This window comes from Gallicola sp. Sow4_E12 (genome assembly GCF_052116305.1).
Classification (GTDB): domain Bacteria; phylum Bacillota; class Clostridia; order Tissierellales; family Peptoniphilaceae; genus JBQKLI01.
This window is the reverse complement of record NZ_JBQKLI010000012.1, coordinates 1-57,671: the sequence shown is the minus strand read 5'-3', so window position 1 is coordinate 57,671 and position 57,671 is coordinate 1. Positions and strand designations below refer to the sequence as shown.

Here is a 57,671-nt window from a genome sequence, read left to right as displayed (position 1 = left end):
AGAAGAATTCGAAATTGCACGAGAATGGGTGAAAAACAACTGTAAAGAAGGATTGGATATCAACGATGACGAATCTTTACAGGAAAATATAAGAAAATCAAAAGTTGTTCCTTATGAAGAAGAATGGGATTTCTGTGTAAAACATGCCATGATCTGCAAAGATATTTTATTTGGAAATAAAAAACTTGCAGACAAAGGCTGGCATGAAGAAGCTTTAGGAAGAAACGGTATCGCCGGAGGATTCCAAGGACAAAGACAATGGACAGACTGGCTTCCAAATGCAGACTTTACAGAAGCGATCCTTGCTTCTACTTTCGACTGGACAGGTGCAAGAGCTCCTATTGCCTTCGCTACAGAAAATGATACGTTAAACGGCACAGCGATGCTTTTAGGAACACTTCTTACAAACAAAGCTCCAATCTTCTCAGATGTTAGAACATATTGGTCTCCAGAATCTGTAGAAAGAGTAACAGGTCATAAGCTTTCAGGTGTTGCTGAAAACGGTGTAATCCACTTGATCAACTCTGGCGCTTCTTGTTTAGACGGTTCAGGGGCAGCTCAAGATGAAGAAGGAAACGGAACGATGAAAGAGTTCTGGAATATGACAGAAGAAGATATTAAAGCTTGTTTAGAAGCGACAGACTGGCGAGCAGCGAACCATCAGTATTTCAGAGGCGGCGGTTTCTCTTCTCACTTTATCACAGAAGCGGAGATGCCGATCACTATGATTCGTGTAAATATCGCAGAAGGGGTAGGACCGACTCTTCAAATAGCAGAAGGTTATACGGCTCACATTCCTGAAGATGTTTCTAAAGTTTTAGAAGACAGAACAGATACTACTTGGCCGACAACTTGGTTTGCACCACGCATCGGTATGAAAGGTTTTGAAACGGTTTATGATGTAATGGCAAACTGGGGAGCAAATCATGGTGCAAGTGTTCATGGTCATGTTGGAGCAGATATCATCACTTTAGCAAGTATGTTAAGAATTCCGGTCGTTATGCATAATGTGGAAGACGAAAATGTGTTTAGACCTCATGCATTCAAAGGCTTTGGAACAAAAGATTTAGAAGGATCCGACTTAAGAGCCTGCGCATACTACGGACCTCTTTATAAATAGGCGGTATATCATGCTAAAAAAAATACCTAAAATTCTATCTCCCGAGCTTGTAAAGATTTTAATGGAAATGGGTCATGGAGATGAAATAGTCTTAGCAGATGGGAATTTCCCATCTGCCAGGATTCGTCAAAGAGTGGTAAGGGCAGATGGCCATAAATGCGATGAATTGTTGAAAAGTATACTAGAGCTTTTTCCGCTGGACAGCAAATACAGTCCGACTCAAGTTTTTCTAATGGAAGTTACACCGGGGGATGATTATAAGCCAGAAATCTGGGAAACGTACAAAGAGACCTTGGAAACTTCTGAGGAAGACTTTAGTATCGGCTATATAGAACGTTTCGATTTTTATGAAAGAGCAAAAGATGCTTATGCAGTCGTCGCTACAGGGGAAGATGCACTCTATGCCAATATTATTTTGAAAAAGGGTGTGCTTTAAAGGAGAAGCTTATGAATGAAACAATACTAGAAATGGAACATATCAGCAAAACCTTCGGCCCTGTGAAGGCCTTAAAGGATGTTCATATGGACCTTAGAAGCGGCGAAGTACATGCACTTATGGGAGAAAATGGTGCAGGAAAATCAACGCTTATGAAAATACTCTCCGGAGTATACAGTTTGGAATCAGGGACGCTTACGTATTTCGGTAAAGAAACAGAATTTAAAAATCCGAAAGAAGCTCAAGAGGCAGGGGTTGCTATCGTCCATCAAGAGCTGAATATGATGGCGGATTTGACGGTGGCAGAAAACATTTACATCGGCAGAGAATCCATGAATGGAGTGCTTATAAACGACGGGGAAATGATCGAAAAATCCAAAGAATTATTTAGAGAGCTGGGTGTTCATGTGGATCCGGCAGCAACAGTAAAAGATATCCCTGTAGGACAGCAGCAGATGACAGAGATTGCAAAAGCGATTTCCATGGATGCAAAAATTATCATCTTCGATGAGCCGACAACTTCTCTAACCGATGAAGAAATAGTCCAATTATTTAGAATTATTCGGGAATTGAAAGCAAAAGGAATCGGAATTATATATATTTCCCATAGAATGGATGAAATCGGAGTTATTACGGACCGAATTACGGTTATGAGAGATGGAGAATATGTAGGAACGGTAGAGACAAAAGAAACTACAAAAGACCAGCTGATTAATATGATGGTTGGACGTGTAAGCTATGTGGAACCGAAAGCAGAATCAACAGTGCCGGAAGATGCGCCAGTAGTATTGGAAGCGAAAAATCTTAATCGAGACAAGCATATCAAAGATGTGAGTTTTACCTTGAAAAAGGGCGAGATTTTAGGTTTTGCAGGACTTATGGGAGCAGGAAGAACTGAAGTTGCCAGAGCGATTTTCGGAGCCGATCCTCTTGACTCGGGTGAGATCTATATCAATGGAGAAAAGGCGAAAATCCATTCCACTGCAGATGCGGTAGCACATGGTATCGGATATCTTTCAGAAGACCGAAGAAGCGACGGTATGATCACAGATTTTGATGTAGCCGATAACATTTCTATGTGTACGATTCCGGAATTTGTAGAAGGTGCTTTGATCAACGATAAAAAAATAGAAACAGTTGCTGGAAAATATGTGGATGACTTATCCATTAAATGTTCTTCTGTAAATCAGGTTGCGAAGACTTTATCCGGAGGAAATCAGCAAAAGGTTGTTATTGCAAAATGGCTTCATGCAAAAAGCGATATCTTGATTTTCGACGAACCGACCAAGGGGATCGATGTAGGGGCGAAAAACGAGATCTATAAGCTGATGAATGCTTTAGTTGCAGAAGGGAAATCGATTATCATGATTTCTTCTGAACTGGAAGAAATTTTACGATTAAGCGACCGTGTTATCGTAATGTCAGAAGGAAGAAAGACTGCAGATTTGATGATTCAAGAAGCGAATCAAGAAGTAATCATGAAATATGCATCTCAGGAAGGAGTGGCATAATGTCCGACTTAACAAAAACTCACAATTCAAAATTCAATTTTAGAAAGTTTATTAGTTCGCAGCAGGGAATAGCCCTAATTGTATTAATCATATTGTACGGATTCTTTTATTTAAGAAGCGGGGCCTTTCGTTCTGGAAATACGTTAGCAAGTATTTTTGATTCCAGCTACTATGCAGGTTTCTTGGCAATCGGTGTAACCTTTGCTATAGCGACAGGCGGGTTCGATATGTCTATCGGAGCGGTAATGAACACTTCCGCATTGATCGGGGGTTATTTTGCACAGAAGGCTGGTCTTCCAGTAGGTGTGGCTCTTATTATTACATTGATTATCGGAACAGTATTTGGAGCATTGAACGGAGCATTAATCACAAAAGCACGCATCAATCCTTTTGTTACAACACTTGCGACACAGATGCTTGCGGTAGGTCTAGGATCTATCATTACTCAAGTACAGACTGTAAACTATCCTCTTCGAACTATGGGAGAAGGATGGTATAAATCAATCTTTAAATTAGAAAGCGGATTTCCAACAGGGATCATAGTGTTGGCAGTGGTTGCGATTCTAATGGGAATTATCTTAAAGAAAACAAAGTTTGGACGTTATCTTCTTGCACTAGGCAGCAACGAAGAAGCTGCTAGATTATCTGGTATCAATACAGATAAATACAAATTTTTGGCTTATACCCTATGCGGTTTCTTTGCAGGACTAGCAGGGATAGCATATGCGGCAACGTACACCACTATTATGCCAGGCGAAGGTGTAGGATTTGAACTTGACGCCATCGCAGCAGCTGTAATCGGAGGATCTTCTTTAGCAGGAGGGATTGCAGGAATCGGCGGAACGATTATCGGTTTGTTCATTATGACGATATTGAAAGTAGGCTTGCCTTTTATCGGTCTTCAAGCTCATTATCAAACCTTTATAACTGGTATCGTATTATTAGTGGCAGTATACTTGGATGTTATTCGTAACAGAAAAAAATAATGAAAGGATGAAAAAAATGAAAAAAAGAATGAAAGGTTTATTAAGTGCAGCATTAGTATGCGGATTATTTCTAACGGCATGCGGCGGAGGAACGAACACAGAAGCTCCTGCAGATGATGCAGCAAAGCCGGCTGAGGGAGAACCTATCGTAGTAGAAGTATTGGCAAAAGGATTCCAGCATCAATTCTGGAAAGCAGTTAACCAAGGAGCGGATAATGCGGCAAAAGATCTAAACGCAACGATCACTTTCCAAGGCCCTCCAAATGAAACAGCGATTCAAGATCAAGTACAAATGCTTGCAAATGCGATCAACAAAAAACCAAATGCAATTGCCTTTGCAGCTCTTGACACAACAGCTTCATTGGATTTATTAGCTCAAGCAAAATCAGCGAATATTCCTGTAGTAGGATTCGACTCAGGAGTTCCTGGAGCACCGGAAGGTACAATAGCAGCAACTGCTTCTACAGACAACGAAGCAGCAGCAGCGATTGCAGCAGAAAAAATGTATCCTGAAATTAAAGCTAAGGTTGAAGCAGCTACAGCAGAAGCGCCAGTGCGTATCGGTGTTGTATCTCAAGAAGTAAACTCTGCTTCATTAGTAGGAAGAACAAAAGGGTTTATCGATAAAATGACTGAATTAGCAAAGGCTGCACCAAATGTTGGGGAAAAACTTGCTATCGTTGGAAACGACAAATTCGCAAACGGTGTTGCAGAAAACGGCGCTGTTGTCATTATCGATTTAGCAGTACCTGCAAAAGTAACAGATGCAGACGGTCAAACTCAAGCACAAACATTATTAAACAAAGCAGATCTAGTTGGAATCTTCGGCTCAAACGAGTTCGGTGCAAAATCTATTATCAATGCAGATAATGCAGTGGGCGGAAAAGTTGGAGAAGGAAAAGTTATAGCAGTAGGATTCGACTCCGGCGCATTACAAATTGACGCTGTTAAAAAAGGACAATTATTCGGATCTGTAACACAAGATCCAATTCAAATCGGTTACAAAGCAGTAGAATTAGCTGTAAAAGCTGCAAAAGGCGAACCAGTAGCCGATGTGGATACAGGTGCTGTATGGTATGATTCTTCAAATGTAGAATCTGAAGACGTGAAAGCACTGCTATACGAATAAAATAAAATCACAGTATAAAGGAGATAACTATGTTAATGGATAAAGCTCGGCAAGAACTCATCCAATATGGACGAGCGTTGGTAGACAGCCGTCTAACAAAAGGGACAGGAGGAAATCTAAGTGTGTACGATCCTGAAACCCAGCTGATGGCTATAACACCGACAGGAATTGATTTTTACGAAATCAAACCAGAAGATATTGTCATTATGAAACTAGACGGAACCATCGTAGAAGGGGACAAAAAACCGTCCAGCGAATGGGTGATGCATAAGATTCAATATGAAAAACGTGATGATATCACCGCCGTTATCCATGCACATACTACTTATGCAACAGTTATTGCTACATTAAGAGAAGATCTTCCTCCCGCTCACTACATGATAGCAGTAGCCGGACCAAATGTACGCTGTGCGGAGTATGCAACCTATGGAAGTCCAGAACTTGCAGAGAATGCTTTCGAAGCTATGATCGATCGAAATGCAGTACTTTTAGCAAATCATGGAATTTTGGCAGGGACACATTCCTTGGCAAATGCCTTTAATATAATAGAAGAAGTAGAGTATTGTGCTCAAATTTATTATATGGCAAGGGCAATCGGTAAACCTGTTGTATTAGATGATGCAGAAATGGCAAAGATGGCGATCAAATTTGAAAGCTACGGACAGAAAAAGTAATTAGAATATATGACCCCTCATATCGACAAAGAACCTCGCTGTTTAAAGCTCGAGGTTCTTTGTCGTTTTGGAAGGGGAGAAGGGCTAGGAAGAGAATAAAGGGGAAGTTGTTTTATCGCTATGTTTTAAACGGTTAAAACTGTATATTTTAATAATATTGACAAGAATTCGACAATTTGATGAAGCTGTGTTATACTAGTAGCAATGGGTTATCAGAGGGTTCTTGTTACAAAAATAACGTAGTCTTTTATTGAAAATAATTCCAGCCGCATTTATTATTCGAATTTTAGTAATAAAGAGCCCTCTAATTAATTTTAATTAGAGGTGTTGATAATCTGATTAAGTAAAATACCGGAGGTTTTTATGGTTGAGGAAAAGGTTACTGTGACAAATAGCATTGGTTTGCATGCAAGACCTGCATCCCAGTTCTTGCGAACAGCGACTCAATTTGAATCAGAAGTAACACTTATTAAAGAGGATAGAGAATATAACGGAAAAAGTATTATCAGTATTTTAGCTATGGCTGCCAAAAAGGATACTCTTCTTACAATCCGCTGTTCTGGGGAAGATGAAGAAGAGGCATTGTCAACACTTGTTCAACTGGTTAAAAACGAATTAGGGATTCAAGATATATGAAAACGCTGTCTTACAGCGTTTTTTTCTTGTGGCTATATGATACAATATGGATGAAAATAAAGATAAGGATGGGGAAAAATGGATGCCATAATCAACTTTATAAATAGCCAGCTATCCAGTATACGTGTACTCGATATTATCGATGTTGCAGTCGTTGCCTTTGTAGTGTACAAATTAATACTGCTTATCAAGGAAACACGAGCCGAGCAGCTGATCAAAGGAATTATAGCGCTTTTTGTTATCGCAAAGGTAAGCGGATGGCTCAGACTTTATACAATTAACTGGATTTTAGAAAATACAATGACTCTCGGTATGATAGCGATACTGATTGTATTTCAGCCAGAGCTTAGACGTGTGCTGGAATTTATAGGAAGAAATAATTTCTTTAATAAATCGATATTAGATATACAAGACGAGGATGCTAAAAAAGTTTCTAGCGAAATTGTTACAGCGATGTCTTCTTTATCAAGACAGAAAATCGGTGCGCTGCTGGTTTTGGAAAGAAAAACAGGATTAAATGAAATTGTGGAAACAGGAACGAAGCTGGATGCCCTTATTTCCAGCGAATTATTGATTAATATATTTATCCCTAATACGCCTCTTCATGATGGTGCTGTTATTATTAAAGGGGACAAAATCAAGGCTGCAGCCTGTTTTCTTCCTTTAACAGACAGTAAGCTTGTATCAAAAGAACTTGGAACAAGACATCGGGCAGCTCTTGGAATATCGGAAAAATCTGATTCTTTAACTATTATTGTATCGGAAGAAACCGGTGCAATTTCTATTACTGAAAATGGAGAGATCACAAGATATATCGATGAAGATACCTTAAGAGAAATTCTGCTTGAGTTTTACAAGAAAGTAAATGCCGGCTTCCTGGCTGAATGGAGGACCGATAATGAAAGAAAATAGAAAAGAAATAGCAACTGGATTAATCTCTATTGTGTTTGCGATTTTTCTTTGGAGTTATGTTATGGGAGCGACAAATCCTACGATTCGAAGAGAGTATCGCAATTTGCCGGTAGAATTGATCAATGAAGAAACTCTTCAAAATAATGACATGGTGATTGTGGAACCGAAAAAACCGACTATTAATGTTACATTATCCGGCCCAAGAAATGAAATCAACAAGGTTCAGCCGAGAGATATTATCGTACAGGTAGATCTAGCTCGGTTTAGCTCTCAAACACAATCTATGCCGATTACGGTGCAGGCGCCAAGAGATACCGTAGTGTATCAGCAGTCGCAGAATTCTATTGTATTTAAATTTGAAAAAATTATCGATAAAGAGATCCCTGTTACAGTTGAGACGATCAATGCACTGCCTTCAAATCATATAATGCTGATGGGAACAGAAGTAAAACCAAATAGAGTCAGTATTACGGGCCCAAGCTCCATCGTCAACCAGATACATCATGCAAAAACACAGGTCAATCTTCAAGAGATTCAAGATGATACGACTTTAAATGTTCCGATTACTCTTGTGAATGCTGACGGCAAACAAGTCGTAGGAGTAGAATTAAGCCAGAAGGAAGTCAGTGTAAGCCTTTCTATTAATTCTGTAAAAGAAGTACCGATTAAACTCAATACGGTAGGAGAACCGGCAGAAGGGATTCAGCTGGAAGGTCCGACGTTAAATCAATCGACAATCAGTATTACTGGCGACGGAGAAATATTAAACGGTATTATAGAGATTGAAACAAAACCTATTGACCTTTCTACGATTCAAGAGACGGCGAATATCAATGTAGGTTTGAGACTTCCTCAAGATGTTTTTTTATCCGATCCAAACAAACACATCATTGCCAATGTACAGGTTGTATCAGATAAATCTAAAACATTCAATATTCAGACGGAAGATATAGAACTTAGAAATGTTCCAGAAGGTAGTCAGGCAGCGGTGCTTCACGATGCTCCCGTAGCGGTTACTGTAAAGGGAAGTACTACATCAGTCGATGCAGTAACAGAAATTCAGTGCTATATCGATCTTCAAGGTCAATCGCCAGGCACCTTGACTCTTCCAGTGGGAGTAGAGCGGGTAGAGGGTGTTACTTTGGAAAAGATCGAACCTTCTGAAGTCAGTGTACGAGTTCAGTAGGAAGCAGGTTATAGGAACTAGGGAATAGGGAAGGAAAGTGATTATTCGAAAAGCGGATAATTACTGTTTATATAAAGGAAAAAAGACCGCACCATAGGGTGCGGTTTTTTTATCCTTCCCTAGTCCCTATAACCTACAACCTATCTCCTAATATGATATAATAAAAAAAGATTTAAAAATTATGGAGTTATATAAGGAGGTCCAAAATGGGGAAATATTTTGGAACAGATGGAGTACGCGGAGTTGCTAATGATGATTTATCGCCGGAGTTAGCTTTTAAAATAGGAAGAGCTGTAGCAGAAAAGCTTAATGATGACACAAAGCTTATGGTAATCGGAAAGGATACGAGACTTTCAGGAGATATGCTGGAATCGGCTCTTATAGCAGGGCTCAATTCTGCTGGTTTTTCAGTAATCCGTTTAGGGGTTATTCCTACACCGGCTGTTGCTTTTTTAACTCGTTATTATAAAGCGAGTGCAGGAGCGGTTATCTCTGCATCTCACAATCCAGGAGAATTTAATGGTATTAAGTTCTTCGGATCGACAGGTTTTAAACTTCCAGATGCCTTGGAAGATGAGATAGAAGAATTAATCGACAATCCAGATACGGAATTTTATCCAACACACGAAAAAATCGGAAAAGTATATGATCGTCCAGAAGCATCTCGTATTTATATTGATTTCTTAAAATCAACGATTGGCGAAAGCTTTGACGGAATAAAGATTGCATTAGACTGTGGTCACGGGGCAACCTATAAGATCGCTCCTGTTCTTTTCAAAGAACTCGGTGCTGATGTTCAAGTAATCAACACAGAACCGGACGGAATGAATATTAATTTGAACTGCGGATCTACGAATCCGGAGATTATTAAAACAGTTGTTTCAAAAACAAATGCAGATATGGGCTTTTCTTTCGATGGTGATGGGGATCGTTTGATCGCTGTAGATGAAACAGGAGAAACTATGGACGGAGATCATCTTATCGCTGCTTGTACTCTTCATTTAAAAGAACAGGGTAAACTCAAGAACAACGGTGTAGTCGGAACGGTTATGACAAATATCGGTTTTGACGAATGTATGAAGAAGCATGGTGTAGACGTTTTTAAAGCAAATGTAGGAGACCGCTATGTTCTCGAGATGATGGTTAAAGAAGGCTTTATTATCGGAGGAGAACAGTCTGGACATATTATTTTCCTTGAAGACAACACGACAGGGGATGGAATTCTCAGTGCATTAAAAGTAGCTGAAATGAAAATTCATCAAAACAAAAAAATGTCTGAACTCAATCAGTTGATGACTACATATCCTCAAGTTCTAGTCAATGCAAAAGTAAAAAAGAAAAATCAGATGAAGTATGTGGATGATGAAGAAATTCAAAATGAAATCAAGAAACTTGAAGAAAAAATGAGCGGTCAAGGCCGTGTTCTTATCCGTCCTTCGGGAACAGAGCCATTAGTTCGTGTTATGCTTGAAGGTCAGGATCAAGAACAGATGAATCGAGATGCTGTTGTTCTGGCTGAGCTTATTTCAAACAAATACAATCATTAAGATCTATCAAGGAGGGGCAGTATGAGCGACCGTAAAATTATAGCAGATTCCAGCTGCGATACCAGCAAAGAAATTCTGGAAAGAACCAAGGTAGAAAAGGTACCATTTAATATCGAAATCGACGGCGAACATTATATAGACCATGAAGATCTTGATATCGAAGAGTTTGTCCGTTTGATGGATGCAGGAGAAAAAACACCGAAATCTTCAGCCCCTTCGCCTCAGTTGTTTATAGATCGTTTCGAAGAAAGTGCAGAAAATTTCGTTATCACTATATCCTCTAAACTCAGTGCGACTTATAGCAATGCCTGCCTTGCAAAGGATATGTTTTTGGAAAACCATAAAACAAAGATTCATGTTATTGATTCAAAATCTGCTTCAGCGGGAGAAACCCTTGTTGCCATAAAATTAAGAGAGTTTATAGAAGAGAATAACTCTTTTGAAGAAATTACTGAAAGAATTGAAGAGTTTGTTTCGAATATGAAGACCTTCTTTATACTAGATGAATACGACAATCTTGTGAAAAATGGACGAATGAAGCAGTTGGCAGGAGCGTTTATAAAGGCTCTGTCCATAAAACCGATAATGGGTGCTGATGATGGAAGTATTAAACTATTTGGAAAAGGAAGAGGCTATCAGAAAGCCGTTCAAAATCTTGTAAAGCTTGTAGGGGAGCAGAAGAAAGACCTGCAGGAAAGTATTCTTGTTATTGCCCATTGCAATGCAAAGGACAGGGCTTTGAATTTCAAAGAGATGATTGAAGAAAAATATAATTTCAAAAAAATTGAAATTGTAGAAACAGGAATGTTATCTTCAGTATATGCCAACAACGGCGGTATTGTAATAGCTTTTTAAGGAGAAAATATGAAGGTAATTGGAATTATCGCTGCAATGGATGTGGAATTAGAGGCGATTAAGAATATTGTTCAAGATGAAAAGAAAGTGGTTATAGCAAAGCATACTTTCTATGAAGGAAGCATCGGAGATAAAAAAATCGTATTTGTAGATTCTGGTGTGGGAAAGGTGAATGCCGCCTTAATCACTCAGGCGATGATCGATCATTTCAAGGTAGATGCTGTGATTAATACCGGTATTGCCGGAGGCTTAGATCCTTCCTTAAAGCATATGTCAGTTGTTTTAGGAGAGAGCCTCTCTTATCACGATTTTGACCATGATTTGATGAAAAGATTTTATCCCTATAAAGATTCTTTTTCCGGGGATGAGAGACTTCTTTCTCTTATGGAGGATGTTTTTTCAGAAAGAGATCTTCGTCGGGGAAATATCATCACAGGAGACCAGTTTATTTCCAGCAAAGAAAAGCAGCTTCAGCTAAGAGAGGATTTTCAAGGAACTTGTGTCGAAATGGAAGGGGCGGCTATCGCCCATGTCTGCGATGCAAACGACATTCCTTTCTTAGGAGTCCGCAGTATATCTGACTTTGCGGATGATGACGGGGAAGAGGATTATGAGAAGTTCGAAAGAAGAGCGGCAGTACTTGCAGGAGAAATTGTTGTAGATCTTGTAGGGCGCATATAAGATATGCGACATAAATATATAATATAGTGAAAAGTTTTTCTTTATATGCTATTCTGTAAATGAGAGAGCTATTCAAAGATTCAATGCCTTATAGCTCTGAATATTTTGAATAGCTCTTTCTATTGGAATAAAAAATAAAATGAGGTGAAGAAAATGAAAGACAGATTATTTCAAACCCTGCAGCGTCTGGGAAAAACATTTATGCTTCCGATTGCACTTTTGCCGGTGGCGGGACTGTTCTTAGGTCTTGGAGCTTCCTTAACGGGAGATGCCTTTCTAGAATTGTATAATCTTCAAAGCGCTATGGGAGAAGGTACTCTTATTTACAAAATCCTAGCGGTGCTTAGAGATTCGGGATCCGTTATATTCGGAAATCTCCCTATGCTTTTTGCCATTGCGGTAGCTTTGGGGTTTGCACAGAAAGAAAAGGCTGTAGCTGCTTTGTCTGCTACAGTAGGTTATTTTGTGATGAATGCGGCGCTTCAGTCTTCTATCGCAAACTTTATGAACTTGGAAACCCTTCAGGCGACACCAGGATTGATTACGGCAAATTACTTAGGTTTTGAAAACACCATGAATACAGGTGTTTTAGGAGGTATTATTCTAGGACTGATCGTCAGCGTACTGCACAATCGTTTTTATAAAATCGAACTGCCAGAGGCATTGTCCTTCTTTGCAGGAACAAGATTTATACCGATCATCTCCACAGTGGCAGGGCTTCTTTTAGGGATTATATTTGCCTTTATCTGGCCGTTTATCGGTAGAGGGATTGCTCAGCTGGGGGAGCTTATCGGAAGTTTAGGAGTTGTAGGAACCTTTATCTACGGATATATTTACAGAGCCTTGATCCCGTTAGGACTTCATCATGTTTTCTACCTTCCTTTCTGGCAGACAGCCCTAGGAGGAGTGGAAACCATTAACGGAACAGTTGTAGAAGGGGCACAGAACATCGTCTTTGCTCAGCTTGCAGCAGGACAGCAGATCAATCCGGAATATGCGAGATTCTTCTCAGGAATGTTTCCGTTTATGATCTTTGGTTTCCCGGCGGCAGCTTTTGCAATGTATCGCCAAGCTAAGAAAGAACGTAAAAAAGACGTTAAGGGATTATTGTTATCTTCCTCTTTAACATCAATGCTTGTGGGAATTACAGAACCTTTAGAATTTTCATTTCTTTTTGCTTCTCCGATCCTTTACTTCGGAGTGCATTGTGTACTAGGAGCCCTGTCCTTTGCGATCTGCCATGCTTTAGGCGTGGGGGTAGGTTTGACCTTCTCTGGAGGGGGGATCGACTTCCTTCTCTACGGAATATTGCCTGGAAATGCCATGACAAACTGGTTGCCGGTAGTGATTATCGGTGTGGTCTATGCAGTAATTTATTATTTCGTCTTTACATTCTTTATTGTAAAATTCGATCTAAAGACTCCTGGAAGAGAAGAAGAAGGTGTTGCTTCTAAACTTCATACGAAAGATGAATATAGAGAAGCAAAAGGCATTGGAACAAACAGCGAATTTAAAAACGCTCCTGAGATCGTGGATGCTCTGGGAGGACAAGATAATCTGATCGAAGTAGACAACTGCGCTACAAGACTTCGATTAAAAGTGAAAGACTCTTCCTTAGTAGACGAAGCGGCCCTCCGCCAGACAGGAGCCGCAGGAATTATGAAATCAGGCGAATCGGTTCAAGTTATCTACGGAACAAAAGTACCTTCTATCAAAACAAATATTGACGAGTATTTGGAGAGTAGAAAGTAGGTAATAGGTAATAGGTAATAGGTAATAGGTAATAGGAACAACGGCAATCATTCGCTTTGCGAATGATTGCCGTTGTTGTAAAATGCAAAAAGACCGCATTTGGTGCGGTCTTTTTTCTATCCCTACTGCCTAGCCCCTAAAACCTACTCACTACTCCCTCTCTTTTCAATACCGATACAAATACCAGCTTTGGGTATCGGGGAAATATTTTAGATCGTATTGTATTTTTTTAGAAGAGAGTTCGCTGATGCATTCATAAACAATGGTCTTTTTCTTTCCTTTTTCAATAACACGGCTGGAGAAAATTTGACTGACTTTAAGGATTACCGGTCTTTCTATGGTTTCAGGAACATTAGGATTGGGAAGGATTTTAAATCGAAGAGGGCGGGGATATTCTCTTCGATTATAGTAGCAGAGAGTTTCTAATTCGATCATAAGTATTTTCATAATATCACCTCGATTTTCTTTATCAGCAATGGCAGCCAGTTCTGTGAATATCCCTTGCATCAGCATCGAAGATGCGTTACATCAAACAAAGGAAACAGGCTCCTCGTTTCTACTTCAACTCCTCTCTTCCCTCTCTCACATTCCACACTTTTTTATAGTGTACTGCTCATCATCAGGTACTCTTCTTCTTCCATTACGCCGCCGATCATGGGGGATATTCCGGAATGGAGGAAGGTGGAACGGTAGACGGATCTTTTTCCGTACTCTTCTCGTAAATGATCTAAAGTTGTTTCTAAGTTCCTGTATTTTTCTTCTTCTTTTTCAAAAAGAGAAAGTTGTTTTGCCTGATCGCTGGTTAATTTGCTGACTCGGATAGAGAACTTTCGAAGGGGTTCTCCTTTCCAGATCTCTGAAAACAATTTTTCAGCTTGTTTATAGAGAATTTGAGTATTTTGAGTGGGGAAATTCAGTTTTTCTTCTTTTCTATAATGAAGGAAGTCTGTATTACAGAAGGATACGGATAAAACTTGTCCGTTAAAATGAAGTCCTCTTAAGCGGTTGCCGATATTTTCGCTGATGGCTAGAAGAACTCTTTTGCAGTCTTTTTTCGTTTCTACATCAAAGGGCATGGTAGTGGAATTGCTGATGCTTTTATAGGGAGGAGAGTTTAGAAGAATCGAGCTGTTTTCAATGCCGTTGGCAAAATTCCAGATGGTAAGTCCTGGTTTTTTCATCCAGCGGTACATATATTTCGGATCCATAGCGGCGAGTTCGCCTATGGTTGTAATTCCTCGTTCTCTTAATTTTTTCTCTGTACGTCTTCCTACCATAAAAAGATCGCCTACAGGAAGAGGCCACATTTTCACTGGGATATCTTCTTTAAAAAGAGGATGGACACGGTCGGGCTTTGTAAAATCCGATGCGACTTTTGCCAGAAGCTTGTTGAAGCTCACTCCGATATTAACCGTGAAGCCCAATTCTCTAGAGATCCGTTCTCGGATTTCTTCTGCCTGTTTTAAATGTTCTCCTGGAGGTCCTATGTATTGCGCAAAAAGTTCATCTATGGAAAAGCGCTGGATCAAAGGAGTGTATTCTGAGATCAAATCCACCATGGACTGGCTTGCTTTCATATATAGGCTGTACTGAGGAGGGATGATTTCAAGCTTAGGGTATTTTTGCAGAGCAGAGCGGATGGGCTCCCCTGTCTGGATTTTGTATTTTTTTGCGGGAATGGATTTCGCCAATACGATACCTTTTCTCTTTTTTTCGTCCCCTCCTATGATAGCTGGTATCTCCCGCAAGTCGATGGCAGAGGGATCTAAAGAAAGCCGGTGAGCTGCTTCCCAAGAAAGATAGGCCGAGTTGACATCGATATGATAAAAGATGTTCATAAAAGACCTCCTTAACTGTTTAGAACAAGTATAACAGAACATATATTCTAAGTAAAGATCTTTTTAGCGGTTTTATTTCATAAAAGATTTCAATAAATTTCCATCAATGTTACAATACTGTATGGAGAATTTTAAATTAGGAGAAGTATACTATGAATGAGAAAGAAAAAACAAAACGTTTTAACAGCCGCTGGGGCTTTATATTATCTTCAGTAGGTTCTGCAGTAGGCATGGCGAATGTATGGGGATTTCCTAACAAGATGGGGACAAATGGAGGGGGAGCTTTCTTTTTAATCTATCTGTTTTTTATTTTTATCTTTAGTTATGTAGGGCTGCCCTCAGAGTTTGCCATTGGGCGCCGTGCGAGGACGGGGACACTAGGTTCCTATGAAAATGCGTGGAAAAGCCGAAGTAAAAATTTAGGAAAAGCAGGAGCAGTACTGGGCTGGCTTCCCTTAATCGGTTCAATGTGTATTGCTATAGGTTATGCGGTGATTGTAGCTTATGTTGGAAAGGCGTTATTGGACTCCTTAACAGGAAGTTTAATGACGGTAAATACAGAACAATGGTTTGCATCATTTTCCATGGAGGGGTATTCTGTAATGCCTTTTCATATTATTGTAGTTTTGGCAACGCTTTTAACCTTGTACTTAGGAGCTAAAAGTATTGAGAAGAGCAATAAAATTATGATGCCGTTATTTTTTGTGATTTTTGTGATTTTAGCGATAAGAGTGTCAATGCTTCCGAATGCAGCAGAAGGGTACCGCTTTATGTTTATTCCAAGGTGGGAAGTTTTAAGAGATCCTATGGTGTGGATCTGGGCGATGGGACAAGCTTTCTTTTCCCTTTCTATTACTGGAAGCGGTATGATCGTTTATGGTGCTTATTTAGAAGAGAAAGAGGATGTTGTTTCAGTTGCAAGGCATACAGCTATTTTTGATACTATAGCAGCTCTTGTAGCGGCTTTGGTTATTATTCCCGCATGTTTTGCTTATGGATTGGATGTGGGAGCCGGACCTGGACTTTTATTTGTAACATTGCCGAAGATTCTTCAAGATATTCCTATGGGACAGCTTTTTGCAATTATTCTATATACAGCAATGATCTTTGCTGGAGTCAGTTCTCTTCAGAATATGTTTGAAGCTGTGGCAGAATCGCTGCTTCATAAATTTCCGAAATTCAACCGTGGCATGATACTGATATTTTTATCCGTTGTTTGTTTAGGATTTGGATTAAATATGGAAACTATTGTTTCTTGGGGACCATGGATGGATCTCGTTTCGATCTACATTATTCCCTTAGGAGCAACCTTAGGGGCTATATCCTGGTTTTGGATTATGAAAAAAGAAGATCTTCTTTTTGAAATCAATAAGGGAAGAGTAAACAAGGAAGGACAAAGGTGGTATTTTATGGGACGTTTCCTTTATGTTCCTTTTGCCATTGTTCTTTGTATTGTAGCTTTATCGATGAAAGTGGCCTTCTAGAAAAAGAGACTGCGCCGAATGGTGCGGTCTTTTTTTCTTTCTCTAAACCCTTTTTAGCTTTTCCTTGAGCGGGAGTGATAAAATTGGTACACTGATTATAGAAAGTGCTTTATCTAGAAAAAGCGTAAAGGCGGAGGTTTATGGAAAGAAGACAGAGTATACTTGTAATAGAAGACAGTAAAAAAATTTCTGAGCTTATTGAAATCTATATCGGAACCCAGTATCAGGTTTTTACAGCTGAAACAGGAGAAGAGGGGCTTGAAAAGCTTGAGAGAGAAGAGATCGATTTAGTTCTTTTGGATATTGTGCTTCCGGGAATGAATGGACTGGAAGTTCTTACAGAAATCCGAAAAGAAAGAGAGGTTCCAGTTATTATTCTTTCCTCAAAGGATTTAGATATGGATATTATATTAGGGCTTAAAATGGGAGCCGACGATTATTTAACAAAGCCTTTCAACCCGCTGGAATTAGATGCTCGAATTGAGGCACATTTAAGAAGAAAGTCTATGATGGAAAAGGGAAGAAAGGGAGAGATGTTAAAAGCGGGGGATTTAAAATTAGATCTTCGAAATCCGGTACTGTATTTTAAAGGCAAAGAAACAGAACTTCTTCCTACAGAATACAAGATGCTCAGAGTATTTATGGAATCTCCGGGTCAGGTGTTCACCAAAAAACAGATTTACGAAATCGTCTGGGAAGAGGACTATGCCTATGATGATAATACGATTATGGTACATATCAGCAAATTAAGGGAAAAACTCGAAAAGATGACAGAGAAACGTTATATTAAAACTATACGGGGGCTGGGGTATCGATTTGAAAAATAAGATTTCATTAAAAAAGATTCTTCGAAATCATTTTATCTTATTTACATTTGCGGTTATTTTTTTAGTTCTTTTTGTCCTCTTTGTAATGAATCAAGCAGGGGAAAGATTAGTTGACAAGATGGATCTTTTAGGAGGAGACAGCAGCTATCAGGAGTATCTTGGAAATAGAGAGAATGAAATAAAGAAGGCTGAAGCCTACGAAGGAAAGATACAGATTATCGACGGAGAGTACAATATACTCTCTCCGGAAGAAGAAAAAAGCAGATACAGTTCGAAAGAGATCTACGAGCTTAGCCAAGGAGAATATCAAGAAGAGGGCAGGTATTATTCCGGTATTCTTACGAAACTTTCTAGAGCAGAGGAAGATCTATATAAACTGCTTATTCTGCCGAAAGACCGGATCCACTTAAATTATAGGATTGATATGGATCTAGATCAAGATACCTCCGGGATTTTTCTGCTTTTCATTACAGCAGCGGCTGTTATGGCCTTCGGATACTGGTTTATATTGAAACTATCTACAAGAAGAATCGACCGTCTTGTCAATGTTCCTTTAGAAGATTTAAGAGAAGATATGAAAAAAGTAAAGGAGGAAAATTACAGCATTCATCATACTAGTTACGAGATCGAAGAATTTGATGAGATGCGGGACTCCTTTGAGAGTATGACGAAGAGGCTTGATTATCTTATGGATAAAACAAAAAATGACGAGTTTTTAAGATATCAGCTCATTTCCGAGCTGGGTCATGATATTAAAAACTCCATTACGCCGATCAAGGGATATGCCAGTATTTTATTAATGGAAGAAGAGCTTTCAAATAAGTATAAAATACCGATAGAGAAGATTACAGAAAATTGTGATGATATGGAAAAAATGCTTCAGATCCTTATGTCTTTCGGAAAACTGTCTAGAGTAGACTATAGTTTAAATTTAAAAGAGATTGATATTGCGGATTTATTTCGAAATATTATCGCTGAAAAATACAGCAGTTTTGAGATGAAAGAGATGGAGCAGATTATTGATATTGAGGAGAAGGAGATTCTTCTTTTTGCAGATGAGCTGGAAATTAAAAGGGCGATTATCAATCTTGTAGAAAATGCAGCATTTCATAATGAGAAAGGCGGCAGAGTTTATATGGGGATTGAAGAAGGAGAAGATTTCGCGGAGATTATCATCGCAGATAATGGAAATAGAATAGAAGATTTTTTAGTCAATCTGATTTTTGAGCCTTTTATTCGAAAAAAACCGATTAAAGACAAAATGGGCCATAGCGGTTTAGGCCTATCCATAACAAAAAGAATCGTAGAAAAACACAAAGGGGAATTACAATTAATACAGCCTTATAAAGAGTATTCCAAGGCCTTTATTATCCGTCTTAGGAAAAGTAAAGGGGCTGTTGAATAAAAGTAAATTATAAAAGATACCTGCAGATAAAAAGAAGGTATCTTTTATTTTTATGTTCAAATTTAAATGTTTAAGGAAGGTTTAAGGAAATAAGGTTATTTTAAGGTTTGCTTATGAAGGTTTTAAGAGCGGGAAGATAAGATAGTAGTGTAATCGAAAAGGGGGAGACATGGAGAAGATAAAAGAAGTTTTTTATAAAGATCATTCGCTTTTATGTAATTTTGAAAATGGGGCAGTCGTCTATGTAGAGGAAGAAAACAGAGACGCTGTGAGGGACTATATACAGACCGGAGATCAAAAAGGCAGTGCCTATCCCATCCTTGAGCAGATAGGATTTTTCCAGCCGAAAGATATTCGAAAGCAGGTTTATCTTCATGTAACTCATCGATGCAATATGGATTGTGTCGGATGTTATTCCAGAATTTCAAACAGAAATCAGAAGAAGGATTTAAGTTTTGAAGAGCTTATAAAAATTTTGAAACAGCTAAAAAAAAGAGGTTATACGAATCTCGTCCTTTCTGGAGGCGAGCCGATGCTTCGGAAAGATATAGCAGAAATTATCGACGAAGCTAAAAAAAGAGATTTTAATACGGTAATGATTACGAACGGCAGTATCGAAATAGAAGAAGATGTTTTTAAGAATCTAGATGCCTTGGCTATCTCTATTGACGAAATAGAAAAGGAAGAAAATCCTCTAGGAAGAAAAATCCATAAAGAAAAAATTCTGAAAATTTTGAAAGCTTCGGACAAAGAAGGTACAGAGATCAGCGGGATCGTTACATTAAATAGAACAAATATCGACCGGGTGGAACAGTATCACGAACTTAGCCAGGAGTATAATCTGCCCATTACCTATAGCCTGTTCTATTCAAAGGACAAAGACAGCAAAGAGTTTTTAGTCACAGAAAAACAGCTTGTCCGCTTCACAAATCGTTCTTTCCAAGAATTTCCATATACATTAGAAGGTTTCAGTCCTCAAGAAGAAATTTATTGCAAGGAAAACTGCGGAGCAGGTGAAAAATCCATCAGTGTAGATGCAGAAGGGAATTTATCTCCCTGTCATATGATGCATAATATTAAGCTGGGAAATATTCTAGAAGATTCAGAAAGCTCCTGGGAAAAATTAAAAGAATTTAAGGATAAGCTGGATACTGAGATAAATGAATGCAGAGAGTGCAATAAGTCTGCTTTTTGCGGCAGAGGATGTCTTGCAAGATCGATGGCAGCGGGAGGGACCTATAAAAAAGACCCCTACTGCAGTTTATACGACACCTATTATGAGTTGCAGTTTGATCTATTATTTCGTTAATTCATGCCTTTAGCATAAATTAAAATATCAAAACAAGGGAGGTGAAAACAGATGAAATTATTAGGAGCAAACAAAGGGCTTTGCGTAAGCGTATTCTTCGTATCAGCAGGATATACAAGAAGACTTAGAGGCGGACATAGTGTTAGAGTGTAAGAAAAGTACTTAGATTAAGAATAAAGGAGGTGAAACAGATGAAATTATTAGGAGCAAACAAAGGGCTTTGCGTAAGCGTATTCTTCGTATCAGCAGGATATACAAGAAGACTTAAAGGCGGACACAGCGTAAGAGTTTAATAAAAGAGTGATAGCAATTACATTTACCGAATAGAGGTGAAATGAGATGAAATTATTAGGATCTAATAAGGGTCTCTGCATCAATATTCTTATCGTATCTGCAGGGTACACAAGAAGACGTAAAAATGGAGACAGTTATAATATCTAATCTATAAAAGAAAAATTTAGTTTAAATATATTACAAATAAGAGCCGAGATTTTCTCGGTTCTTATTTATAAATAAAGGAATTAAGTTTATTTTAAGATTCAGTTAGGGGTCTTTTAAGGATAAGGATATAAGATAAAGGCAGAGATTATATTCTCAAGCAAAGCATAAAGGAGGAGGCGTGGAACTCAACAATACAAAACTCAAAAAGACAACAGAGGAAATGAAAGACATACTTAATTCTATTATTTGGATTATTGTGATTACTATTGCAGCAGCGGTGTCTTTAAATCTTTCTGCATTGGCGGCAGCTATGACTGGAGGGTTTCTGCCGGAGCCTGTATCAGCAAGTATATTAGCTCTTTCTATTCTTTTTTCCTTTGTTCTAGTGCCTAAGCTTATTTATAAAAGACTGCTGAATTTTGAAAGAAGAGTAGAGGTTGGATGGAGAACTGCAGCAGGATTTATACTGTTGTTTATATTTCTTCTACAGTTTACGGATTATTCGATGACTATTCATTTTTTAGCGATTGGGATTGGAGAAGAATATCTGTTTCGAAAACTGCATTATGATTATCTGAATGAAAAGATAGGAAGTGTTTATGCTTTGATCCTGACATCACTGATTTTTGCACTGCTGCTTCATATTAACGAAACGTTTTTATCGAATCTTTTTGTGCGATTTCCCATAGGTATGGTGCTTGGGATGATACGAATCTTTTTCAATGTTAAAGGCGCCATGGTGGCCCATTGGATTTACAATATTTTTGCGACGATAGGATAGGAGGAGAACATGACAATAGTAATAGCTGCAGTGTTGAATGGGATAAACTATGGTTTAGCTTATCTTATAACCCCAAATGTAAATATATTCTTTTTGCTGATGATGCTTATTGTGATTCCGGCAGTTTATAATATCATCCTTTACAAAAAGAATACCCTGAAAAAAGGTTTATGGATCTTTCCGCTGCTTACCACAATAGCCTATACAGTATCCGGCAGTCTTTTAGAGAGAAGCGGAAAATGGGATGTATTAATCGAGCAGACCAACCGTTTTTCTGGGGATCTCATTATACAAGTTTCGGAGAGTATCGTAGATCCGTCCCAAATTATTACACTGTTCCTTACACAGATAGCAGTGCTCTTTATAGCGGATAAATTGTTTAGGAAAGGAAGTTCGAGTCATGATCGAAGTTATAAATTTGAGTAAAAAATATAAAAAAGCAGAGGAGTTTTCGCTAAAACAAGCTGATTTTACTTTAAAAAGAGGCGAGATGGCCGGGCTTATCGGTGCAAACGGGGCGGGGAAGTCTACCTTAATGAAGACCATGTGCAAATTTATTTCCCCTACGGAGGGAACTGTAAAGATCAATGGAGAAGATCTTTACTCAAAAGATTATCTGCTCAAAGACGTGGGGATTTTGCTGGAACCTGTATTTTTTCCACAACTCAGCGCTTATGAAAACATGGAATACTATCTAAAAATTCATGGGAAAAAGGAATTTCTTCCTTCGATAGAAGAACATCTAGAGATGGTGGGGCTTTTAAAAAGCAGAGACAAAAAAGTGAAGAGTTTTTCCTTCGGTATGAAACAGAGGCTGGGCCTTGCTTTGGCTTTGTCGGGAAAACCGAAGATGCTTATACTAGACGAGCCCTTTGTAGGACTTGATCCCAACGGAATGAAGGATCTGATTAAAATCCTTCATCAAAGAGTGAAAGAAGATCAGATAGCAGCCCTTGTCTCCAGTCATCAGCTGCATGAATTAAGTGCAGTATGCGAAAGGGTTCTTGTTATTCAAAAAGGTGTTATCGTCTTCGATGGTGTGCCAAATGATAGCCCCGAAATTACAATAGAGCTGGATCGGGAATACACACCGACAGAAAGTTTTAAAGGAAGAGTTTCTGGAAGGACTATTACAACAGCGGTTCAAGGAGAAGATCTCAGTCTTCTTATGGAAACATTGTCTAAAGAATATAAGATTATGTCCGTCGATACAAAAAAATCAACTTTGGAGAAATTTTTTTAGGAGAATAATATGGAACTTTCAATAGAAGAATTGAAGAAAACACTTAAACGAAAGGACGCGATGCTTCTAATGCTTTTAGTGTTGTGGCCGGCTTTAGTCAGCGTCGGGATTCGAAGCCAAAGCGGGTTTTTTATCTTGGAAGGAATTCAAGTAGGGGCATTGGAGTTTTTGTACGGACAGATGGTTTTTCAGCAGATTATATTTCTTCCGATATTGATTATTATTGTGGTTGCTTCGATGTCCTTTTATAAAGAAATAAAAGAAAAGCAGATCTATCTCTATAAAGATATTCCGAGAACACAGATTCTGCATTCGAAATATTTTTCTGTATACGGTACATATTTTATCTTTTTGATTTTTTATATTCTAAGCTGCTTTTTCTTTTTCTTTACGATTTATGCAGGGGCGGAAAATGCAGTAAATAGTTTTTCAGCTTCGCCGGAGAATATAGGGTCGATACTATTTGACTGCTTTCAGATTTTGATGCTGATACTCTTTTTTATTCATGTAGGAATAAGTTTATCTTTGAGATATTCTACAGGAGTTACGATTTTTATAGCCTTGATTCTTTATGGAATTCAAAATATTATAGGTTTTTTTGGCAATATAAAATACTTTACTCCTTTTGGATATACAGATATTTTAGACTTTCCCATAGCAGATATGAGAATAGTACTGCTCTTGTCTATTTCAATATGGCTTCTATATAATATTCCTCTTTATAGGATAAACAGAAACTATTTTAAAAAGGCTGAATTTAATTGAGGTGAAAAATGAAAAGATATAACTATAATAAAATTCCGATTTTTATGATGATAAAAGTGTTGTAGGAGGAAAGTATGGAATTTTTCATGGAAGAACTGGGAAAAGTATTAAAGAGAAAGGATACTGGACTCTTAATGCTCTTGTCTTTGTGGCCGATCTTATTTTCGGCAGTGATACGAATAAATCCGAGTATTATGAATTATGAAGGTAAGCTTAGTGTATTGGGCTTTATCAATCTGCAGCTTTTCGTACAAAGCGGTGTCCTTGTACCGCTTATCATCCTGATTTATATGTCTTCTGTATCCTTATATCAGGAAATAGAAGAAAAGCAAATCTATTTATATAAAGATATACCTAGAGAAAAGATCCTTAAGGGAAAATATTTTTCGGTGTATATTGTGTATTTTCTTTTTATTCTGCTTTATATTGCCGGAAGTGCGATCGCCTATTATTTTTTATTTCAAGGAGCAGATCTTGCTACAGGTACTTTTTCCAGAGGAAAGGGAGAAATACTTCCGCTGATCTACGATAGTTTTCAAATCTTGATCGGTTTTCTGTTTTATATCCATATCGGTTTTAGTTTATCTTTGCGTTTTCCTGCTGGAGTATCTATTTTTGGAACCTTGTTTTTGTATATATTTATTAAAACTACGCCTTCTATTGCATGGGCAAAACATTTGACTCCTGCAGGGTTTAGAGAAGTGATGGATTTTGGAGGAAACAGTCTGCTGTATACGTTAATCATTTCGATAGCTGTCTGGCTGATCTATAATATACCGATGTATTTGGCGAATAAAAGATATTTCAAAAGAATCGATTTTAATTGAGGATATTATGAAAAAATATATATTAATAGAAAAATATCTGCTGTTCTTTACTTTGTTTTTAACACTGATGGAATCTTTCCTTCAAATCAGTTTAGCTTTTATACTATCCGGTCTTGTAAACAGTGCTATGGAAAAAGGGGAAGAACAGCTTTTGTTTTATTTAGGAATCAGTGCTCTTTATCTATTGGTCCAAATCATGTTAAACAGCACAAATAACTATCTAAAAGGGATGTATATAAAAAAAACGGAATCTTATTATCGGAGGGACCTGTATCAGGGGATATTAAAACAGCCCCTTCGAAAATATTATCAGGAGCCGGAGGGAAGATACTTGTCTCTTCTGACAAATAATACAGAAGATGTGGTGGATTCTTATATAGCAGGGATTTATGATATAGTGCAGATGGTGTCTGCCGTTCTTTTTGCCCTAGTGTCGCTGATATATATTGATATTCGAATGATAGTCCTCTCGCTGGGAGTGGGAATATTATATCTTCTTATTTCAGGGAAATTGGGAGAAAAACTATCAGGCTATAAAAACAGTTATTATGATGAAATAGGCAAAAATGTGATAAAGATAAAAGAGCTGCTATCTGCCTTTGAAATTATTCGAAATAATAAACTAGAATCTTTTGCCGACCGTTCTTTTAATCAATCGAAAGAGGAGCTGCTTGAGAAAAAGAGGGTTTTTTCGGTTAAAATATCAAATATCAATTCTTATAATCTTATTTTGGGAGAAGGGCTTATTATTGCAATTATATCTATTGTTTCGATTCTTGTGATAAGAGATGAAATTAGAATAGGAGAATTGGTAGCGATAGCCCAGCTGATGTCGTCTTTGATTAATCCAATCGGCGGACTGAACGAAATAATAAACGAGCGGAACTCTTCAAAAGAACTTTTAAAGGAGCAGTTGGCCTTTATAGAATCGAAGAAGGTTTCGAAAGGAATCGCTGAAATTAAAGAATTTCAAAAAGAAATTGTATTGGAAAACCTTGAATTTTCATTTCAGGATAAGAAAATTCTAAAAGGCGCCAATATGTGTTTTCAAAAAGGGAAAAAGTATGCCATAACTGGCGAAAGCGGAGCTGGGAAAAGTACAATCTGCAAATTGATTCTAAATTATTTCGATCATTATAAAGGCAAACTTAAGATAGATGGAAAAGAATACAAGGATTTGTCGGAAGACGCTCTTAGTATGGTAATCTCCTCAATTCATCAGGATATTTTTTTGTTTGACGGTACTATTAGAGAGAACATCACTTTATTTAAAGAAATCGATGAAGAAAAGATCCAGGAGGTGCTGCGATGCTCGGGGCTGTATCAGGTCATGCAGGATAAGCGGCTTGGACTAGACGATTATATCTTTGAATGCGGACATAATTTATCCGGAGGAGAAAAACAGCGGATAGCTATTGCTAGAATGCTGATGAGGGAAAGTCCGATACTTATTTTAGATGAAGCGACCTCTTCCTTGGACAGAGGCACCTCAAAAGAAATTTTAAAACAGATCCTGCAGCTGAAAGACAAGACCTGTATCTGTATTACCCATAAGCTGAGTCAGGAAGACAAGAGCCTCTATGATGAAATAGTAGAAATAAAAGAGGGAAAGATCGAAAAAATAGCAAAAACCAATAGCAGCATAACGGCATAAGAATCGAGAGCAGGTATCTTGGTTCTTTTGTTTTCTAAAGGATCTCTCATCTTGCATTGGGTAGGTAAAAATGATAATCTAATAATTAGATATCTAAAATAAGAAAGGTGGACAACACATGAGTATAAAAAACTTGGCAGTCAATACGATTCGTATTTTATCCGCTGAAGGTGTTCAAAAAGCGAACTCCGGTCATCCGGGACTACCTTTAGGGGCTGCGCCAATGGCTTTTTCGTTATGGAATGATTGTATGAATCATAATCCGGAAAATCCAAACTGGATCAACAGAGACCGCTTTATATTATCGGCAGGTCATGGATCCATGCTGCTGTATTCTTTGCTTCATATTTTCGGATACGGTGTTACAAAAGAAGATCTTCAAAGCTTCAGACAATGGGGCAGCAATACGCCAGGTCATCCTGAATACGGAGACACTGTGGGAGTAGAAGCAACTACAGGTCCTTTAGGACAAGGGTTTGCAATGGGAGTCGGTATGGCACTTGCCGAATCGAATCTTGCAGCACGTTTTAACAAAGATAATTTTAATATCATCGACCATTATACTTATGTTTTATCCAGCGACGGATGTATGATGGAAGGCATCACAAACGAGGCAGCTTCTTTTGCCGGCTCTATGGGACTTGAAAAGCTGATCGTTTTATACGATTCCAATAATATCAGTATTGAAGGAAGAACAGACAATACATTCTCTGAAGATGTATTAAAAAGATATGATGCATTGGGATGGAGTACATTTTTCGTAGAAGATGGAAATGATTTAGAAAAAATAGCTTCTACAATAGAGGAAGCTAAAAAAACAGACAAGCCTTCTATCATTGAGATTAAAACAAAGATCGGCTATGGATCTGTACTAGAAGATTCCGAGAAGTCTCATGGAGCACCTCTTGGAGAAGAAAATGTGGTAAAACTAAAAGAAAAATTCCAATGGGAATATGAAGAAGAGTTCTATGTTCCAGAGGAAGTAAGATCTTTAGTGGAAGAATCTAAAAATAGATCAAAGAAGTTAAACGAAGAATGGGATGCCCTTTATTCTGAATATCAAAAAGCCTTTCCTGAATTAGGGGAAGAATTAGAAAATTCGTTAAATGGCGAGATACCAGAAGAGTATTTAGACAGCGACGAATTCTATGAGTTTGAAAAAGACGATGCAACAAGATCTCATTCTGGCGTTGTTTTAAACAAACTAGCTGAAAAGATGACAAACTTAATCGGCGGATCTGCTGACTTGGCGCCATCAAACAAGTCGAATATGAAAAATACTTCCAATTATTCAAAGGATAATCGGGAAGGTAGAAATATTCAGTTTGGTGTTCGGGAATTGGCGATGACAGCTATTACAAACGGTATTGCTCTTCATGGAGGATTTGTTCCATACTGCTCAACTTTCTTTGTCTTTGCAGATTATATGAAACCGCCGATGAGACTTGCTTCTATTATGAAGTTAAGACTTCTTTATGTGTTAACTCACGATAGTATCGGTGTAGGAGAAGACGGACCGACTCATGAGCCGATCGAACAGCTTGCGATGTTAAGATCCACTCCTAACATGACTCTTTTCAGACCTTGCGATGCTAAGGAAACAGCAGCTGCCTACAGCTATGGACTACGACATAAAACAGGTCCTACTGCGATTGCCTTAACAAGACAAAAACTTGAAAATCTTAAAGAAACAGGGAAAGACGCTTTAAAAGGAGCTTATGTACTTCGAGATTTCGGCGAGAAAATGGATATTATCTTAATGGCATCCGGATCAGAAGTTTCTTTGATCTACAAAGCAGCTGAAAAGCTGGAGCAGCAGGGATATGGTGTCCGTGTAGTTTCTATGCCGAGTATGGATGTCTTTGAAGAACAAGATGAAGAATATAAAGAAAGAGTACTTCCAAAAGAAGTGAGAAAGAGAATATCTGTAGAAGCAGGAGCTACTTTCGGATGGGAACGATATGTAGGTCTTGACGGCAAGGCAATCGGAATCGATCATTTCGGTGCTTCTGCTCCTGCAGCGACACTTTTTGAAGAGTTCGGTTTTACCGTTGAGCGCGTTCTAGAAGATGCATTATCTCTCTTAAGCGAATAATGTGCGGCAGATTTTACTTCGATCCGGAAGATCTAAGAGAATCCTGGGATGTTCTAAATCCCGTTAAGAAAAAAGAATATTCTCCCGGTATGGATATTTATTATCGAGAGAAAGGTTCTGGTTTTCAAAAGGACTTGTGGGGAATTCGGGTAGATTTTCTAAATCGACCGATTATCAACAGCCGAATCGACAAGCTATATCCTTCCGGTTTCTTTTTAGAAGATTATAAAGAGCGGCGCTGTATCATTCCAGCTTCCTTCTTTTTCGAATGGAAAAAAAGCGGTAAAGCGAATACCCGATACGAAATCGGAATACAAGAAGAATCATATTTTTATTTAGGCGGATTATACCGTTATAACGAAGAAGGAAAAAAAGAGATTTCGATTTTAACGTTAGATTCTTTCGGAGAAATGGGGAGCATTCATCACAGAATGCCGGTAGTTTTAAACCCGGAGGAAGGAGATTTCTTTTTAGAAGAAAATCATGAAAATCTTTATCAAAAACTTATAGAGAAAAAACCAGATTTCTTCTTTCGCCAAAAAGACCCAGAACAATTAAACTTTCTATAAAACCAAAAGACAATTCCGAAGGGGATTGTCTTTTGTGTTTTATAAATTAATATTATATTCTTTTCTTCTAAAAAAGCTTAAGCTTTTGGTTATGGTTTTTCGTTGCTTATACGGTATACGAAAGGTCTCAGTTTCCAGCTCTGGGGGAGGATGAAGGGCGTTGCGATTCGACCTCATATCCTCCCACAGACCCCCCTCCTTTTACACCCCCAACGCTTAGAAGCAGGGGAGCGTCTAACGACGCCTTTTTATATGCGAAGAAAATGCTCTGCATTTTCTACCATCCCTACTCGCTAGTCCCTATCACCTACGCCCTTTCTTCTCCTAGCCACCGTAGGTGTGCCGCCTAGTGCCTAGGTGCCAAAGGCATCCTGCCTGGGTTGCAAAGCAATCCCGCCTATCTCTTCCTCTTTTCAATCAATATTTCGTCTTCCAGGTTCTAGGCATAAAGAGTACTAGTATGGGGATGATTTCAAGTCTTCCTATAATCATAGCCATCGTTAAAAAGATTTTGCTTAAAGGACTGAAGAAAGAATAGGTTCCGTCGAGGCCCACGATTTCTACACCGGGAGCGTTTGTATTTAAGGTAGCGGATACTGCATTAAAAGCGGTGGTGCTGTCTACGTTATCGAGAGAGACAAAAAACAGGAGGGTGATAAAAGTTATAACATAAATAAAGAAGTAGACGAGAGCGCTTTTTATAATATTGTCTGGAACCCGTCTGGCGTCTTCTGTTATCGTTAAAACTCTTCTTGGGCTGATAGATTGTTTGATTTCGTTAAGTCCTGCTTTAATAAGGATAATAATCCTGGATACTTTAAGACCTCCTCCAGTCGACCCGGCACAGGATCCGATGAAGATAAGGATATTTAAAACAAAATGAGAAAATTCCGGCCAAGCAGTGAAATCGGTGTTGGCAAATCCGGTGGTAGACATAATAGACGTTACGGTAAAAAATACGTGCCGAAACATTTCGGAAAAGGACTGATACATATCTTTTACATTAAAAGAAATTAGTAAAACCGCCGCAATAAGAATCATAAAATAGGCTTTTAGTTCCTCGCTTCGAAAGGCTTCTTTTCCCCGGCCGATCAAAATTAAATAATATATATAAAAATTAATGCTGAAGGCATACATAAATATTGCCAAGATATAATCGATAAGAGGATTGTTGAATTCGGCAATACTCAGTGCTTTATTGCTGAATCCTCCTGTTCCTGCAGTTCCAAAAGCGTGAATCATAGAATCGTATGGATCCATTCCAGCGAAGATCAAGATAATTATCAGTGCTATCGTCATTGTTATGTAGATTTTATATAGGATTTTAGCGGTGATATCTGCTTTAGATACAAGTTTGCCGAAAGAGGGGCCGGGCATTTCAGCTTTCATTACATAAACGGTTCCATCTACTTTTTTTGGAAACACAGCTAAAGCGAAAACAAGGATTCCCATTCCTCCTATAAAGTGGGTAAAGCTTCTCCAAAACATCATCGATTTCGATAAATATTCTCCTGCCGGCAGGACACTTGCCCCGGTTGTAGTAAAACCGGATGCGATTTCGAAAAAAGCATCGATGAAGTCCGGGATCTGTCCATTGATTAAAAGAGGCAGACAGCCGAATAATGACATTAATATCCAGGTTAGAGTAACAGCGACGAAACCTTCTTTTACGCCAAAATGCATATGGGCAAGGTCGATTGTACTGGATAAAAAGCCTATAGCTAGAAGTATGGCAATTACGACAAGCATGGAGAAAATGTTCAATAAACTTTCTTTATAAATAAGCGCCACCATAAGCGGCGCTGCCATGAAAAGCGCTTCTAAAGTCAAGATTCTTCCTAACATACTTAGGATTAAACGATAATTCATATACTCACCTATTTCACAAGAAGATCGTTTAATTCATCGATATTATTATGGGTGGTGACAATAACAACACGGTCTCCTGCCAATATCGAATCTTTACCGCTTGGGAAAAGCAGTTCGCCGGCTCTAAAGATAAAGGCTACCATAGTGTTGTCTAAGAGTTCCAACTCCATTAAAGGGATACCGATTCCCTTTGAATGTTCGTTGGCTATGAATTCTAAAGCTTCGACTTTGTGATCGGCTAATGTATGAAGGTTTTCTATAGCAGTATCCCCAGTAGCATTTAAGGAGCGGACAAAACGGACGATTTTATCGGCTATGATTCTTTGAGGAGTGATAATAGTATCCAGTTCTGTATGACCGATAAGCTTCAACATGGAAGTACGATTTACCTTGGCGATGGATTTTCTTACATTTCTGTATTTTGAAAAAATAGAAATAATAATATTTTCTTCATCAATTCCTGTTAAAGCGATGCAGCTGTCATAAGCTGAAATTCCTTCGCTGTCTAAAATATCCTGATCTGTTCCATCGGCATGTATTACGGAAATATCCGGGAACGTTTCAGAAAGGAATTCTGTTGTTTCTGGTTTTATCTCGATGAGTTTGATCTCCATCTTTTTGTTTGTCAATTCTCGGAGGAGATAGTATCCCATTTTTCCGCCGCCGATAATCAAAGTAGAATCGATGGGGGAGTTGAATTCTTTGAAATTTCGATAAAATTTATTCAGGTCATCGTGGCTTCCTGTCAGATGAACAATATCCCCTTCCAATATACGTGTGGCGCCTTTCGGTATGAAAGCTTCACCATCTCTTTCTACAATACATATCAAGAGCTTTCCATCGAAAGACTCGTCGAATTCTTTTAATGTCACATCCTTTAAGAAGGTATTTTCTTCGATAAGGACGGATACCATATGGACTTTTTCTTCTGCAAAGGTTTCAACACCTATAGCTGTAGGGAACTGAAGAATCTGGGAGATTTTCTTTGCTGCTTCTTCTTCGGGGTTGATCATGGCAGTAATTCCCAGACGGCTCTTTATAAAATCCACACTATTTCGATATTCCGGATTTCGAACCCGGGCGATAATGTGCTTTACTCCTAGTTCCTTTGCCACAATACAAGAGACCATATTCAGTTCGTCAGAGGTGGTAACTGCAAGAAAGATATCTGCATCTTCCACAGTTGCCTCCTTTTGAATATTTACATCGGCGCCGTTTCCGACAACGGCTTGGATATCGTATTGTGAAAAAAGCATCTCGACAACATTCGGATCGATATCGATTAAAACGATATCGCAATATTCTTCTAATTCTCTGCAGATGGCATTGCCTACTTTTCCGCCGCCAACAATTACAATTTTCATAATTCCTCCAATTTAGTCATTCATCCTATCATAACAGATTTATAATGAAACGGTTTGTTTTGTATTAAGTTCGTTTTTTCCATGTACTCGGCATAAACAGTACAAGGATCGGTATAATTTCCAGACGGCCTACGATCATCGCTATCGTCAGCATGATTTTAACGAAAGGTCTGTAAAAAGCAAAATTTCCCGTAGGACCTACTGCAGACATTCCTGGCCCGATATTGTTTAAGGTTGCTGCAACAGAGCTGAAGGCCGTCAGGAAATTATTGGCATCAAAGGAAACTGCCAAAAGAAACGTTGCAAAGACCAGCATATAGATAAAGAAATAGTTTTGGGTGCTGCGAATGATATTTCCCGGAAGTTTTTTTTCCGTTTCAGTAATCAGAAAAACTCTTCGAGGCTGGATGGCTTTTCGCACTTCGTTGATCGCTGATTTTACTAATATCACAATTCGGGAAACTTTCAGTCCTCCAGCTGTCGATCCGGCACAAGAACCGATAAACATCAGCATTAAAAGTATAGTTCTAGAAAAGGGATGCCATAAGTCGAAATCTACGGTAGCATACCCTGTGGTTGTTATAATAGATGAAACGGTGAAAAACACATGACGCAATAATTCCGAAAAACTGCCATAGAGGTCTCGGAGATTAAAACAAATAAGGGCCACTGCACCGATGATAATAAACAGATAAACTTTTAATTCTTCGCTGTGAAATACATCTCGTGCCCGTCCGATTAAAATCATATAATAAAGGTTGAAGTTAATACCAAATACGATCATCCCAATCCCCAATATATAGTCTATAAGAGCGCTGTTATAATAGCCTACACTGGCAGCTTTGTTGCTGAAACCTCCAGTTCCGGCAGCTCCAAAAGCGTGAATCATAGAGTCAAAGGGAGACATACCGGCTATAATCAAAACCAGGATTAAAACAAGGGTCATGGCTACATAAATTTTATAAAGGATTTTAGCAGTAATATCTAATTTGCTGACAAGTTTTCCGAAGCTGGGACCAGGGACCTCTGCTTTCATTACGTTGACGGTACCTCTGACATCTTTCGGAAGAACAGCCAAAGCGAAAACAAGAATACCCATTCCACCGATGAAATGCGAAAAGCTTCTCCAAAAAAGCATGGACTGAGAAAGGGATTCTACATCCGTTAAAATACTGGCTCCCGTTGTAGTAAAGCCGGAGGCCATCTCGAAAAAAGCATCGATAAGGCTTGGAATCTGTCCGTTTATTACGAAGGGCAGACCGCCGAAAAAAGACATTCCTAGCCAAGAGAAGGTTACAACAGCAAATCCTTCCTTCACGCCAAATACCATATCTCTATTATCGATAAAATTAGCAGCGAGACCTAGTACTAATAAAATACCGATAACAAAAAGAATCGAAAAGATATTCAGATAGCTTTCCCTGTAATAAAGGGCTACGATAAGAGGAAGTATCATAAATAAAGCTTCCAATGTAAATATTTTGCCGAGCATATTAAGAACTAATTTAATGTTCATAGAAACTCCTATTTTTTTGAATTCACAGGTATTTATAACCCGCATTAATCCTATATTAGTAATAAGAAAGTTATTTGTCAATTAAAAGACCAGAGCCGGATGGTATCCTTAGCTCTGGTCGGGAGTGTGTTTCACAATAGATGAAGGGAAACTTGTTATTTCATTAATTTCCAGATGGAGTTTGTATAAGCAACCGGGTCTTCGATAGGGAGTCCTTCGATTAATCTTGCCTGATTATAAAGAAGCTCTGTATATAATTTCAAATCCTCTTCATTTTTTTCTGCTTGCGATTTTTTAAGCTTTTCGTAGATCGGATGATTTGGATTGATTTCCAATACTTTCTGAGCAGTCATACCCATAGAATTTGGCTGATTCAATAAAGCTTTTTCCATTTCGATAGAGATATCGCCTCTGGAAACCAAGCATACTGGGTCTTCTTCCAATCTCTTAGAGGTTCGGACTTCAACAACTTCATCTCCTAAGATATCTTTCATGCTTTCGAAAAGATCTTCATTTTGTTCTTCTTTGGAAGTATCTCCATCTAGACCTAAATCTTCTGATGAGATAGATTTGAATTCTTTGTCCTCATACTTTTGAAGAACTTTTAAAACAAACTCATCGATACTTTCTGTTAAATAAAGAATCTCGATATCTTTTTCTTTCAACGCGGATCCTTGAGGAAGTTTCTCGATTTGTTCAATAGAAGTTCCTGCTGCGTAGTAGATATATTCCTGATCTTCTTTCATGGAGTCTGCATATTCTTTTAAAGTGACGCGGGAGTCTCTCTTTGAAGAATAGAAGACTAGTAAATCCTGCAAAGGATCTTTTTTCATTCCGTAAGATTCATAGATCCCTAGTTTTAGCTGATTTCCAAAGGCTTGATAGAAAGTTTCGTAATCTTCAGGGCGTTCTTCCTGCATCTTTTTCAATTCTTGAGTGATTTTGTTTTCGATGTTCTTAGCGATGGTTAAAAGCTGTCTGTTGTGCTGCAAAGTCTCTCTGGAAATATTCAAACTTAAATCTTCAGAATCCACCACGCCTTTTACAAAGCTGTAGTAGTCTGGAAGAAGAGCCTCGCATTTATCCATGATCAAAACACCGTTTGAGTAAAGCTGAAGACCTTTCTCATAATCTTTTGAATAATAGTCGAAAGGTGTTTGGCCTGGAATATAAAGAATCGCTCGATAAGAAACTGTTCCTTCTGCTGAAATATGAAGATGAGATAAAGGTTTGTCAAATCCGTAATGCTGATCAAGGTAGAAATTGTTATAATCTTCATCCGTTAAATCTTTTTTGTTTTTTTTCCAAATCGGAGTCATCGAATTCAATACTTCGGATTCTTGATATTCTTCATAATTCGGTTCTTCGCCTTCTGAAGCTGTGTTTCTTCTCTTTGTAACCATCATTTTAATAGGGTAGCGGATATAGTTGGAATATCTTTCAACAAGATTTTTCAAAGAATATTCTTCTAGATAAGAATCGTAGTTTTCTTCTTCTGTATTATCTTTTAATTCTAGAATAATATCTGTTCCGACAGAGTCTTTCGTTGTTTCAGAGATGCTGTATCCTTCTACACCTTCAGACTCCCATTTGAAGGCTTTATCCGAACCAAATTTTTTAGTAATAACAGTCACTTTTTTAGCAACCATAAAGGAAGCGTAGAAACCTACACCGAACTGTCCGATAATCTCTGCGGATTTGTCAGATTTTTTAAGTTCTTCTCTAAAATCTTGAGTACCGCTTTTTGCGATGGTCCCTAAATTTTCTTCCAAGTCGTTCTCGTCCATTCCGATTCCTGTATCGGATATGGTTAAGGTACGGTTTTCTTTATCTGCTTTTATCTCAATAAAATAATCTTCTTTGTTGAACTTCAGGTTGTCATCGGATAAGGTTTTGTAATACAGTTTATCGATGGCGTCAGAAGCATTTGAGATTAGTTCTCTCAAAAAGATCTCTTTGTTTGTATAAATCGAATTGATCATAAGATTCATTAATTTTTTTGATTCCGTTTTAAATTCTCTTTGAGTCATATCATTCATCCTTTCCTTGTTGTTAGCAATCATACTTGAATAGTGCTAATATTATTTTACGATTTACATTGATTCTTGTCAAGAATAGATCCTTTAATTGTTGACAATCTGAAAATATTAATATACAATTACATTATCACGGTAGCAAGATAAAGCGAGGGTTATTATGAAAACAACATTTTCTTCACAAATGAATATCCATCATCGCCATTTTATATTAATATAATAGTAGATAAAATGGTGTTTTGTGATGTTTATATATTGGAGTTTGCCATTTTGTCGAAAAGACGAAATGGTTTTTTTTATTCATAGGAGGAATAAATGAGTCAGTATAATATTGAAGGGGTCAATTATAAAGGAAAAGCTGAGATTGAAGTCTACGAGAAATTATCTCATCAGATTATCAAGCTTTGCGAAGGAGAAGGGTACACCCAGATCAGCACACCAAATTTCGAAGACTATGAATTATATCGAGGAAATACGAAAATAGATCGAGATAAAATGGTGAAAACCATAGACAGCAGCGGAAGGATTCTGGTGTTAAGACCGGATGCGACGATTCCTATAACAAAAATGGCGGCAAATCGGGAAATTGATCCAGAGAAGATTTTAAAATATTGTTATGCGACTACAATCTTTAGAGAATACCGATCTCGTAATGAGAAAGGCAGAGATTTTCTTCAGACAGGGGTAGAGTATTTCGGGGATGCTTCAGCGAAATGCGATGCAGAAATTATAGCCCTTGCAATAACAGTGGTTAAAGAGCTGGGTTTTAAAACGATACAGGTGGATATTGGAAATGTCAATTATCTTGAAGGGCTTTTCGATGCGCTGGATCTTCGAGATGAGATTAAAATGAGAATCCGATGCCTTATAGAAAGCAGAAATCTAGGGGATTTAGAATTTTATCTAGATGAAATAGAAATAAGCGACGAGTATAAACAAATGCTCCTTGCCTTTCCGAATCTCTTTGGTTCTTATGACCGCTGTATGAAAGAAGCGGAAGAATATGTACTCAATGATAAAATGAGTGAAGCGTTAGAACGGATTCGAGAAATTTATAAATATTTAGCAGATCGGGATCTGCATTCTTATATTAAGCTTGACATGGCCTTTACTTCTAATTTGAATTACTATTCGGGTATGGTCTTTAACCTATATGCAGGGTCAGCCCATACCTCGGTTTTAAGCGGAGGGCGTTATGATCATCTGTCGGAGCAGTTCGGCATAAAAAGACCTGCCTGCGGTTTCGGGATGAATTTAAATCTTGTGATCGATTATATCAAAGAAGATCAAAAAGATGAGGTGGTTCATATTGCTTTGGCGAAAGGAAGAGTAGCGAAAGAAACCATGAAATGTTTTGCTGCTTGCGGTATAGAATTTCCAGAGTACAGCAAGGAATCCAGAAAACTGTTGTTTCTAGATAAAACTGAAAAAATAGAAGTGATATTTGTAAAATCGCCGGACGTTCCGGTCTATGTACAAAGCGGGGCAGCGGACTTGGGAGTCGTTGGGAAAGATGTTTTGAACGAAGCGGATTATGAAGCCTATGAATTGATGAACTTAAATATCGGAAAATGCATGATGGCAACGGCGAAAATAAAAGGCGAAGAGATCGATTATAATCGTAAAATCATTATCGGCACAAAATATCCGAAAACGGCGAAAGAATATTTTGACGGATTGGGAGTAAACACAGAAATTATTAAGCTAAACGGTTCTGTAGAATTAGGACCTATTGTAGGTCTTTCTGATATTATAGTAGATATCGTAGAGACAGGTAACACTCTTCGAGAAAATGGTCTTGAGGTAGGGGATAAAATAATGGAAATAGGATCAAGACTTATCTGCAATAAAGTGGCTTTAAAAACAAAACGAGATGAAATAGAAGACATCATTGGTTTATTAGAAGAATTAAGGGATTAGGAGATAAAAATGAGAATTATAAAAGTAGAAGACCGAGGGAAAATAAAAGAGCAGATGGACGAGCTTTTAAAAAGAAGCGAAAGCGATCAATCCGATATTGAAAAAACGGTAAAAGATATTATCGATAATATTAAAAAAAGAGGCGACGAAGCACTGCTTGAATATACTGAGAAGTTCGACGGGGTAGAGCTTTCGGATATTAAAGTTACAAAAGAAGAAGTAACAGCTGCCAGAGAAGCTGTTGGAGAAGAGTTTCTCGAAATTTTAGAAGAAGCGGCGGCGAATATAAAAGAATATCATGAATGCGAGCTGGAAGAAACGTGGATGAAAGAGTTTCGTCCCGGGGTTCGTTTAGGACAGAAAATCACTCCTATCGGCCGAGTGGGCATCTATGTACCGGGAGGAAAAGCCGGTTACCCTTCTACAGTACTTATGGATAGTATTCCAGCAGTAGTAGCTGGGGTAGAGTCTATAGCTATGGTTACGCCTCCACTAAAAGATGGAAGAGTAGATCCTTATATTTTAGCGGCAGCTTCTGTTGCTGGAGTTGATGAGATTTATAAAGTAGGGGGAGCTCAGTCGGTAGCAGCTCTTGCCTATGGAACGGAAACGATAGCCCCTGTAAATAAAATAGTAGGGCCTGGAAATATATATGTTGCGACGGCAAAAAAACAGGTTTTCGGAAAAGTTGCAATCGATATGATCGCAGGACCGAGCGAAATCGGTATTTTAGCAGACGAGAATGCAAAAAAAGAAATTATAGCGGCAGATCTTCTTTCTCAAGCAGAACATGACGAAATGGCTGCGTCTATTCTTGTGACAACCTCCTCAAAGTTTGCAGAAGAGGTGAAAGAGGAAGTATACCGCCAGATCGAACTTCTTCCCCGTCAAGAAATTATGACAAAATCTATCGACAACTATGGTACGATTTTTGTAGCGAATACGAAAGAAGAAGCGGTGGATATTATGAACGAAGTTGCACCGGAACATTTAGAGATTCTTTTTGAAGATGCAGAGAGCTTTGTAGATAGTATTAAGAATGCGGGAGCGATTTTTATCGGACAATATACACCGGAGCCTGTAGGGGATTATTTTGCAGGGCCAAACCACACGCTTCCTACAAGCGGTACGGCGAAGTTCTCTTCTCCTTTAGGAACTTATGATTTCTTTAAGAGAAGCAGTTTATTATGTTATGAAAAAGATGCTTTGGAACGTATCGCTGAAAAGGTGCAGTCTTTTGCAGAAAAAGAAGGTCTTTTTGCTCACTCCAATGCTGTTAAGAAACGTTTTGAATAGAGGTTTATAATGACAAATTTTATGAGATCCTGTTTAAGGGATTTTAAGGAATATCAAGTGGCTGAGATTAAAGAAAAATTTGTAATCAATGCCAACGAGAATCCAAATAATATTATGGAAGACGAGGTGATCCGGGAAAAAGCAGTTGAAATTTTATTAAATACGAATTTCAACCGCTATCCGGATCCTACGGCGAAAGAATTAAAAAAAGAAATTAAAAATTATTTAAACTGCGAAGAATATTCTGTAATTGTAGGAAACGGGGCAGACGAAGTGATTTCCTATATTACAAGAACATATTTGGAACCGGGGGATGTGGTAGTGACTCATCTTCCAACCTTCGAAATCTATGGACTGGATACAAGAATTATGGATGGAGAGGTTGTCCAAGTTCCGGATAAAGAAGGGTTCGTAGTCGATACAAAAAGGATTATCGAAGAAGCGAATGATAAGAACGCCAAGCTGATTTTCCTTTGCGTCCCGAATAATCCTACTGGATATACGATACCAAAAGAAGAAATAAAAGAAGTTATTGAAAAGACAGAGGGGCTTATTTTATTAGATGAAGCCTATGTAGAATTTTCTGAGAAGGATAATCTGGATCTTCTAAAAACAGGAAGGGTTATTGTTTTAAGAACATTATCGAAAGCTTTTGGTTTTGCAGGATTAAGACTCGGGTATGGAATTTCAACACCAGAAATTATATCTTGTATCGAGAAAGTAAGAGAACCCTACAATCTAAATTCTTTTACACAAAAGATGGGGGTTATGGTTCTTCAGAATCGAGATCGTATTTTAGCGAAGAATATTAAAATTATAGAATTAAGAAAAGAGCTTAGAGATCGTCTTTCTGCTTTTTCAGAGGTTAAGATTTATGACAGCCAGGCGAACTTTATTCTAGTGGAGACAAACCGCCAGGAAGAACTTCTGAAAGCGTTAAAAGAAAGAAGCATTCTAGCAAAAGGCTATACCGGCAGAGAAGAGCTGAACAATTGCATACGCTTAACCGTTACGACAGAGGAGCTGAATGATTTGATTATAGAAGCTTTCGAGGAAGTTCAGGTGAAGGCTTATGACTAGAGTTGGCAGTATCGGTAGAAAGACAAATGAGACATCCATAGAATTGAAATGGTATTTAGAGGATAAAAAAGGTTTTATCGGAACGACAGGAATCGGATTTCTAGATCATATGATGACTCTTTTTGCAAAGCATTCCGGAACGACTATCGAATGCGATGGAAAAGGTGACTTGGAAGTGGACACCCATCATCTTGTAGAAGACTTAGGAATTTGTCTGGGGTTGTGTCTTCTAGAAGCTTTAGGAGACAAGAAAGGTATCGAAAGATACGGAGCCTTTACTTGTCCAATGGATGAAACCTTGACGCAGGTCAATATTGATTTGAGCGGAAGAGGTTATTATGTTGGAAACTTTGAGCTTAAGAGAGAAAAACTGGGAGATTTTGAAACAGAGATGCTTCGGGAATTCTTATATGCTTTTGCAATCAACGGGAAGATGAATCTGCATGTTAATGTGCTTTATGGTATGAATGACCACCACATTGCAGAATCGATTTTTAAAGCATTAGGCAGAGCGTTAAAAGAAGCGGTAAAAGTAGATGAAAACAATGATGAAGTCCCTTCTACAAAAGGTGTATTATAGGAGATAAAATGATAGGTATTATAGATTATGAAGTAGGAAATCTATTTAATGTTCAAAGGGGTTTAGAGCGGGTAGGCTTGGACTCTGTTATAACAAGAGATCCTAAAAAATTACGGAATGCGGAGGCGATTATTCTTCCTGGAGTAGGAGCCTGCCGAGATGCTATGGAAAATCTCCATCGTTTTGCCTTGGTAGAAGAAATCCGGAAAAACGTGAAAGAGGGGAAATTGTTTTTCGGCATTTGTTTGGGGATGCAGCTTTTGTTTGAAAAAAGCTACGAAGGGGGAGAATACGACTGTCTATCCCTGATGGAGGGAGAAGTTGTTCCCTTTGAAACAAATTTAAAGATTCCACACATGGGATGGAATACTTTGAAAATCCACAAAGAGTCGCCTTTGGTAAAAGGAATCGATGGAAGATATGTATATTTTGTCCACTCGTTCTTATTAGATCCGAAATACAATAAGAACATAATAGCAAGTACAGAATATGACGGGGTTGTGCCGGCGATAACGGGTAAAGACAATGTATACGGTATGCAGTTCCATCCGGAAAAAAGCGGAGAAACGGGAATGATGATTCTTCAAAATATGAAAAAGATGATTAAAGGAGAATAAGATGATTATATTACCAGCTATAGATATTAAAGGCGGACATTGTGTAAGATTATCTCAGGGCAAGGAAGAGGAAGAAACGAAATATTTTGATGATCCTGTAGAAGTTGCAAAAATGTGGGCGGATCAAGGTGCGAAATATCTTCATATTATCGATTTGGACGGAGCATTTGGAGACAGCGATGTTAACTTCGATATTATAAAAAAAATGAGGGAAGCGGTAGATATTCCTGTAGAAGTAGGCGGCGGCATACGTACAGTTGAGATTGGGGAAAAGTATATCGATGCTGGAATAGACAGGGTTATTATCGGTACGATGGCAGTAAAAGAACCGGAAAAGATCAAAAAACTTGTAGAAAAACATGGCCAAAAAATTGCTGTTTCTGTAGACTGTAAAGAAGAGAAAGTGGCTGTGAAAGGCTGGGTTGAGGAAACAGAACTTAATGTATACGACTTCTGCCGTGAATTAAAAGAGATGGGTGTGAAGACGATCATTCATACAGATATTTCAAAAGACGGCATGCTATCCGGACCGAATGTAGAGGTGCTTCGCAACCTCCAGGAAAAAATCGGCGATAATATTATAGCTGCTGGAGGCGTAAGTTCTATGGCTGATTTTATTGCCTTAGAAAAAGCCGGTTTATATGGTGCGATTACCGGAAAGGCGTTATACGAAGGGAAAATCAAAATGGAAGAGATTAAACAATTTTAAGGGGATGAGCATGTTGGCTAAAAGAATAATACCTTGTCTAGATGTAAGAAATGGCAGAGTTGTTAAAGGAAGAAAATTCGAAGGGATCCAAGATGTTGACGATCCTGTAAAATTGGCTAAAAAATACTGTGACGAGGGTGCAGACGAGCTGGTTTTTTACGATATCACAGCAAGTCATGAAGACCGTGATATTTTTATAGATGTAGTTAAAAAGGTGGCGGAAGAGGTTAATATTCCTTTTACAGTCGGAGGAGGAATCCGAACTGTGGAAGATTTTAAAAAGGTTCTTCGTGCCGGTGCAGATAAAGTTTCCGTAAACTCTCAAGCGGTAGGAAATCCGGATCTAATCAAGGAAGCAGCGGAAGTTTTCGGCAATCAATGTGTTATGCTTTCCATTGATGCTAAGAAAAATGGAGATTCTTGGGATGTTTATGTAAAGGGCGGAAGAGAAAATACAGGACTAGACGCTGTTGAATGGGCAAAGAAAGGCCAAGAATTAGGGGCTGGAGAAATCTGTATCAACTCTATCGACGAAGACGGTGTTAAGGGCGGATACGATATTGAATTAAACAGAAGACTTTCTGAGGAGCTTACGATTCCGGTTATCGCTTCTGGAGGAGCTGGAGAGATGGTTCACTTCAAAGAGGTTTTGGAAGCGGGTTCTGACGCAGCCCTTGCTGCATCTGTTTTTCATTATGATGAAATTAAAATTCCAGACTTAAAACAATATTTAAAAGATGAAGGGATAGAGATCAGACTCTAGGAGGTAGAGATGGAAATAAAATGGAATGAACAAGGACTTGTTCCTGCAATTGTACAAGATGCGGTTACGAAAGAAGTTCTTATGATGGCTTATATGAACGAAGAATCTTTTAATAAAACGGTAGAAACGGGTCAAACTTGGTTCTACAGCCGCTCTAGAAAAGAGTTGTGGCATAAAGGAGAGACCTCTGAAAACACACAGGAAGTTGTTGAAATATCTTTAGACTGCGATAGTGATACTGTCCTTGTGACAGTCATACCGGAAGGTCCTGCCTGCCATACAGGAGAAGTCAGCTGTTTCTATAATTCTGTGAAGAAATTCAAAGATGTTCCAAATCGTATGATGCTTTTTGAAGAGTTTGATAAAATTGTAGAGCGAAAAAATAATCCTGTAGAAGGTTCTTATACGAATTATCTATTCCGAGAAGGGATAGACAAAATATGTAAAAAAATCGGAGAAGAGTCTACAGAAACGGTAATCGGAGCAAAAAATAATTCGAAAGAAGAAGTAGTCTATGAAGCCAGCGATCTTTTATATCATTTAAATGTTCTTTTAGTCAATCAGGGGATCACCTTGGATGATTTAATGATAGAAATCGAGAACCGTTATAAATAAAACTTGATTTAAAAATTCGGCTATATTATGATTAGTACTATAGTTGAAAATAAAGCGATGAAGGAAAAAATCTACTATTCCGAAGTGTAGAGAGTCTGCGTATGGTGAAAGCGGAACGGAGGAGGTAGAGGGGACTTCTGGAGCGATTAAAAATAAGTGATGATCATAAAGGTCATAAACAGGGTGGAACCGCGGAAAACTTTTCGTCCCTGGCATTAGCCAGAGAAAAGTATACGCGGTTTTTTTGAATTTTAAGGAGGATACTATGACGAAAGAAGTTATGATGGAGAAAATTGTCAGTTTAGCAAAAATGAGAGGATATGTATTTCCGGGTTCAGAATTATACGGAGGTCTTTCCAATACATGGGATTATGGTCCTCTTGGAGTGGAACTTAAAAACAATGTAAAAAAAGCATGGTGGAAAAAATTTATCCAAGAGTCTGTTTATAATGTGGGACTTGATTCTGCGATTTTGATGAATCCTTCTGTTTGGGAAGCTTCAGGCCATTTAGGCGGTTTCTCAGATCCCTTAATCGACTGTAAAGAATGTAAATCGAGATTTCGTGCAGACAAGATTATCGAAGAACATTATCAGAATAAAGGAGAAGATGTAACAGGACTAGACGGAAAAACAGGGGAAGAACTTGTTCAGATGATCGACGAAGAAGGAATCAACTGTCCAGAATGCGGTGCTCATAATTTTACGGATATTCGTAAATTTAATCTGATGTTTAAAACATTCCAAGGCGTTACAGAAGAATCAACAGACGAAATTTACTTGAGACCGGAAACGGCACAAGGAATTTTTGTGAACTTTAAAAATGTCCAAAGAACTTCCCGTAAAAAAGTTCCTTTTGGAATCGGACAAATCGGTAAATCTTTTAGAAATGAAATTACTCCTGGAAACTTTATTTTCAGAACAAGAGAATTCGAACAAATGGAATTAGAATTCTTCTGCAAACCTGGAGAAGATCTTGAATGGTTCGAGTACTGGAGAGAGAAATGCTATAGCTTCCTTACATCTCTAGGAGCAAATGAAGATCATTTACGATACAGAGATCACGGTGAGGAAGAGCTTTCTTTCTACAGCAAGGCGACTACGGATATCGAGTACTTATATCCTTCTGGATGGGGCGAGTTGTGGGGAATCGCCGACCGTACTGATTACGATTTAAAACAGCATATGGAATTCTCAGGCAAAGACTTGTCTTATCAGGATCCGATCACAAACGAGAAATATGTACCATACTGTATAGAGCCGTCAGTAGGGGTAGACAGAATGTTCTTGTTGTTCTTGGCGGATGCCTATGAAGAAGAAACACTGGAAGATGGAACGGAAAGAACAGTTCTTCATCTTCATCCGGCTCTTGCTCCTTATAAAGCGGCGATTCTTCCTCTAACGAAGAAATTATCGGAAAAAAGCGATGAGGTTTATGGGGAATTATCAAAATATTTCAATATTGATACAGATGTATCAGGGTCTATCGGAAAAAGATACCGAAGACAAGACGAGGCAGGAACACCTTACTGCATCACAATTGATTTTGATACTTTAGAAGACGATACTGTTACAATCCGCGATCGGGATACTATGGAACAAAAACGAGTGAAAATTGAAGATCTAAGAGACTTCTTGGAAAAAGCACAGGAATTTTAATGACTTATAAAGTTTTCTATCAATATTTTTCATTACGTAAAATAGATGATATACTAAGATAGATATTTAAAAAAATACTTGTATTATTATAAATGAGATGGTAAAATGAACTGTAATTTTTTAAAGGAGGTACCATTCGTGAGTAAAGAAACATTAAATCCGTTGGAAAGTGCGCAAGCACAAGTTAAAAAAGCCTGTGATAAATTGGGCTTAGAATCGTATGTATATGAGATTTTAAAAGAACCTCAAAGAGTGATCGAATTGTCTATCCCTGTGAAGATGGATGACGGCACAACGAGAGTGTTTAAAGGTTTTCGTTCAGCTCATAATAATGCAATGGGACCGACTAAAGGCGGATTGCGTTTTCACCCGGCTGTTACAAGAGATGAAGTAAAAGCTTTATCGATTTGGATGACATTTAAATGTTCTGTAGCGGGACTTCCTTATGGAGGCGGGAAAGGCGGAATTATCGTAGATCCGGAAGAGCTTTCAGAAAGAGAATTGGAAAGATTGTCAAGAGGTTTTGTGGATGGTCTATACCGCTATTTAGGCGAAAAAATCGATATTCCTGCACCGGACGTTAATACGAACGGCGAAATTATGTCCTGGATGATCGACGAGTATTGTAAATTGACAGGAGAGCAGACTATCGGTGTATTCACAGGAAAGCCGCTTTATTTCTGGGGTTCTGAGGGAAGAAACGAAGCCACAGGATATGGTGTAGCTGTGGCAGCGAGAGAGACTCTTAATAAATTAGATATGGACATGAATAAAACTACATTTGCAGTACAAGGTTTCGGAAATGTAGGAAGTTTTTCAGTGAAGAACCTTCAAAGAATGGGCGGAAAAGTAATCGCTGTAGCAGAGTGGTCTAAACAACAAGGCAATTATGTGATTTATAACAAAGAAGGCCTTGATTATGAAGATCTTGCAAAATACAATGAAGAAAATAATGGTTTATACGGCTATCCGAAAGCAGAAGCAATTTCTCCAGAAGAGTTTTGGGCTTTAGAGGTAGATGTTATCGTACCGGCAGCGTTAGAAAATGCCATCACTAAAGATGTTGCTGAGACACTTAAGGCGAAAGTTGTTATCGAAGGAGCAAACGGTCCTGTAACAATTGAAGCGGATGAAGTGCTAAACAATAAAGGTGTTACAATTGTACCTGATATTTTTGCGAACTCAGGCGGAGTAACAGTATCTTACTTTGAGTGGGTACAAAATATATACGGATACTACTGGAATGAAAAAGAAGTAGAACAAAAAGAAGACGAAACTATGGTAAAAGCTTTCAATGCTATCTGGGATATGAAAGAAAAACATAATGTGCCAATGCGCGACGCAAGTTATATGTACTCTGTAGAAAGAGTTTACAAAACGATGAAAGTCAGAGGATGGGTACAATAATCTAAAATTTTAAGCGAGGGAACTGTTCAATAACAGTTCCTTCTTTTTAAATAAAGGAAAAATATGGAAAAGAAAATTAGCAAAAATAAATATTGGATCGAAAATTTCGATCCGCTGCAGGTATTAAGTTGCGGACAGGCATTTCACTGGGATATGGAAGAAGACGGATCTTTTACTACAGTGCATAAGGATCAGTGGGCAAATGTCAAAAAAGAGGGAAAAAATATATCTTGGATTTTTTCCGAGAAGGACCGAAAAGAAGAGTGGTTCTCCTATTTTGATCTGCAAACAGATTACAAAGGGATTATTGAAAGAATCGATACTATTCCTCTTATGAAGGAAGCTACGGAATACGGCAAAGGCATAAGGATATTGAAACAAGACCCCTTTGAAACGATCATAACCTTTATTATTTCTGCGAATAATCATATTCCTAGAATTACGAAGGCAGTAAAAGATTTGTCGAGAATATACGGAAAGGAAATCGGCGAATATAATGGAAGAGCCCTTTACTCCTTTCCGAATCCGGGAGAGTTTTCAAAGGCCTCGCAAGAAGAACTGCGAAATATTATAAAGGTAGGCTATCGAGATAAAGCCTTAATAGAAACTGGAAAAAGAATCCTTTCCGGAGAGTTTGATTTGGCAAAAGCAGGGAGTCTTTCCACAGAGGATTTAAGAAAAGAGCTGCTGGATCTTCCTGGAGTAGGGCCGAAGGTTGCGGATTGTATTCTTCTTTTTGCCTACCAGAGAATGGAGGTGTTTCCAGTAGATGTGTGGAGTCATCGGGTAATGGAGGAATATATTTTCGGAGAAAAAGGGAGCAAAAAGGAGATTCATCAAAAATCTGTAGAATTATTCGGCAAAGAGGCAGGTTACGCCCAGCAGTATCTATTCTATTACGGCAGAGCGAAAGGCATCGGAAAAAAAGAAAAGAAACCTCGTTAAGGTTTCTTATGCTAGATAAAGATAAATACCTATAAAATGGCATATAGCTGCAATGAGTACAAAAAAATGCCAGATGACATGATTATAATAAAATCGTTCGCTTTTATAAAAGTAGGTCCCTGCTGTATAAAGAATACCGCCGGCTACAATCCATAGAAGAAAATTAACGGATGCATTGGCTAGAATAGGTTTTATAACGAAGATCGCCAGCCAGCCCATGATAATATAAAGGAACGTCGAAAGCCCCTTGTATTTATCATAATTATTATAAGTGAATATTTTATAGCTGGTTCCAATAACAACACAAGCCCAAACAATAGTCATCATCAAAACTCTCAGCCAGCCCTCTAGTACATTCATGAGCACCGCGGTATAAGATCCGGCGATAAAGAAATAGATAGAAACATGATCGAATATCCGCAAGATACGTTTTAGATCTCGGTTGGATGTGATGTGATAAATGCTGCTGGAGAGAAAAAGCAGGATAAAACAGAAACTATAGATGCTGAAGGAGACTATTTTTGTCATATTGCCTTCTTGTACTGCTGGAAAAATCAGTAGGACGGCAAAGATAATTCCTAAAACAACTCCAGTTAAATGGGTATAAAAATTCCATCGTTCATATTTTAATTCTCTACTATTCATTTATAAAGTCCTTCCTTTGTTCTAGTATCGTTTGTTTTGTGAAGTATTTTCCCCATAAAGAAAGTCCCGCCAGTTCAAATGGACCTTGTTCGCAGAGGTTGATCTGTCTTTGTTCGCCATGATAAAGATGCCACATCCATTCATAAGTAGTTTCCAAAGACAAGCAGAACAGGTCGTAGGCTTTGTCGTTGGGGTTGCTCTTTAAGGCGACGTTTATGGCTGTTTGTATTTCGGACATGGTAAGGACAGGCTTTAAGATTGTGATAACCATAAGCTGGCTTAGATGGCTCTTGTTGTATTTCTTGCGTTCTGGTTTCGGCATGATTTTCTTTTTTACATAATTATTGACCATAGATTTTGAAAGAATAGTGTCTTCATAAAAAAGAGAAAAATCTTCCAGCTGGTCGACGACGATTTGAATCATTTGATCGATATAGAGATCAAAATCCGGCAGTTCGTCCCATCGCTGAAAACAGATCGGTTTAAAGTTGCTGTTCATAATGCACCTGCTTTATATAACTTGATTATCTAGTATTGGATACTACATCCATCATAAATCTTATAGCAGCAAGTTACAAATTTCAAAAGGAAAGAATATTACTGAAAAACGAAGAAAATAATAGATAAAACACCTAAAAGTTGCAAAAATAAAAAAATAATATTTAAATCAGCTCTTGTAAGTTGACGACAAATAGATTATTATAAGTATAGTACTGTTAGCACTTACAACACACTAGTGCTAAGAACTATTAGCTCAAGGAGGAATTTATTATGGGATTAAAACCAATCGGTGAAAGAATAGTAATTAAAATGATTGAAGAGCAGGAAGCAAAAACTTCTTCAGGTATTGTTTTGCCAAACTCTGCAAAAGAAAAACCAGAAGTAGCTGAAGTTGTTGCAGTAAGCGAAGAGATTTTAAATGATGACGATACAAAAGATGTAATAAAAGTAGGCGATAAAGTTGTTTATTCAAAATATGCAGGAACTGAAGTAACAATAAAAGATGAAGAATATATTGTTGTAAAATTAGATGATGTATTAGCGATTGTTGAATAGGAGGTTAAAAAGTATGGCAAAAGAAATTAAATTTAGAGAAGATTCCAGAAAGTTAATGGAAGCTGGAATCAATAAATTATCGGATACTGTAAAAGTGACATTAGGACCAAAAGGAAGAAATGTCGTATTAGATAAAGAATTCGGTTCTCCCCTTATTACAAATGACGGAGTTACAATTGCGAGAGAAATCGAATTAGAAGATCCTTTCGAAAATATGGGTGCTCAGCTTGTGAAAGAAGTTGCAACGAAAACTAATGACGTTGCAGGGGATGGCACAACAACAGCTACACTTTTAGCTCAAGCGATTATTCGCGAAGGATTAAAGAATTTAGCTGCCGGAGCGAATCCTATGGTTCTTCAAAAAGGAATCACAAAAGCAGTAGAAAGAGCAGTAGAAGAGATCACAAAATTATCTCATTCTGTTGAAACAAGCGAAGCGATCGCTCAAGTTGCTTCTATTTCTGCAGCGGATGAAAAGGTAGGAAAACTAATTGCGGAAGCAATGGAAAAAGTAACAAATGACGGCGTTATTACTGTAGAAGAGTCAAGAAGTATGGGAACAAATCTTGAAGTTGTAGAAGGAATGCAGTTCGATAGAGGATATGTATCTCCTTATATGGCATCTGATACAGAAAAAATGGTCTCTGAAATGGAAGAACCTTATATTCTTGTGACAGATAAAAAGGTAACAAGTATTCAAGATATTCTTCCATTATTAGAAGAAATCGTAAAAGTAGGAAAACCTCTATTTATTATTGCTGATGATGTAGAGGGAGAAGCGATGGCGACTTTAGTTCTTAATAAAATCCGTGGAACATTCGATTGTGTTGCTGTAAAAGCTCCAGGTTTTGGAGACCGCAGAAAACAAATGCTTGAAGATATCTGTATCCTTACAGGGGCAACTCTTGTAACAGAAGATTTAGGATATGAATTAACAGATGCTACTGTTGAAATGCTTGGTAGAGCAAGAAGAGTAAGAGTCAGCAAAGATGATACTGTTATTGTTGACGGAGCTGGGGAAGAAACAGCTATTGCAGATCGTGTAAACCAAATCAAGGCTCAAGTAGATAATACAGAGTCTGAATTTGATCGTGAAAAACTTCAAGAACGTTTAGCGAAATTATCCGGCGGAGTAGCTGTTATCCAAGTAGGTGCTGCTACAGAAACTGAAATGAAAGAAAGAAAACTTCGTATCGAAGATGCTTTAGCTGCGACAAGAGCCGCTGTAGAAGAAGGGATTGTACCTGGAGGCGGAACAGTTCTTATTAATGTAATTCCAGTGCTTGAAGATCTTCTAAAAGAAGTTGATGGAGACGAAAAAACCGGTGTTCAGATTATCTTAAGAGCTTTAGAAGAGCCGATGAGACAAATCGCTGAAAATGCTGGATTAGAAGGATCTATTATCGTTGAGAAAGTAAAGAAAGCAGATAAAGATATCGGATTCGACGCTTACAACGAAGAGTATGTAAATATGTTTGAAAAAGGAATCGTAGACCCTACTAAGGTAACACGTTCTGCACTTCAAAATGCATCCTCTGTTGCTGCAATGGTATTAACTACAGAAGCAGCTGTTGCAAATATCAAAGAAGATGAGCCGGCTATGCCGCCAAACCCAGGTATGGGATATATGTAAGAAATACTTCGAGCAGAGAGAAATCTCTGCTCTTTTTCTTTGTGCAAAATTTTTTATCTTGACCCGATAATATTAACATTATAGTATTTCTATTAAGATGATAAAGAAAAAGGAGATGGAAATGATCAACAAAAAATTTAAAGAAGGGATATGCGGAATTTGTCCCGGTGCATGCAATGTTAATATCGAGTTTCAAGATGGGAAAATTTATAAACTACGTCCTTCAAAAATACATAAACCTTCCGCGGTCTGCTTAAGAGGATCTAAAGCGGAGGGGATAGTTTATTCTAAAGACCGTTTAAAAACGCCCCTCATTCGCAACGGAAAAAAGGGCGAATGGCATTTTAGAGAAGCTACTTGGGAAGAAGCATTGGATACAGCTTGTGAAGGTTTTAAACATGTCAAAGAAAAATACGGGGCAAAGGCCTTGGCGAGCCACATGGGAAGGGGAACCTTTGAACAAAGTTCGGAAGATTTTTTAAAAATTGCAAACCCAGACGGAACAAGACCCGGATTTTTTGCACCGCTAGGTTCTCCGAATAACGGATCCGTTGGATCGCTATGCTATAATGCATTCGGAACCTTCGCTCCGATGACGACATTCGGGCTTAGAGGGGGAAATATTGCTCCTGATTTGGAGAATGCAGAGTTTATTGTAGTTTGGGGAACAAATCCTATTGCTGGTTCTCCTCCTTTCATGTATCAAAGGCTTAAAGCTGCAAAAGAAAAAGGAACGCCTATTTTAGTAATAGATCATTATCATTCGCCTATTGCAAAGTTTGCGGGAGAATCCTTGAGAATCAAGTCTGGAACGGACGGAGCGCTAATACTTTCCTTAATGCATATCATTATAAAAGAAGAGCGATACGATTACCGTTGGATAAAAGAATATACATACGGATTCGAAGAATTAAGAGAATATGCGAAAGAATATACTCCTGAAAAAGTTTCTGAAATTACCGGAATTTCAGTAGATGATATTTATAGTCTGGCTAGAAAAATAACGGAAGCTGATACAGCACTGTTGACTTATACAGGGTTGGAGTATTCGAAATGCGGAGTTCAAACCATACGGGGCATCTACCTCTTATGGGCTTTAGCCGGAAATCTAGATATTCCTGGGGGACTTCTTTTGAATACAGCTAAAAAGAACAAACGAATGAAGACGGTTTTTTATAACGACTATGAGGCGGAACCTATAGGAAAAGAAGAATATCCGCTGTTTGAGGCTCTTACAGGAAGTCCGCAGTTTTTGAAGTTTCCCCAAGCTGTGTTGGAAGAGAAGCCTTATAAAATTGCAGGTCTTTTAAATGTAGGAGCTTGCATGAGTGTGAACTATCCAAATACTGAAAAAATGGAAAATGCTCTAAAAAATCTTGAAATCTTTGTAACTGTCGATCGTTTCCCTACAAGGGATATGCTTTATGCTGATGTTGTTCTTCCTGCTACCACTTATTTTGAAGACTTGAGCTACGTTACTTATCCCGCCCATGCAAGAATTCGGGAAAAAATCATCGAACCGATCGGAGAGTCAAGACCGAATGTGTTTATTCTTCATGATATTGCGGAGCGAATGGGATACGGCGAGCTGTATCCTAAAGACGAAAAAGAATTGCTGGAAATGGCCTTTGAAGAAATGCCTGAAATGGTCGAGAAACTAAAGGGACATCCGGAAGGTGTTTCTTTTCCGGCACCGTCTGAAAGACAGTATAAAAAATACGAAAAGGGTCTGCTGAGAGAAGACGGGAAAAAGGGATTTCCAACGAAATCCGGCAAAATAGAATTCAAGTCCCTTCTATTAGAAGAATATGGCTATGAACCTCTTCCTAAATTTACATCTATAAGCGAAGATCAAAACTATGAAGAGACCGTGAAAAAGTATCCTCTGATCTTTAATTCAGGAGCTAGAATACAGACTACTTTCCGAACACAGCATTTAAATATACCCGAACTGACGAATTTGTCGCCTCTTCCTTTAGTATTGATCAATCCGGAGGATGCTCAGAAAAGAAATATTAATTCTGGAGACAAGGTTATATTAAAGACTGTAAGAGGAGAAATCCCCTTGTATGCTAAAGTTACAGAAGATGTGCAAAAAGGAGATACAGAAATAAATGTAGGGGGAGGAAATTTCATACAGAAGGAAGAATGGGCAAATGCCTGTGTAAACCTTCTTACATGCGATAATATAACGGATCCGATTAGCGGTTTTCCTGTATTTAAAGCCCTTCTTTGCGAAATAGAAAAAGTTTAAGAGGCTCCTTTGGGAGCTTCTTTTTTTATCGATATGATAAAATAGGAGAAAAGGAGAAATCTATGAGAAGAAAAGATCGAGAAATTAAAACCCCGGAAAAGATAGAAGAGATCATAAATCACTGCAAAACCATACGCATAGGAATGCTGGAAGATCAGGCAGTTCATATCGTCCCCGTTAATTTCGGATATAAACGAGAAGGGGATAAATTTGCTTTTTATATACATAGTGCAAAAAAGGGTCATAAGGTAGATGTTTGGGAGAAAAATCCTAGAATCGCCTTTGAAATGGATCATGAAATTGGACTCAACCCAGGACCGAAAGGCTGCGATTACGGATATTTTTATCAATCTGTTATAGGTCAAGGAGAGATAGTTCTTTTGAAAGAGCCGATACAAAAAGAAAAGGCTCTGAATCAAATTATGCTTCATCAGACAGGGCGTTTCTTTGAATTCACAGAAAAGAATCTAGAAACTGTAAATGTTTATGAAATTGCTGTTAGGGATATTGTGGGCAAAGCCTGCCTTCCAAAAGAATAAAGAATCCGCAAAAAAGCGAAGCTTAAAAGCTTCGCTTAATCTGTTTCTTCTTTGATTTCCTGATTTGTATGGCCTTCGTACGGATCAATACCCTCTTCAAGTTTTTTTACATAGGCATCGAACTCTTCTTCGCTTTCAAAAGAAATTCTGCGAAGGATTGTGTTTCCCGCTTCGATTTCAAAGGGATCTTTTGTATAAATATCGACAGAGCCGACTGCAGTATTCATTTTATTTTTATAATATTTTCTTTCATTCGTTTCCAATAATAAAACTTCTTGTCCAATAGGATGATTAACGCGCATAATTTCACTTCCTTTCAAATTTATATGTTTAGTTATATATATCCCATATTTTAAGAATTATGCAGTTTTTAAAGAAAAATAATAATGGGTATAGATAATTTAACAAAGAGGGTGAAAAATATGAATCATGGTGATATAGATATAATCAGTGAAATTTTAGAAAAAACTCAAGAAGAAATTGAAAATATGAAACCTGTCAGTATTATGCTGATCGGGAAGACCGGTGTGGGGAAAAGTACATTAATCAACAATCTTTTTCGTGAAAATATAGCAGAAACAGGAATTGGAAAGCCGGTTACAGACCATCTGCAAAAAATAACAAAAGAAGGTGTCCCCTTAGTTCTTTATGATACTAAAGGGCTGGAGTTAGACCCTTCTGTACAAAAAGAAGTGCGCCATGAAATACTGGATACAATAAAAGATAGTTATAATTCCCCAGAAGAAGAGGGAATTCATTTGATCTATTATTGTATCAATGCAGCCGGCGGACGGATTGAAGAGATGGAAATTGATTTTATAAACGACTTGGGTAAAATCATCCCGCTCGTTGTAGTATTAACACAATCCATCGGGGATAATGGAAAAAAACTGGCAGAATATATAAGAGGACTTGATATAACTGCAAAGGCTGTTATTCCTATACTAAGCGAAGATTACAAGATATCCGATGATATTGTTCTGCCGTCTTTTGGGCTTAGAGAATTATTGGAAGAGAGTTTCAAATATCTGCCGAAAGAGGTAGAAGGGTCTTTTAACAATGCCCAGCAAGTGGATTTGGAAAAGAAAGCTGATTCCGCCAGGCGCTGGGCGAAGCGCTATGTTACGACTACCTTCGGTGTAGGATTTACCCCGATACCCTTTTCAGACTCTGCAGTATTGGTTCCTATGCAGATCGGTATGCTTGCCCATATTACGGCAATCTTCGGAATCAGCATGGATAAACAGAAAATTGCATCGATTGTAGCTGCTGTAGGGGGTACAGGAGGAGCGACATTTTTAGGAAGGACTATCGTTGCCAATGTTTTAAAATTTATACCTGGAGCCGGTACGATTGTAGGGGGAGTGATTTCGGGAGGAACTGCATCTATTATCACTATGGCCCTTGCTTATAGTTATATTGAGGTCCTTACGGTTATAGCATATCAGGAATCTTTGGGAAGAAAGATGGAGCTCGAGGATATTCATAAACTTATGAAGGAAAGATTTCGAGAACAGTTAATCAAAAGAAAAAGCAAGAAAGATAGACAATAGTATAAACCCCAGTAACACCAGAATGAAAATCGATTGTAATATATTCTGGTGTTTTCTTTTTGTCATAAAGTCTTTGATATATATTGGATTTTGAATCGAGGTTTTAGTGATATACTATCATAAGAAATAGTTATACTAGAGTATTTATATGAATATCAATTATAGGAGATGTATTATGACAAATCGGGAGAATGCAAGAAAGAACCGAAGGAAAAGAAGGGAAAAAAGAAAAAAGATAGTTTTATTTGCTTGTGTGCTGATGTCATTTTTAATCATTAAGGGATGCGGGCTCAATACTTCAAATCAGCAAAACCCAGGAGAACAGGACGCTGGCAAAGAGGTGAATCTGGTTTCAAAAGAAAAGGAAGCAAAAAAAGAAAAACAGGCTAAGGTAGAAGAAGAGAAAAGAGCCATAGCTAAAAACTCTAATCACATCAATGCTGCCTCAAAATACGCTTACGATACGAAAGAAATCCGCGATATGATGACAGGCAAAATCGAGTCTGATGGCAAGAAAGTTGCTTTTTTGACATTTGACGATGGCCCCAATAATAAGATTACTCCTCAAATTTTAGATACATTAGACAAAGAAAATGTGCCTGCAACATTCTTTATAGTAGGTTCTAGAGTGACAGAAAATGTTAAGGATGTTGTAAATAGAATCATTAAAGACGGTCATGGCATTGCCCTTCATAGTTTTTCACATGATTATCATAAGCTTTATCCCGGAAGATCCGGCAATACTGAAAACATCTTAGAAGAAATGAATAAAGCAAATGAAGCGCTGCAAAATATTCTCGGAAAAGATTTTAGTACTCATGTACTTCGTTTTCCAGGTGGACATATGTCCTGGAAGAATATGGAAGGACCTACAGAGGCTCTTGCCAGCAATGGGATGGAGTGGATCGACTGGAACTGTCTTGTAGGAGATGGGGAAAGAAAAAGTGTGAGACCGACATCAGCTGCCGGACAATTAAAATATGTTAAATCGACTCTTGAGCAAAATGAAAACAAAGACAAGGCTGTGGTGCTTCTTCATGATGCAGGAAACAAGCAGTTGACGGCAAATGCTCTTCCTCAAATTATTCAATATTTGAGAGATAGCGGATACTCCTTTGGAATACTGAAATAATTATTTTTTGCAAAAAAATAAATCAAGATTTCTATTAGTATGATATAATGTATAAAGTAAAAAGGGGGTTTCTTCTATGAAAAAATTTGTCGAAAAAAGTATTAAAGAGATTAAAGAACAGATAGGGGATAAAAAAGCAATTTGTGCCTTATCCGGAGGTGTTGATTCTTCAGTTTGTGCTGTTTTGGTGCATGAAGCGATTGGCGATAATTTAACCTGTGTATTTGTCGATCATGGTCTTTTAAGAAAAGGCGAAAAAGAACAAGTTGAAGAAACTTTCAGAAATCAGTACAATATTAATTTAATTGTAGTGGATGCAGAGGACCGTTTCTTAAGTAAGCTTGAGGGCATTACAGACCCTGAGCAAAAAAGAAAAATTATCGGAGAGGAATTTATCCGTGTATTCGAAGAAGAACAGCAAAAATTAGAGGGCTACGACTTCTTAGTACAAGGAACAATTTATCCTGATATTTCAGAAAGCGGTCAAGACGGACATGAGATTGTAAAAAGCCATCACAACGTTGGCGGGCTTCCAGAAGACGTAAACTTTGAGCTGGTAGAGCCTTTACGCACACTTTATAAAGAAGAAGTAAGAGAAGTGGGCCGTGAGCTTGGAATGCCGAAAGAAATTGTAAACCGCCAGCCATTCCCGGGACCAGGACTTGGCGTACGCTGTTTAGGAGAAGTATCTAAAGAGAAATTAGATATTTTAAGGGAAGCAGACTATATTTTCAGAGAAGAAGTAGCGAATGCAGGACTTGATACTGAAATTTGGCAGTATTTTGCAGCGATGCCTGATTTCAGCGTAACAGGTGTAACAGACGGAAAACGCACCTATTCTAGAACCATCTTCTTAAGAGCGATCAATACAGAAGATGCTGTAACTGCAACATGGTATCCATTTGAAATGGAATTCCTTCAAAAAGTTTCAGATAGAATCTGTGCAGAAGTACCGGAGGTCAATCGAGTGCTTTACGATATTACTCAAAAACCGCCAGGAACAATTGAATTCGAATAAAACACAAAAAGGCTACAACCTAGTTATATCAACGGTTGTAGCCTTTTTTATTTGCTAAAGCGTACTAAAAACGTACTAATTTATTTGATTTTATTATTTTTATCAAATTCCTCTAATAAGTCAACGGTTCTTGTGTCATCTTTGGGATATAGATGAGAATACGTATTAAGTGTAGTCTCTACCTTATCATGACCTAATCTTTTAGCGATAGCGACGGGATTTACTCCTAAATGAATCAGCATACTAGCGTCACTATGTCTTAAGTCATGGATTCTAATTTTTTCAAATCCGGCTTTCTTGCTGCCTCTTTCTATTTCATGATGAAAGAATCTTTTTGTAATTGGAATATTCTATCTGTGTCCTTAGGTTTGTATACCTGTTTTTTAACTTCATACGCTTGTTTTATGGTGTTTTCTGTCAAAGGTATATCCCTGATACTCTTAGGGGATTTAGGGTCTGTAATGACGTCTTTATCCTTAATTCTTTGATAGGACTTAGTAACATGAAGGATTTTATTCTCTAGATCAATATCATTCCAAGTTAAAGCCAGCAATTCACCAACTCTTAAACCTGTCCAGAAAAACAGATGAAAACCAAAATAAGATAAAGGTTTGTCCTTTACGTTTTCTACAAAACTGTTAAATTCTTCTAAAGACCATATATTCATTTCTTCAGCGTTTGTCTTTCCTATATTGGATAGGTTACACTTAGTTGGACAGATTTCTTAAGGTCATATAAAATTAAAACAATAAGACTAAGGAGAATCTGAATATGGCTAAAAGAAAGCGTAGAGAATTCACGGAT

54 protein-coding genes (1 of these 54 running past the window's edge) are annotated in these 57,671 nt (G+C 38.0%); 43 read left to right on the top strand and 11 right to left on the bottom strand.

Annotated elements, in window-relative coordinates; all coding sequences use genetic code 11:
- The 13 genes from ACTQ46_RS07760 to ACTQ46_RS07700 all read left to right on the top strand — a co-directional run.
- Window positions 1-1,120, top strand: the 3' portion of a protein-coding gene (locus ACTQ46_RS07760) for an L-fucose isomerase (RefSeq protein ID WP_441748697.1). It extends 662 nt beyond the left edge of the window; the window shows 1,120 of its 1,782 coding nt (coding positions 663-1,782); its start codon lies off the left edge, out of view; its stop codon occupies window positions 1,118-1,120.
- 10 nt (window positions 1,121-1,130) lie between these two features.
- Window positions 1,131-1,556: an L-fucose mutarotase gene (gene fucU, locus ACTQ46_RS07755; RefSeq protein WP_441748695.1), complete on the top strand. Its 426-nt coding sequence runs from the start codon at window positions 1,131-1,133 to the stop codon at window positions 1,554-1,556.
- Window positions 1,557-1,567: 11 nt separating this feature from the next.
- Window positions 1,568-3,067, top strand: coding sequence for a sugar ABC transporter ATP-binding protein (locus ACTQ46_RS07750; RefSeq protein ID WP_441748693.1), 1,500 nt, complete (start codon window positions 1,568-1,570; stop codon window positions 3,065-3,067).
- Window positions 3,067-4,053: an ABC transporter permease gene (locus tag ACTQ46_RS07745; RefSeq protein WP_441748691.1), complete on the top strand. Its 987-nt coding sequence runs from the start codon at window positions 3,067-3,069 to the stop codon at window positions 4,051-4,053. Before ACTQ46_RS07750 ends, ACTQ46_RS07745 begins: the two co-directional genes overlap by 1 nt.
- 16 nt (window positions 4,054-4,069) lie before the next feature.
- Window positions 4,070-5,182 (top strand): substrate-binding domain-containing protein, encoded by a 1,113-nt coding sequence (locus ACTQ46_RS07740; RefSeq protein WP_441748689.1) that lies wholly within the window; start codon window positions 4,070-4,072, stop codon window positions 5,180-5,182.
- 29 nt (window positions 5,183-5,211) lie between these two features.
- On the top strand, window positions 5,212-5,856 hold the full coding sequence (locus ACTQ46_RS07735) for an L-fuculose-phosphate aldolase (RefSeq protein ID WP_441748687.1): 645 nt from the start codon (window positions 5,212-5,214) through the stop codon (window positions 5,854-5,856).
- 363 nt (window positions 5,857-6,219) lie between these two features.
- Window positions 6,220-6,492, top strand: a complete 273-nt coding sequence (locus ACTQ46_RS07730) for an HPr family phosphocarrier protein (RefSeq protein ID WP_441748686.1) — start codon at window positions 6,220-6,222, stop codon at window positions 6,490-6,492.
- Window positions 6,493-6,570: 78 nt separating this feature from the next.
- Complete coding sequence (gene cdaA, locus ACTQ46_RS07725; RefSeq protein ID WP_441748684.1) at window positions 6,571-7,404, top strand: diadenylate cyclase CdaA; 834 nt, start codon at window positions 6,571-6,573, stop codon at window positions 7,402-7,404.
- Complete coding sequence (locus tag ACTQ46_RS07720) at window positions 7,391-8,590, top strand: CdaR family protein (protein WP_441748682.1); 1,200 nt, start codon at window positions 7,391-7,393, stop codon at window positions 8,588-8,590. Before cdaA ends, ACTQ46_RS07720 begins: the two co-directional genes overlap by 14 nt.
- A gap of 206 nt (window positions 8,591-8,796) precedes the next feature.
- Complete coding sequence (gene glmM, locus ACTQ46_RS07715) at window positions 8,797-10,137, top strand: phosphoglucosamine mutase (protein ID WP_441748680.1); 1,341 nt, start codon at window positions 8,797-8,799, stop codon at window positions 10,135-10,137.
- 21 nt (window positions 10,138-10,158) lie between these two features.
- Window positions 10,159-10,992, top strand: a complete 834-nt coding sequence (locus ACTQ46_RS07710; RefSeq protein ID WP_441748678.1) for a DegV family protein — start codon at window positions 10,159-10,161, stop codon at window positions 10,990-10,992.
- 9 nt (window positions 10,993-11,001) lie between these two features.
- Window positions 11,002-11,673: a 5'-methylthioadenosine/adenosylhomocysteine nucleosidase gene (locus ACTQ46_RS07705; protein ID WP_441748676.1), complete on the top strand. Its 672-nt coding sequence runs from the start codon at window positions 11,002-11,004 to the stop codon at window positions 11,671-11,673.
- A gap of 153 nt (window positions 11,674-11,826) precedes the next feature.
- Window positions 11,827-13,425 carry a PTS transporter subunit EIIC gene (locus ACTQ46_RS07700; RefSeq protein ID WP_441748674.1) on the top strand — a complete coding sequence of 533 codons (1,599 nt, stop codon included), beginning with the start codon at window positions 11,827-11,829 and terminating at the stop codon, window positions 13,423-13,425.
- A 165-nt stretch (window positions 13,426-13,590) separates the two neighbouring features.
- Here the strand turns inward: ACTQ46_RS07700 and ACTQ46_RS07695 are convergent, their stop codons facing one another.
- Window positions 13,591-13,872 carry a hypothetical protein gene (locus ACTQ46_RS07695; protein WP_441748672.1) on the bottom strand — a complete coding sequence of 94 codons (282 nt, stop codon included), beginning with the start codon at window positions 13,870-13,872 and terminating at the stop codon, window positions 13,591-13,593.
- A gap of 152 nt (window positions 13,873-14,024) precedes the next feature.
- Window positions 14,025-15,263, bottom strand: a complete 1,239-nt coding sequence (locus tag ACTQ46_RS07690) for a DNA polymerase Y family protein (RefSeq protein ID WP_441748670.1) — start codon at window positions 15,261-15,263, stop codon at window positions 14,025-14,027.
- Window positions 15,264-15,415: 152 nt separating this feature from the next.
- On the opposite strand from ACTQ46_RS07690, the gene ACTQ46_RS07685 reads away from it, so the two are divergent.
- The 12 genes from ACTQ46_RS07685 (at window position 15,416) to ACTQ46_RS07630 (ending at window position 28,663) form a co-directional block, all read left to right on the top strand.
- Window positions 15,416-16,747, top strand: a complete 1,332-nt coding sequence (locus tag ACTQ46_RS07685) for a sodium-dependent transporter (protein ID WP_441748668.1) — start codon at window positions 15,416-15,418, stop codon at window positions 16,745-16,747.
- 140 nt (window positions 16,748-16,887) lie between these two features.
- Window positions 16,888-17,574, top strand: a complete 687-nt coding sequence (locus tag ACTQ46_RS07680) for a response regulator transcription factor (protein ID WP_441748666.1) — start codon at window positions 16,888-16,890, stop codon at window positions 17,572-17,574.
- Window positions 17,564-18,979 carry a sensor histidine kinase gene (locus ACTQ46_RS07675; RefSeq protein ID WP_441748664.1) on the top strand — a complete coding sequence of 472 codons (1,416 nt, stop codon included), beginning with the start codon at window positions 17,564-17,566 and terminating at the stop codon, window positions 18,977-18,979. Before ACTQ46_RS07680 ends, ACTQ46_RS07675 begins: the two co-directional genes overlap by 11 nt.
- 169 nt (window positions 18,980-19,148) lie before the next feature.
- Window positions 19,149-20,288 (top strand): radical SAM protein, encoded by a 1,140-nt coding sequence (locus ACTQ46_RS07670; protein WP_441748662.1) that lies wholly within the window; start codon window positions 19,149-19,151, stop codon window positions 20,286-20,288.
- 619 nt (window positions 20,289-20,907) lie between these two features.
- Window positions 20,908-21,510, top strand: coding sequence for a CPBP family intramembrane glutamic endopeptidase (locus ACTQ46_RS07665; protein ID WP_441748660.1), 603 nt, complete (start codon window positions 20,908-20,910; stop codon window positions 21,508-21,510).
- A 9-nt stretch (window positions 21,511-21,519) separates the two neighbouring features.
- Window positions 21,520-21,936 carry an Msa family membrane protein gene (locus ACTQ46_RS07660; RefSeq protein ID WP_441748658.1) on the top strand — a complete coding sequence of 139 codons (417 nt, stop codon included), beginning with the start codon at window positions 21,520-21,522 and terminating at the stop codon, window positions 21,934-21,936.
- Window positions 21,911-22,753 carry an ABC transporter ATP-binding protein gene (locus tag ACTQ46_RS07655; RefSeq protein ID WP_441748656.1) on the top strand — a complete coding sequence of 281 codons (843 nt, stop codon included), beginning with the start codon at window positions 21,911-21,913 and terminating at the stop codon, window positions 22,751-22,753. Before ACTQ46_RS07660 ends, ACTQ46_RS07655 begins: the two co-directional genes overlap by 26 nt.
- 9 nt (window positions 22,754-22,762) lie before the next feature.
- On the top strand, window positions 22,763-23,518 hold the full coding sequence (locus ACTQ46_RS07650; protein ID WP_441748654.1) for a hypothetical protein: 756 nt from the start codon (window positions 22,763-22,765) through the stop codon (window positions 23,516-23,518).
- 74 nt (window positions 23,519-23,592) lie between these two features.
- On the top strand, window positions 23,593-24,345 hold the full coding sequence (locus ACTQ46_RS07645) for a hypothetical protein (protein ID WP_441748652.1): 753 nt from the start codon (window positions 23,593-23,595) through the stop codon (window positions 24,343-24,345).
- A 7-nt stretch (window positions 24,346-24,352) separates the two neighbouring features.
- Entirely contained in the window at window positions 24,353-25,999 is a 1,647-nt protein-coding gene (locus ACTQ46_RS07640; RefSeq protein ID WP_441748650.1) for an ABC transporter ATP-binding protein, read from the top strand.
- A gap of 118 nt (window positions 26,000-26,117) precedes the next feature.
- On the top strand, window positions 26,118-28,094 hold the full coding sequence (tkt, locus tag ACTQ46_RS07635) for a transketolase (protein WP_441748648.1): 1,977 nt from the start codon (window positions 26,118-26,120) through the stop codon (window positions 28,092-28,094).
- Window positions 28,094-28,663, top strand: a complete 570-nt coding sequence (locus ACTQ46_RS07630) for an SOS response-associated peptidase family protein (protein WP_441748646.1) — start codon at window positions 28,094-28,096, stop codon at window positions 28,661-28,663. Before tkt ends, ACTQ46_RS07630 begins: the two co-directional genes overlap by 1 nt.
- Before the next feature lie 417 nt (window positions 28,664-29,080).
- On the opposite strand, the gene ACTQ46_RS07625 is transcribed toward ACTQ46_RS07630, so the two are convergent.
- The 4 genes from ACTQ46_RS07625 to htpG form a co-directional block, all read right to left on the bottom strand.
- Window positions 29,081-30,532: a TrkH family potassium uptake protein gene (locus ACTQ46_RS07625; RefSeq protein WP_441748644.1), complete on the bottom strand. Its 1,452-nt coding sequence runs from the start codon at window positions 30,530-30,532 to the stop codon at window positions 29,081-29,083.
- A gap of 8 nt (window positions 30,533-30,540) precedes the next feature.
- Window positions 30,541-31,896: a Trk system potassium transporter TrkA gene (gene trkA / locus ACTQ46_RS07620; protein ID WP_441748642.1), complete on the bottom strand. Its 1,356-nt coding sequence runs from the start codon at window positions 31,894-31,896 to the stop codon at window positions 30,541-30,543.
- Window positions 31,897-31,960: 64 nt separating this feature from the next.
- Window positions 31,961-33,412 carry a TrkH family potassium uptake protein gene (locus ACTQ46_RS07615; protein ID WP_441748640.1) on the bottom strand — a complete coding sequence of 484 codons (1,452 nt, stop codon included), beginning with the start codon at window positions 33,410-33,412 and terminating at the stop codon, window positions 31,961-31,963.
- Between the two features lie 155 nt (window positions 33,413-33,567).
- Window positions 33,568-35,442, bottom strand: coding sequence for a molecular chaperone HtpG (htpG, locus tag ACTQ46_RS07610; RefSeq protein WP_441748638.1), 1,875 nt, complete (start codon window positions 35,440-35,442; stop codon window positions 33,568-33,570).
- Between the two features lie 321 nt (window positions 35,443-35,763).
- Here htpG and hisG point away from each other — a divergent pair, with 321 nt between their 5' ends.
- The 11 genes from hisG to ACTQ46_RS07555 all read left to right on the top strand — a co-directional run bounded on the left by hisG (window position 35,764) and on the right by ACTQ46_RS07555 (window position 47,037).
- Entirely contained in the window at window positions 35,764-37,368 is a 1,605-nt protein-coding gene (hisG, locus tag ACTQ46_RS07605; protein WP_441748636.1) for an ATP phosphoribosyltransferase, read from the top strand.
- Window positions 37,369-37,377: 9 nt separating this feature from the next.
- Window positions 37,378-38,664, top strand: coding sequence for a histidinol dehydrogenase (gene hisD / locus ACTQ46_RS07600; protein WP_441748634.1), 1,287 nt, complete (start codon window positions 37,378-37,380; stop codon window positions 38,662-38,664).
- A 9-nt stretch (window positions 38,665-38,673) separates the two neighbouring features.
- Window positions 38,674-39,744: a histidinol-phosphate transaminase gene (gene hisC / locus ACTQ46_RS07595; protein ID WP_441748632.1), complete on the top strand. Its 1,071-nt coding sequence runs from the start codon at window positions 38,674-38,676 to the stop codon at window positions 39,742-39,744.
- Window positions 39,737-40,324, top strand: a complete 588-nt coding sequence (gene hisB, locus ACTQ46_RS07590) for an imidazoleglycerol-phosphate dehydratase HisB (protein ID WP_441748630.1) — start codon at window positions 39,737-39,739, stop codon at window positions 40,322-40,324. The genes hisC and hisB overlap by 8 nt, the downstream gene beginning before the upstream one ends.
- A gap of 8 nt (window positions 40,325-40,332) precedes the next feature.
- Window positions 40,333-40,941, top strand: coding sequence for an imidazole glycerol phosphate synthase subunit HisH (gene hisH / locus ACTQ46_RS07585; RefSeq protein ID WP_441748628.1), 609 nt, complete (start codon window positions 40,333-40,335; stop codon window positions 40,939-40,941).
- 1 nt (window position 40,942) lies between these two features.
- Window positions 40,943-41,650, top strand: a complete 708-nt coding sequence (gene hisA, locus ACTQ46_RS07580; protein ID WP_441748626.1) for a 1-(5-phosphoribosyl)-5-[(5-phosphoribosylamino)methylideneamino]imidazole-4-carboxamide isomerase — start codon at window positions 40,943-40,945, stop codon at window positions 41,648-41,650.
- Between the two features lie 10 nt (window positions 41,651-41,660).
- Window positions 41,661-42,413, top strand: coding sequence for an imidazole glycerol phosphate synthase subunit HisF (gene hisF / locus ACTQ46_RS07575; protein WP_441748624.1), 753 nt, complete (start codon window positions 41,661-41,663; stop codon window positions 42,411-42,413).
- A 9-nt stretch (window positions 42,414-42,422) separates the two neighbouring features.
- Window positions 42,423-43,028, top strand: coding sequence for a bifunctional phosphoribosyl-AMP cyclohydrolase/phosphoribosyl-ATP diphosphatase HisIE (hisIE, locus tag ACTQ46_RS07570; protein ID WP_441748622.1), 606 nt, complete (start codon window positions 42,423-42,425; stop codon window positions 43,026-43,028).
- A gap of 265 nt (window positions 43,029-43,293) precedes the next feature.
- On the top strand, window positions 43,294-44,685 hold the full coding sequence (locus tag ACTQ46_RS07565) for a glycine--tRNA ligase (protein WP_441748621.1): 1,392 nt from the start codon (window positions 43,294-43,296) through the stop codon (window positions 44,683-44,685).
- 138 nt (window positions 44,686-44,823) lie between these two features.
- Complete coding sequence (locus tag ACTQ46_RS07560; protein WP_441748619.1) at window positions 44,824-46,092, top strand: Glu/Leu/Phe/Val family dehydrogenase; 1,269 nt, start codon at window positions 44,824-44,826, stop codon at window positions 46,090-46,092.
- A 63-nt stretch (window positions 46,093-46,155) separates the two neighbouring features.
- A complete protein-coding gene (locus tag ACTQ46_RS07555) occupies window positions 46,156-47,037 on the top strand; it encodes a DNA-3-methyladenine glycosylase family protein (protein WP_441748617.1) in 882 nt (293 codons plus the stop codon).
- 6 nt (window positions 47,038-47,043) lie between these two features.
- Here the strand turns inward: ACTQ46_RS07555 and trhA are convergent, their stop codons facing one another.
- Window positions 47,044-47,682 (bottom strand): PAQR family membrane homeostasis protein TrhA, encoded by a 639-nt coding sequence (gene trhA, locus ACTQ46_RS07550; RefSeq protein WP_441748615.1) that lies wholly within the window; start codon window positions 47,680-47,682, stop codon window positions 47,044-47,046.
- Window positions 47,675-48,181: a DUF1836 domain-containing protein gene (locus ACTQ46_RS07545; RefSeq protein ID WP_441748613.1), complete on the bottom strand. Its 507-nt coding sequence runs from the start codon at window positions 48,179-48,181 to the stop codon at window positions 47,675-47,677. Before ACTQ46_RS07545 ends, trhA begins: the two co-directional genes overlap by 8 nt.
- Window positions 48,182-48,453: 272 nt before the next feature.
- Between ACTQ46_RS07545 and ACTQ46_RS07540 the strand changes: the two genes are divergently transcribed.
- The 4 genes from ACTQ46_RS07540 to ACTQ46_RS07525 all read left to right on the top strand — a co-directional run bounded on the left by ACTQ46_RS07540 (window position 48,454) and on the right by ACTQ46_RS07525 (window position 53,164).
- Window positions 48,454-48,738 carry a co-chaperone GroES gene (locus ACTQ46_RS07540; protein WP_441748611.1) on the top strand — a complete coding sequence of 95 codons (285 nt, stop codon included), beginning with the start codon at window positions 48,454-48,456 and terminating at the stop codon, window positions 48,736-48,738.
- A gap of 13 nt (window positions 48,739-48,751) precedes the next feature.
- Window positions 48,752-50,371: a chaperonin GroEL gene (gene groL / locus ACTQ46_RS07535; protein WP_441748609.1), complete on the top strand. Its 1,620-nt coding sequence runs from the start codon at window positions 48,752-48,754 to the stop codon at window positions 50,369-50,371.
- A gap of 121 nt (window positions 50,372-50,492) precedes the next feature.
- Window positions 50,493-52,625 carry a molybdopterin-containing oxidoreductase family protein gene (locus ACTQ46_RS07530; protein WP_441748607.1) on the top strand — a complete coding sequence of 711 codons (2,133 nt, stop codon included), beginning with the start codon at window positions 50,493-50,495 and terminating at the stop codon, window positions 52,623-52,625.
- A 62-nt stretch (window positions 52,626-52,687) separates the two neighbouring features.
- On the top strand, window positions 52,688-53,164 hold the full coding sequence (locus ACTQ46_RS07525; RefSeq protein ID WP_441748605.1) for a pyridoxamine 5'-phosphate oxidase family protein: 477 nt from the start codon (window positions 52,688-52,690) through the stop codon (window positions 53,162-53,164).
- Window positions 53,165-53,199: 35 nt separating this feature from the next.
- Here the strand turns inward: ACTQ46_RS07525 and ACTQ46_RS07520 are convergent, their stop codons facing one another.
- Window positions 53,200-53,466, bottom strand: coding sequence for a hypothetical protein (locus ACTQ46_RS07520; RefSeq protein ID WP_441748603.1), 267 nt, complete (start codon window positions 53,464-53,466; stop codon window positions 53,200-53,202).
- A gap of 120 nt (window positions 53,467-53,586) precedes the next feature.
- Here ACTQ46_RS07520 and ACTQ46_RS07515 point away from each other — a divergent pair, with 120 nt between their 5' ends.
- The 3 genes from ACTQ46_RS07515 (at window position 53,587) to guaA (ending at window position 56,867) form a co-directional block, all read left to right on the top strand.
- Window positions 53,587-54,717, top strand: a complete 1,131-nt coding sequence (locus tag ACTQ46_RS07515; RefSeq protein WP_441748601.1) for a GTPase — start codon at window positions 53,587-53,589, stop codon at window positions 54,715-54,717.
- 175 nt (window positions 54,718-54,892) lie between these two features.
- A complete protein-coding gene (locus ACTQ46_RS07510; RefSeq protein ID WP_441748599.1) occupies window positions 54,893-55,849 on the top strand; it encodes a polysaccharide deacetylase family protein in 957 nt (318 codons plus the stop codon).
- A gap of 76 nt (window positions 55,850-55,925) precedes the next feature.
- Window positions 55,926-56,867 carry a glutamine-hydrolyzing GMP synthase gene (gene guaA, locus ACTQ46_RS07505; RefSeq protein WP_441748597.1) on the top strand — a complete coding sequence of 314 codons (942 nt, stop codon included), beginning with the start codon at window positions 55,926-55,928 and terminating at the stop codon, window positions 56,865-56,867.
- A gap of 80 nt (window positions 56,868-56,947) precedes the next feature.
- On the opposite strand, the gene ACTQ46_RS07500 is transcribed toward guaA, so the two are convergent.
- Window positions 56,948-57,181, bottom strand: a complete 234-nt coding sequence (locus tag ACTQ46_RS07500; RefSeq protein WP_441748710.1) for a tyrosine-type recombinase/integrase — start codon at window positions 57,179-57,181, stop codon at window positions 56,948-56,950.
- Window positions 57,178-57,534, bottom strand: coding sequence for a site-specific integrase (locus ACTQ46_RS07495; RefSeq protein WP_441748595.1), 357 nt, complete (start codon window positions 57,532-57,534; stop codon window positions 57,178-57,180). Before ACTQ46_RS07495 ends, ACTQ46_RS07500 begins: the two co-directional genes overlap by 4 nt.
- Window positions 57,535-57,671: the final 137 nt, after the last annotated feature.

What these genes read in the sequence shown, in the direction of transcription:
- trhA (WP_441748615.1), bottom strand. Translation starts at nt 47,682, where the DNA reads ATGAATAGTAGAGAATTAAAATATGAACGATGGAATTTTTATACCCAT.
- hisC (WP_441748632.1), top strand. Translation starts at nt 38,674, where the DNA reads ATGACAAATTTTATGAGATCCTGTTTAAGGGATTTTAAGGAATATCAA.
- ACTQ46_RS07645 (WP_441748652.1), top strand. Translation starts at nt 23,593, where the DNA reads ATGGAATTTTTCATGGAAGAACTGGGAAAAGTATTAAAGAGAAAGGAT.
- ACTQ46_RS07565 (WP_441748621.1), top strand. Translation starts at nt 43,294, where the DNA reads ATGACGAAAGAAGTTATGATGGAGAAAATTGTCAGTTTAGCAAAAATG.
- ACTQ46_RS07625 (WP_441748644.1), bottom strand. Translation starts at nt 30,532, where the DNA reads ATGAATTATCGTTTAATCCTAAGTATGTTAGGAAGAATCTTGACTTTA.
- hisF (WP_441748624.1), top strand. Translation starts at nt 41,661, where the DNA reads ATGTTGGCTAAAAGAATAATACCTTGTCTAGATGTAAGAAATGGCAGA.
- ACTQ46_RS07555 (WP_441748617.1), top strand. Translation starts at nt 46,156, where the DNA reads ATGGAAAAGAAAATTAGCAAAAATAAATATTGGATCGAAAATTTCGAT.
- glmM (WP_441748680.1), top strand. Translation starts at nt 8,797, where the DNA reads ATGGGGAAATATTTTGGAACAGATGGAGTACGCGGAGTTGCTAATGAT.
- tkt (WP_441748648.1), top strand. Translation starts at nt 26,118, where the DNA reads ATGAGTATAAAAAACTTGGCAGTCAATACGATTCGTATTTTATCCGCT.
- ACTQ46_RS07680 (WP_441748666.1), top strand. Translation starts at nt 16,888, where the DNA reads ATGGAAAGAAGACAGAGTATACTTGTAATAGAAGACAGTAAAAAAATT.
- ACTQ46_RS07510 (WP_441748599.1), top strand. Translation starts at nt 54,893, where the DNA reads ATGACAAATCGGGAGAATGCAAGAAAGAACCGAAGGAAAAGAAGGGAA.
- ACTQ46_RS07720 (WP_441748682.1), top strand. Translation starts at nt 7,391, where the DNA reads ATGAAAGAAAATAGAAAAGAAATAGCAACTGGATTAATCTCTATTGTG.
- ACTQ46_RS07525 (WP_441748605.1), top strand. Translation starts at nt 52,688, where the DNA reads ATGAGAAGAAAAGATCGAGAAATTAAAACCCCGGAAAAGATAGAAGAG.
- ACTQ46_RS07730 (WP_441748686.1), top strand. Translation starts at nt 6,220, where the DNA reads ATGGTTGAGGAAAAGGTTACTGTGACAAATAGCATTGGTTTGCATGCA.
- ACTQ46_RS07545 (WP_441748613.1), bottom strand. Translation starts at nt 48,181, where the DNA reads ATGAACAGCAACTTTAAACCGATCTGTTTTCAGCGATGGGACGAACTG.
- fucU (WP_441748695.1), top strand. Translation starts at nt 1,131, where the DNA reads ATGCTAAAAAAAATACCTAAAATTCTATCTCCCGAGCTTGTAAAGATT.
- ACTQ46_RS07695 (WP_441748672.1), bottom strand. Translation starts at nt 13,872, where the DNA reads ATGAAAATACTTATGATCGAATTAGAAACTCTCTGCTACTATAATCGA.
- ACTQ46_RS07615 (WP_441748640.1), bottom strand. Translation starts at nt 33,412, where the DNA reads ATGAACATTAAATTAGTTCTTAATATGCTCGGCAAAATATTTACATTG.
- ACTQ46_RS07495 (WP_441748595.1), bottom strand. Translation starts at nt 57,534, where the DNA reads ATGAATATATGGTCTTTAGAAGAATTTAACAGTTTTGTAGAAAACGTA.
- hisG (WP_441748636.1), top strand. Translation starts at nt 35,764, where the DNA reads ATGAGTCAGTATAATATTGAAGGGGTCAATTATAAAGGAAAAGCTGAG.
- ACTQ46_RS07735 (WP_441748687.1), top strand. Translation starts at nt 5,212, where the DNA reads ATGTTAATGGATAAAGCTCGGCAAGAACTCATCCAATATGGACGAGCG.
- ACTQ46_RS07520 (WP_441748603.1), bottom strand. Translation starts at nt 53,466, where the DNA reads ATGCGCGTTAATCATCCTATTGGACAAGAAGTTTTATTATTGGAAACG.
- ACTQ46_RS07650 (WP_441748654.1), top strand. Translation starts at nt 22,763, where the DNA reads ATGGAACTTTCAATAGAAGAATTGAAGAAAACACTTAAACGAAAGGAC.
- hisD (WP_441748634.1), top strand. Translation starts at nt 37,378, where the DNA reads ATGAGAATTATAAAAGTAGAAGACCGAGGGAAAATAAAAGAGCAGATG.
- ACTQ46_RS07540 (WP_441748611.1), top strand. Translation starts at nt 48,454, where the DNA reads ATGGGATTAAAACCAATCGGTGAAAGAATAGTAATTAAAATGATTGAA.
- ACTQ46_RS07690 (WP_441748670.1), bottom strand. Translation starts at nt 15,263, where the DNA reads ATGAACATCTTTTATCATATCGATGTCAACTCGGCCTATCTTTCTTGG.
- hisIE (WP_441748622.1), top strand. Translation starts at nt 42,423, where the DNA reads ATGGAAATAAAATGGAATGAACAAGGACTTGTTCCTGCAATTGTACAA.
- ACTQ46_RS07660 (WP_441748658.1), top strand. Translation starts at nt 21,520, where the DNA reads ATGACAATAGTAATAGCTGCAGTGTTGAATGGGATAAACTATGGTTTA.
- hisA (WP_441748626.1), top strand. Translation starts at nt 40,943, where the DNA reads ATGATTATATTACCAGCTATAGATATTAAAGGCGGACATTGTGTAAGA.
- ACTQ46_RS07750 (WP_441748693.1), top strand. Translation starts at nt 1,568, where the DNA reads ATGAATGAAACAATACTAGAAATGGAACATATCAGCAAAACCTTCGGC.
- ACTQ46_RS07530 (WP_441748607.1), top strand. Translation starts at nt 50,493, where the DNA reads ATGATCAACAAAAAATTTAAAGAAGGGATATGCGGAATTTGTCCCGGT.
- ACTQ46_RS07630 (WP_441748646.1), top strand. Translation starts at nt 28,094, where the DNA reads ATGTGCGGCAGATTTTACTTCGATCCGGAAGATCTAAGAGAATCCTGG.
- ACTQ46_RS07515 (WP_441748601.1), top strand. Translation starts at nt 53,587, where the DNA reads ATGAATCATGGTGATATAGATATAATCAGTGAAATTTTAGAAAAAACT.
- ACTQ46_RS07705 (WP_441748676.1), top strand. Translation starts at nt 11,002, where the DNA reads ATGAAGGTAATTGGAATTATCGCTGCAATGGATGTGGAATTAGAGGCG.
- ACTQ46_RS07670 (WP_441748662.1), top strand. Translation starts at nt 19,149, where the DNA reads ATGGAGAAGATAAAAGAAGTTTTTTATAAAGATCATTCGCTTTTATGT.
- ACTQ46_RS07700 (WP_441748674.1), top strand. Translation starts at nt 11,827, where the DNA reads ATGAAAGACAGATTATTTCAAACCCTGCAGCGTCTGGGAAAAACATTT.
- ACTQ46_RS07685 (WP_441748668.1), top strand. Translation starts at nt 15,416, where the DNA reads ATGAATGAGAAAGAAAAAACAAAACGTTTTAACAGCCGCTGGGGCTTT.
- ACTQ46_RS07655 (WP_441748656.1), top strand. Translation starts at nt 21,911, where the DNA reads ATGATCGAAGTTATAAATTTGAGTAAAAAATATAAAAAAGCAGAGGAG.
- cdaA (WP_441748684.1), top strand. Translation starts at nt 6,571, where the DNA reads ATGGATGCCATAATCAACTTTATAAATAGCCAGCTATCCAGTATACGT.
- guaA (WP_441748597.1), top strand. Translation starts at nt 55,926, where the DNA reads ATGAAAAAATTTGTCGAAAAAAGTATTAAAGAGATTAAAGAACAGATA.
- ACTQ46_RS07710 (WP_441748678.1), top strand. Translation starts at nt 10,159, where the DNA reads ATGAGCGACCGTAAAATTATAGCAGATTCCAGCTGCGATACCAGCAAA.
- hisH (WP_441748628.1), top strand. Translation starts at nt 40,333, where the DNA reads ATGATAGGTATTATAGATTATGAAGTAGGAAATCTATTTAATGTTCAA.
- hisB (WP_441748630.1), top strand. Translation starts at nt 39,737, where the DNA reads ATGACTAGAGTTGGCAGTATCGGTAGAAAGACAAATGAGACATCCATA.
- htpG (WP_441748638.1), bottom strand. Translation starts at nt 35,442, where the DNA reads ATGACTCAAAGAGAATTTAAAACGGAATCAAAAAAATTAATGAATCTT.
- ACTQ46_RS07745 (WP_441748691.1), top strand. Translation starts at nt 3,067, where the DNA reads ATGTCCGACTTAACAAAAACTCACAATTCAAAATTCAATTTTAGAAAG.
- trkA (WP_441748642.1), bottom strand. Translation starts at nt 31,896, where the DNA reads ATGAAAATTGTAATTGTTGGCGGCGGAAAAGTAGGCAATGCCATCTGC.
- groL (WP_441748609.1), top strand. Translation starts at nt 48,752, where the DNA reads ATGGCAAAAGAAATTAAATTTAGAGAAGATTCCAGAAAGTTAATGGAA.
- ACTQ46_RS07640 (WP_441748650.1), top strand. Translation starts at nt 24,353, where the DNA reads ATGAAAAAATATATATTAATAGAAAAATATCTGCTGTTCTTTACTTTG.
- ACTQ46_RS07740 (WP_441748689.1), top strand. Translation starts at nt 4,070, where the DNA reads ATGAAAAAAAGAATGAAAGGTTTATTAAGTGCAGCATTAGTATGCGGA.